The organism is Haloplanus natans DSM 17983, assembly GCF_000427685.1.
Taxonomy (GTDB): domain Archaea; phylum Halobacteriota; class Halobacteria; order Halobacteriales; family Haloferacaceae; genus Haloplanus; species Haloplanus natans.
Map to the genome: position 1 here is coordinate 3204377 of NZ_KE386573.1, position 56932 is coordinate 3261308.

General features: G+C 68.4%; 54 protein-coding genes (2 of these 54 cut by a window edge). 20 read left to right on the forward strand and 34 right to left on the reverse strand.

Annotated elements, in window-relative coordinates:
• Positions 1-379, reverse strand: partial view of a DUF2391 family protein gene (locus HALNA_RS18560; RefSeq protein ID WP_049937858.1) — the 5' portion only. It extends 80 nt beyond the left edge of the window; only the first 379 of its 459 coding nucleotides appear in the window; its start codon is at positions 377-379; its stop codon lies off the left edge, out of view.
• Between the two features lie 94 nt (positions 380-473).
• On the opposite strand from HALNA_RS18560, the gene HALNA_RS18565 reads away from it, so the two are divergent.
• The gene (locus tag HALNA_RS18565; RefSeq protein WP_245576045.1) at positions 474-1469 is read left to right on the forward strand and encodes an AI-2E family transporter; all 996 of its coding nucleotides are present in this window, start codon (positions 474-476) and stop codon (positions 1467-1469) included.
• Positions 1470-1519: 50 nt separating this feature from the next.
• On the opposite strand, the gene HALNA_RS18570 is transcribed toward HALNA_RS18565, so the two are convergent.
• Positions 1520-2302 carry a sulfurtransferase gene (locus HALNA_RS18570; protein WP_049937860.1) on the reverse strand — a complete coding sequence of 261 codons (783 nt, stop codon included), beginning with the start codon at positions 2300-2302 and terminating at the stop codon, positions 1520-1522.
• A 231-nt stretch (positions 2303-2533) separates the two neighbouring features.
• On the opposite strand from HALNA_RS18570, the gene HALNA_RS18575 reads away from it, so the two are divergent.
• A complete protein-coding gene (locus tag HALNA_RS18575; protein ID WP_049937862.1) occupies positions 2534-3394 on the forward strand; it encodes a sulfurtransferase in 861 nt (286 codons plus the stop codon).
• Positions 3395-3539: 145 nt separating this feature from the next.
• On the forward strand, positions 3540-4124 hold the full coding sequence (locus tag HALNA_RS18580) for a hypothetical protein (RefSeq protein WP_049937864.1): 585 nt from the start codon (positions 3540-3542) through the stop codon (positions 4122-4124).
• A 54-nt stretch (positions 4125-4178) separates the two neighbouring features.
• On the opposite strand, the gene HALNA_RS18585 is transcribed toward HALNA_RS18580, so the two are convergent.
• Positions 4179-4448, reverse strand: a complete 270-nt coding sequence (locus HALNA_RS18585; RefSeq protein WP_049937866.1) for a DUF7553 family protein — start codon at positions 4446-4448, stop codon at positions 4179-4181.
• Positions 4449-4552: 104 nt separating this feature from the next.
• Here HALNA_RS18585 and HALNA_RS18590 point away from each other — a divergent pair, with 104 nt between their 5' ends.
• The gene (locus HALNA_RS18590; protein WP_049937867.1) at positions 4553-6409 is read left to right on the forward strand and encodes an SLC13 family permease; all 1857 of its coding nucleotides are present in this window, start codon (positions 4553-4555) and stop codon (positions 6407-6409) included.
• Between the two features lie 95 nt (positions 6410-6504).
• Here the strand turns inward: HALNA_RS18590 and HALNA_RS18595 are convergent, their stop codons facing one another.
• Positions 6505-7362 (reverse strand): SDR family oxidoreductase, encoded by an 858-nt coding sequence (locus tag HALNA_RS18595; RefSeq protein WP_049937868.1) that lies wholly within the window; start codon positions 7360-7362, stop codon positions 6505-6507.
• A 91-nt stretch (positions 7363-7453) separates the two neighbouring features.
• Here HALNA_RS18595 and uvrB point away from each other — a divergent pair, with 91 nt between their 5' ends.
• A complete protein-coding gene (gene uvrB, locus HALNA_RS18600) occupies positions 7454-9514 on the forward strand; it encodes an excinuclease ABC subunit UvrB (RefSeq protein WP_049937869.1) in 2061 nt (686 codons plus the stop codon).
• 72 nt (positions 9515-9586) lie between these two features.
• Complete coding sequence (locus HALNA_RS20365; RefSeq protein ID WP_157573622.1) at positions 9587-9757, forward strand: hypothetical protein; 171 nt, start codon at positions 9587-9589, stop codon at positions 9755-9757.
• Between the two features lie 13 nt (positions 9758-9770).
• On the opposite strand, the gene HALNA_RS18605 is transcribed toward HALNA_RS20365, so the two are convergent.
• Positions 9771-10865, reverse strand: a complete 1095-nt coding sequence (locus HALNA_RS18605) for a sulfite exporter TauE/SafE family protein (protein ID WP_049937870.1) — start codon at positions 10863-10865, stop codon at positions 9771-9773.
• A 251-nt stretch (positions 10866-11116) separates the two neighbouring features.
• On the opposite strand from HALNA_RS18605, the gene HALNA_RS18610 reads away from it, so the two are divergent.
• Complete coding sequence (locus HALNA_RS18610) at positions 11117-11305, forward strand: DUF7554 family protein (protein ID WP_049937872.1); 189 nt, start codon at positions 11117-11119, stop codon at positions 11303-11305.
• Between the two features lie 41 nt (positions 11306-11346).
• On the forward strand, positions 11347-11859 hold the full coding sequence (locus HALNA_RS18615) for a 2'-5' RNA ligase family protein (RefSeq protein WP_049937873.1): 513 nt from the start codon (positions 11347-11349) through the stop codon (positions 11857-11859).
• Here HALNA_RS18615 and HALNA_RS18620 read toward each other — a convergent pair.
• The 15 genes from HALNA_RS18620 to HALNA_RS18695 all read right to left on the reverse strand — a co-directional run bounded on the left by HALNA_RS18620 (position 11856) and on the right by HALNA_RS18695 (position 28500).
• Entirely contained in the window at positions 11856-13208 is a 1353-nt protein-coding gene (locus tag HALNA_RS18620) for a cytochrome P450 (RefSeq protein ID WP_049937874.1), read from the reverse strand. The two genes, HALNA_RS18615 and HALNA_RS18620, sit on opposite strands and share 4 nt — an antisense overlap.
• Positions 13209-13249: 41 nt before the next feature.
• Positions 13250-13870, reverse strand: a complete 621-nt coding sequence (locus tag HALNA_RS18625; protein WP_049937875.1) for a hypothetical protein — start codon at positions 13868-13870, stop codon at positions 13250-13252.
• Positions 13871-13911: 41 nt separating this feature from the next.
• Positions 13912-16065 carry an ATP-dependent DNA helicase gene (locus tag HALNA_RS18630; protein WP_049937876.1) on the reverse strand — a complete coding sequence of 718 codons (2154 nt, stop codon included), beginning with the start codon at positions 16063-16065 and terminating at the stop codon, positions 13912-13914.
• A gap of 31 nt (positions 16066-16096) precedes the next feature.
• Entirely contained in the window at positions 16097-16570 is a 474-nt protein-coding gene (locus tag HALNA_RS18635; RefSeq protein ID WP_049938123.1) for a DUF6789 family protein, read from the reverse strand.
• Between the two features lie 470 nt (positions 16571-17040).
• Entirely contained in the window at positions 17041-17940 is a 900-nt protein-coding gene (gene argF / locus HALNA_RS18645; RefSeq protein WP_049937878.1) for an ornithine carbamoyltransferase, read from the reverse strand.
• Positions 17937-18995 (reverse strand): [LysW]-lysine hydrolase, encoded by a 1059-nt coding sequence (locus HALNA_RS18650; RefSeq protein ID WP_049937879.1) that lies wholly within the window; start codon positions 18993-18995, stop codon positions 17937-17939. Before HALNA_RS18650 ends, argF begins: the two co-directional genes overlap by 4 nt.
• Positions 18995-20116 (reverse strand): aspartate aminotransferase family protein, encoded by a 1122-nt coding sequence (locus tag HALNA_RS18655; protein ID WP_049937880.1) that lies wholly within the window; start codon positions 20114-20116, stop codon positions 18995-18997. The genes HALNA_RS18650 and HALNA_RS18655 overlap by 1 nt, the downstream gene beginning before the upstream one ends.
• Positions 20113-20937, reverse strand: coding sequence for an acetylglutamate/acetylaminoadipate kinase (locus HALNA_RS18660; RefSeq protein WP_049937881.1), 825 nt, complete (start codon positions 20935-20937; stop codon positions 20113-20115). The genes HALNA_RS18655 and HALNA_RS18660 overlap by 4 nt, the downstream gene beginning before the upstream one ends.
• A gap of 100 nt (positions 20938-21037) precedes the next feature.
• Complete coding sequence (gene argC, locus HALNA_RS18665; protein WP_049937882.1) at positions 21038-22075, reverse strand: N-acetyl-gamma-glutamyl-phosphate reductase; 1038 nt, start codon at positions 22073-22075, stop codon at positions 21038-21040.
• The gene (gene lysX / locus HALNA_RS18670; protein WP_049937883.1) at positions 22072-22932 is read right to left on the reverse strand and encodes a lysine biosynthesis protein LysX; all 861 of its coding nucleotides are present in this window, start codon (positions 22930-22932) and stop codon (positions 22072-22074) included. The genes argC and lysX overlap by 4 nt, the downstream gene beginning before the upstream one ends.
• Before the next feature lie 2 nt (positions 22933-22934).
• Positions 22935-24128: an argininosuccinate synthase gene (locus HALNA_RS18675; protein WP_049937884.1), complete on the reverse strand. Its 1194-nt coding sequence runs from the start codon at positions 24126-24128 to the stop codon at positions 22935-22937.
• Positions 24129-24511: 383 nt separating this feature from the next.
• Complete coding sequence (locus HALNA_RS18680; protein WP_049937887.1) at positions 24512-25132, reverse strand: hypothetical protein; 621 nt, start codon at positions 25130-25132, stop codon at positions 24512-24514.
• 60 nt (positions 25133-25192) lie between these two features.
• Positions 25193-25789 (reverse strand): diacylglycerol/polyprenol kinase family protein, encoded by a 597-nt coding sequence (locus HALNA_RS18685; protein WP_049937888.1) that lies wholly within the window; start codon positions 25787-25789, stop codon positions 25193-25195.
• A gap of 57 nt (positions 25790-25846) precedes the next feature.
• Entirely contained in the window at positions 25847-27658 is a 1812-nt protein-coding gene (gene glyS, locus HALNA_RS18690) for a glycine--tRNA ligase (protein ID WP_049937889.1), read from the reverse strand.
• The gene (locus HALNA_RS18695) at positions 27655-28500 is read right to left on the reverse strand and encodes a CBS domain-containing protein (RefSeq protein WP_049937890.1); all 846 of its coding nucleotides are present in this window, start codon (positions 28498-28500) and stop codon (positions 27655-27657) included. Before HALNA_RS18695 ends, glyS begins: the two co-directional genes overlap by 4 nt.
• 112 nt (positions 28501-28612) lie before the next feature.
• Here HALNA_RS18695 and HALNA_RS21820 point away from each other — a divergent pair, with 112 nt between their 5' ends.
• From HALNA_RS21820 to HALNA_RS18705, 3 genes are all read left to right on the forward strand, one after another.
• The gene (locus HALNA_RS21820; RefSeq protein WP_449404876.1) at positions 28613-28777 is read left to right on the forward strand and encodes a DUF7556 family protein; all 165 of its coding nucleotides are present in this window, start codon (positions 28613-28615) and stop codon (positions 28775-28777) included.
• Between the two features lie 108 nt (positions 28778-28885).
• Positions 28886-30433 (forward strand): sulfatase, encoded by a 1548-nt coding sequence (locus HALNA_RS18700; RefSeq protein ID WP_049937892.1) that lies wholly within the window; start codon positions 28886-28888, stop codon positions 30431-30433.
• 36 nt (positions 30434-30469) lie between these two features.
• Positions 30470-30700, forward strand: a complete 231-nt coding sequence (locus HALNA_RS18705) for a YgaP family membrane protein (protein ID WP_049937894.1) — start codon at positions 30470-30472, stop codon at positions 30698-30700.
• 66 nt (positions 30701-30766) lie between these two features.
• Here the strand turns inward: HALNA_RS18705 and HALNA_RS18710 are convergent, their stop codons facing one another.
• From HALNA_RS18710 to hemB, 10 genes are all read right to left on the reverse strand, one after another.
• Positions 30767-34852, reverse strand: a complete 4086-nt coding sequence (locus HALNA_RS18710) for a DNA-directed DNA polymerase II large subunit (protein WP_084510116.1) — start codon at positions 34850-34852, stop codon at positions 30767-30769.
• Positions 34849-35259, reverse strand: coding sequence for a PPC domain-containing DNA-binding protein (locus HALNA_RS18715; RefSeq protein ID WP_049937895.1), 411 nt, complete (start codon positions 35257-35259; stop codon positions 34849-34851). The genes HALNA_RS18710 and HALNA_RS18715 overlap by 4 nt, the downstream gene beginning before the upstream one ends.
• 114 nt (positions 35260-35373) lie before the next feature.
• A complete protein-coding gene (locus tag HALNA_RS18720; protein WP_049937896.1) occupies positions 35374-35748 on the reverse strand; it encodes an iron-sulfur cluster biogenesis protein NfuA in 375 nt (124 codons plus the stop codon).
• Positions 35749-35773: 25 nt separating this feature from the next.
• Positions 35774-36109, reverse strand: coding sequence for a DUF5783 family protein (locus HALNA_RS18725; protein ID WP_049937897.1), 336 nt, complete (start codon positions 36107-36109; stop codon positions 35774-35776).
• Positions 36110-36199: 90 nt separating this feature from the next.
• The gene (locus tag HALNA_RS18730) at positions 36200-37600 is read right to left on the reverse strand and encodes a single-stranded-DNA-specific exonuclease RecJ (protein ID WP_157573623.1); all 1401 of its coding nucleotides are present in this window, start codon (positions 37598-37600) and stop codon (positions 36200-36202) included.
• Between the two features lie 46 nt (positions 37601-37646).
• Complete coding sequence (locus tag HALNA_RS18735) at positions 37647-38423, reverse strand: uroporphyrinogen-III synthase (RefSeq protein WP_049937899.1); 777 nt, start codon at positions 38421-38423, stop codon at positions 37647-37649.
• Positions 38420-39505 carry a hydroxymethylbilane synthase gene (gene hemC, locus HALNA_RS18740; protein WP_049937900.1) on the reverse strand — a complete coding sequence of 362 codons (1086 nt, stop codon included), beginning with the start codon at positions 39503-39505 and terminating at the stop codon, positions 38420-38422. The genes HALNA_RS18735 and hemC overlap by 4 nt, the downstream gene beginning before the upstream one ends.
• 51 nt (positions 39506-39556) lie before the next feature.
• A complete protein-coding gene (gene hemL, locus HALNA_RS18745) occupies positions 39557-40891 on the reverse strand; it encodes a glutamate-1-semialdehyde 2,1-aminomutase (RefSeq protein WP_049937901.1) in 1335 nt (444 codons plus the stop codon).
• 118 nt (positions 40892-41009) lie between these two features.
• Positions 41010-42659: an ammonium transporter gene (locus HALNA_RS18750; RefSeq protein ID WP_049937903.1), complete on the reverse strand. Its 1650-nt coding sequence runs from the start codon at positions 42657-42659 to the stop codon at positions 41010-41012.
• Between the two features lie 301 nt (positions 42660-42960).
• The gene (gene hemB / locus HALNA_RS18755; protein ID WP_049937904.1) at positions 42961-43941 is read right to left on the reverse strand and encodes a porphobilinogen synthase; all 981 of its coding nucleotides are present in this window, start codon (positions 43939-43941) and stop codon (positions 42961-42963) included.
• Positions 43942-44098: 157 nt separating this feature from the next.
• Between hemB and HALNA_RS18760 the strand changes: the two genes are divergently transcribed.
• The gene (locus HALNA_RS18760) at positions 44099-44644 is read left to right on the forward strand and encodes a DedA family protein (RefSeq protein WP_049938125.1); all 546 of its coding nucleotides are present in this window, start codon (positions 44099-44101) and stop codon (positions 44642-44644) included.
• A 21-nt stretch (positions 44645-44665) separates the two neighbouring features.
• Here the strand turns inward: HALNA_RS18760 and HALNA_RS20755 are convergent, their stop codons facing one another.
• Both HALNA_RS20755 and HALNA_RS18765 read right to left on the reverse strand, forming a co-directional pair.
• Positions 44666-44830, reverse strand: a complete 165-nt coding sequence (locus HALNA_RS20755) for a DUF6757 family protein (protein ID WP_169719066.1) — start codon at positions 44828-44830, stop codon at positions 44666-44668.
• A gap of 25 nt (positions 44831-44855) precedes the next feature.
• Positions 44856-45647, reverse strand: coding sequence for a PHP domain-containing protein (locus tag HALNA_RS18765; protein ID WP_049937905.1), 792 nt, complete (start codon positions 45645-45647; stop codon positions 44856-44858).
• A gap of 145 nt (positions 45648-45792) precedes the next feature.
• On the opposite strand from HALNA_RS18765, the gene HALNA_RS18770 reads away from it, so the two are divergent.
• Positions 45793-46077, forward strand: coding sequence for a DUF5789 family protein (locus tag HALNA_RS18770; protein ID WP_049937906.1), 285 nt, complete (start codon positions 45793-45795; stop codon positions 46075-46077).
• Positions 46078-46108: 31 nt separating this feature from the next.
• Here the strand turns inward: HALNA_RS18770 and HALNA_RS18775 are convergent, their stop codons facing one another.
• Entirely contained in the window at positions 46109-47110 is a 1002-nt protein-coding gene (locus HALNA_RS18775) for a DUF5784 family protein (RefSeq protein ID WP_049937908.1), read from the reverse strand.
• Between the two features lie 133 nt (positions 47111-47243).
• On the opposite strand from HALNA_RS18775, the gene HALNA_RS18780 reads away from it, so the two are divergent.
• Together HALNA_RS18780 and HALNA_RS18785 are read left to right on the forward strand one after the other, a co-directional pair.
• Positions 47244-48701, forward strand: coding sequence for an MATE family efflux transporter (locus tag HALNA_RS18780; protein WP_049937909.1), 1458 nt, complete (start codon positions 47244-47246; stop codon positions 48699-48701).
• 281 nt (positions 48702-48982) lie between these two features.
• Positions 48983-51361 (forward strand): DEAD/DEAH box helicase, encoded by a 2379-nt coding sequence (locus HALNA_RS18785; protein ID WP_049937910.1) that lies wholly within the window; start codon positions 48983-48985, stop codon positions 51359-51361.
• Between the two features lie 89 nt (positions 51362-51450).
• Here the strand turns inward: HALNA_RS18785 and HALNA_RS18790 are convergent, their stop codons facing one another.
• Complete coding sequence (locus tag HALNA_RS18790; protein ID WP_049937911.1) at positions 51451-52089, reverse strand: HAD family hydrolase; 639 nt, start codon at positions 52087-52089, stop codon at positions 51451-51453.
• Between the two features lie 75 nt (positions 52090-52164).
• Here HALNA_RS18790 and HALNA_RS18795 point away from each other — a divergent pair, with 75 nt between their 5' ends.
• From HALNA_RS18795 to pheS, 5 genes are all read left to right on the forward strand, one after another.
• Entirely contained in the window at positions 52165-52884 is a 720-nt protein-coding gene (locus tag HALNA_RS18795; protein ID WP_049937912.1) for an endonuclease NucS, read from the forward strand.
• 45 nt (positions 52885-52929) lie between these two features.
• Positions 52930-53970, forward strand: a complete 1041-nt coding sequence (gene endA, locus HALNA_RS18800; protein WP_049937913.1) for a tRNA-intron lyase — start codon at positions 52930-52932, stop codon at positions 53968-53970.
• A 1-nt stretch (position 53971) separates the two neighbouring features.
• Positions 53972-55618 carry a tryptophan--tRNA ligase gene (locus HALNA_RS18805; protein WP_049937915.1) on the forward strand — a complete coding sequence of 549 codons (1647 nt, stop codon included), beginning with the start codon at positions 53972-53974 and terminating at the stop codon, positions 55616-55618.
• A 3-nt stretch (positions 55619-55621) separates the two neighbouring features.
• The gene (locus tag HALNA_RS20370) at positions 55622-55762 is read left to right on the forward strand and encodes a hypothetical protein (RefSeq protein WP_157573624.1); all 141 of its coding nucleotides are present in this window, start codon (positions 55622-55624) and stop codon (positions 55760-55762) included.
• Between the two features lie 122 nt (positions 55763-55884).
• Positions 55885-56932, forward strand: the 5' portion of a protein-coding gene (gene pheS / locus HALNA_RS18810; protein ID WP_049937916.1) for a phenylalanine--tRNA ligase subunit alpha. 458 nt of this gene lie beyond the right edge of the window; the window shows 1048 of its 1506 coding nt (coding positions 1-1048); its start codon is at positions 55885-55887; the stop codon falls past the right edge of the window.

Sequence of the window (56932 nt, forward strand, 5' to 3'; positions counted from 1 at the left end):
CGGTTTCGAGCGGGACGGAGACGCCGCCGACGCCGACGACCCGGTCACCGCCTGACTCGGCGATGAAGGTTCCGGGCGCGCCGAACGCGATGGCGAGGGTGAGTACCGAACAGTACGAGACGAGGACGAGCGAGACGAACCGGAGTGGCACGCCCCCGACCTCCGTCTCCGCCTCGGGGTTGCGGTCGTCGGCCTTGTAGAGCGCGCCGTACCCGATGCCGAAGACGATGCCGACGGTCAGCAGCGTCTGGAGCCACGACATGTTCGCGGCCAGCGTCCAGACCTCCTCCGTAACGACGAACGGTCCGGCGAGCAGGAACCCACCCACGACCTGCTGGGCGGTGTCGGCCAATTTGAACCGTCGCCGCGGTCCGACCATGATCGATTCGGGGCGTCCGGGCTCATAGGCGTGGCGTTCGGCCGACGGCCGGGAAACGATTTTGCCCTCACCCGCCACACGTCCCACCGTGACGATGGATCGACGGCACGTACTCGGGGCGCTTCTCGGCCTGCTGGCGCTCGGCGCCGCGGCCATGCTCGCGGACGTCCTCGGAACGACCTTCTTCGCCGTCACCGTCACGTACCTCCTCTCCCCGCTTCGCGAGGAACTGGTCCGCCACCGGCTCTCCCCTTGGGGTGCCAGCCTCTTCTCGACGGCGACGGCCGTCCTCGCCGTCGTCGTCCTCGCTGCGCCCCTGGTGTTCGTCGTCGCCATCCGTCTCGACACCATCATCGCCTTCCTCTCCAGCCTCCCGCCGACCGTCACGATCGAACTCTACGGGATGTCGACGACTCTGACGCTCGCCGAGACGCGGACGGCAGTCGTCGCCTTCGGCCGTCAACTCGCGCGGTCGTTCGCGCTCGCGGCTCCCGTCCTCGCGCTCAAACTGACGGTGTTCGTGATGGTCCTCTTTGCCCTCCTCTCACACACTGCCGAAACCCACCGCGCGCTCATCGCCCTCGTCCCCCACTCGTACCGGGATGTGGTCCGGGCGCTGAGTCGCCGGACCCGCGCCACCCTCTTCGGGATCTACGTGCTTCAGGCGGCGACGGCGGCGGGGACCTTCGCCGTTGCCCTCGTGCTCTTTTTTCTTCTCGGCTACCCTTACTTCCTCACGTTGGCGGTCGTCTCCGCCATCCTCCAGTTCCTCCCGGTCGTCGGCCCGTCGGTCCTGATCGGTCTGCTCGCCGTTGCCCATCTCGTCGTCGGCGATCCGGTTCGTGCCGCCCTCGTGTTCCTCCTCGGGAGCCTTCTGGTGGCGTGGCTCCCCGACGTGTTGATCCGGCCGCGACTCGCCCGCGAGACGGCCGACCTCCCCGGGAGCCTCTACTTCGTCGGCTTCGTCGGCGGCCTGCTGACGCTGGGCCCGGTCGGCGTCATCGCCGGCCCACTCGCCGTCGCGCTCGTCATCGAGGCGGCCGACCTCCTCACCGACGAACTCAACCAGGTCCCGATCTCCGAGGACTGATCGGACCGTCACCGACACGGTGAGAGCCCGTCCCCGTTGCGATCAGTCGCTCATTCGCCCTCGCCGTCCACGAGCGGCCCATCCCGTTCTCGCCACTCCGTGAGACTCCCTTCGTAGAAGTCGACGTGTTCGTAGCCGAGATGCCGCAACGCGACGTACGTGTGGCTGATCCGGCGGGCGGTGTTACAGTAGAGGACGATCCGGCGGTCGGGTGTCACTCCTCGCTCGGCCAGGAGCGATTCGAGTTCGGCGTCGGGTTTCAAGCCCCGCGTCTCGGCGTCGACGAGGTCCCGCCAGTCCAGTTGGACCGCGCCGGGGAGGTGCCCCTCCTCGTACTCCCACGCCTCGCGCGTGTCGACGACGAGAGCGTCGGCGTCGAGGGCCGCCCGCACCGTCTCGAAATCGACCAGTGGCGACGACCCCGGCGTCCGCACCTCGTACGTAGCGGGGTCGACCGACGGCGCCTCGGTCGTCGTCTCCTGACTCCGACTCCACGCGCTGAAATCGCCGTTCAGGAGGTGTACGTCCTCGTGGCCGTACAGGAGCGCGGTGACGAGAAAGCGCGCGGCGAACACCCCGTGTTCGTCGTCGTACGCGACGATCCGGTCGTCGGTACCGATCCCCGCCGCTTCCATCAGTTCCGTCCACCGCTCCGCGCCGGGTAACATCCCCTCGTCGCCCGCGTCGCTCCGAAAGCGGTCGAACGGCACGTTGACGGCGCCGGGGACGTGTCCGATGCCGTCGAACTCCCACGCGTCGCGCACGTCGACGACGCGAACCTCGTCCAGATGGTCCGCGAGCCAGTCGACCGACACGACGATGTCCTCGGTCATGCACGCCCGTACAGGGCCGTCGGATTTAGTGACGGCGCTTTCGCCGCCGTCGCACGTACCGGATACATTTGCCGTATTTCTCCCGCCGATCGGCGGACACGCTTCGGCAATCGTCGCCCACGCTCGTTCGATCGCCCGAAAGGGGGCAACATTTTCCGTTTCGACCGAGGAATGGCCGTGTCTGCCCGTTGTGTGAGGGTTATAGGGGCGGGTGGCGTATGGATGAACGCCATGTCAGACTCAGCGTACGCGAAGGACGTTCTCGTCTCGGCGGACTGGGTGGAGAACCACCTCGACGAGTTCCGGAGCGACGACCCGGACTATCGACTCGTGGAAGTCGATGTCGACACCGAGGCCTACGACGAGGGCCACGCCCCCGGCGCCATCGGATTCAACTGGGAGACACAGCTTCAGGACCAGACCACGCGCGACATCCTCTCGAAGGCGGACTTCGAGGCGCTGCTGGGCGGTCACGGCATCTCCGAGGACTCCACCGTCGTCCTCTACGGCGACAACTCCAACTGGTTCGCGGCCTACACCTACTGGCAGTTCAAATACTACGGCCACGACGACGTGCGCCTGATGGACGGCGGGCGCGACTACTGGCTGGAGAACGACTACCCGCTCACCGACGAGGCGCCGGAGTTCCCCGCCGTCGACTACGAGGCGGCCGGCCCCCGCGAGAGCATCCGCGCGTACCGCGACGACGTGGAGAACGCCATCGACCGTGGCCTGCCGCTGGTCGACGTACGGAGCCCCGAGGAGTTCTCCGGCGAGATTCTCGCGCCCCCGGGACTGCAGGAGACCGCCCAGCGCGGCGGCCACATTCCCGGCGCGAAGAACATCTCGTGGGCCGCGGTGACCAACGACGACGGCACGTTCAAGACCCGTGAGGAGATCGAAGCGCTCTACGCCGAGGAAGGAATCGACGGCGAGGGGACGACCGTCGCCTACTGCCGGATCGGCGAGCGTTCCTCCGTCGCGTGGTTCGCGCTCCACGAACTCCTCGGCTACGAGGACACGATCAACTACGACGGCTCCTGGACCGAGTGGGGCAACCTCGTCGGCGTCCCCATCGAGAAGGGCAACTGACGGCCACGTCCCTCGCAACTATCGGCCTTCCCCGCTGTCGCGACGCCCGCTCGCTTCCGGCCGATTCGACGTGTGAGCCACGGCCCCCTCCGTCGCCACGGCCGCTGGCGATGCATACAAACGAGGGGCCGTCGTATCGCCGGGCATGGACGGCACGACGCTCGTCGACACGCTGACCGACGACCTGGAGACCCAACTATCACGACTCGGCTCCTCGAAGTGGCTCTACGCGCTGACCGACGGCGACATGACCGGCGAGGCGGTCCGCGCCGCCGCGGCCGCCGACGCCGCCGCGGCCGCCGAGACGTTCGCGTCGTGGAACGCCGATCCCTTCGACGCTCTCGCTACCTCGGCGGCCGACCGGCGCGACGCCGTCGACGCCGACGCCACACCCGCCGACCGCCACGCCCACGACGCCCTCGCGGCCCTCGACGACCCCGTTACCCGCCTCGGCGGCGCCCTCGGTTACTGCCTCGTCCTCGACCGGACGGTCGGGCAGATGGTCGGCTTCTTCGTCGGCGACGCCGACCCCTCGACGGCCAACCAGTTCCGTGACCTCCGGGACGGCGTCGGTCGGGACCGCGTCCTCGACGCCCTCGACGACGCATGTACGACCGACGACGACTGGGAGCGCGCCGCCGACGCCGCGACGACCGTCGTCGAGGCGGCGTACGACGACTACGTGGAGACGCTCGAATCGATGGGTGTCAAGCCGAAAAACGTCTGCTAACCGGCTCACTTCCACCCGAAGCGAAGGGGTTCGGGTGGCGTTCACACACCGACGCTACACGCCCTCCAGCGTCTCGCGGTAGGCGGTGATGGCGTCCATCGCCGCCTCGATCCGCTCGCTCACGTCGTCGTCCGCCCCCGCCTTGATCTCCCGAAGTGCGTTCTCGTGGCGGGCGAGACGGCCGTGGTCCGTTCCGCGGTCCGCCAGCGTCGCGAACTGGTCGGCCTGCCCTTCGAGTCGTTCGCGCTCCTTGCTGTTGGCCGCCGCGGCCGCGGCTGCGGCGTACAGTTCCTCGCTCGCTCGTTCGAGCTGCTCGTGTGCCATAGCCCGCGTTACGACGCCGGGGGTCAAGGTCCTGTCCCTGTTCGCGTTTCCGTCCTCCCGAACGGCCCTGCGGTTATATCTCGGTTCCCGTCGAACGGACGACGATGGCGTCGCCCGTCTCGCCCGGTATGGTGCTGGTGTTCGCCCTCATCGTCGTTGCCCTCCTCCTGTTCGTCACGGAACGGATTCCGAGCGACACCACCGCCCTCGCCGTCCTGGTCTCGCTCGTCGTCTTCGAGTCGTGGACCCGTATCTCGGCGACCGAAGCCATCGCCGGCTTCGCCAGCCCCGCGACACTCACCATCGTCGCGATGTACATGCTGAGCGAGGGTATCCAGCGGACGGGACTCGTCGACCGACTCGGCGAGATGCTGGAGGCGGCGACCGGCGGGACCGAACGCGGCCTCCTCGGCGCGACGGTCGGCACGACCGGTCTCGCCGCCGGCGTCGTGAACAACACGCCCATCGTCGCGGTGTTTATTCCCATGATTACGGATCTCGCGGGCAAGCACGGCCTCTCGCCGTCGAAGTTCCTCCTCCCGCTCTCCTATGCCGCCATGCTCGGGGGCACCCTGACTCTCGTCGGGACGGCGACGAACATCCTCGCGAGCGACCTCTCCCGACAGCTCCTGGGTCAGCCGCTCTCGATGTTCGAGTTCACGAAACTCGGCGTCGTCGTCTTCCTCGTCGGCGCCGCGTACCTGCTCACGGTCGGGCGATGGCTCACGCCGACGCGCATCGACCCCGACGAGGACCTCACACGGTCGTTCGAGCTGGAGAACCACCTCGTCCGCCTCGTCGTCCGCGAATCCTCCCCACTGGTCGGGCTGACCGTCGAGGAGGCCGTCGCCGAGATGGGCGACGATGCCGAGGATCTCGACGTGCTCCAGATCGAACGCGACGGCGAGTCGTATCTCGCTACCTCGACCGACCGGCAACTGGTGGCCGGCGACCTCCTCACCGTCCGCACGACCCTCCAGGTCGCCAACCGCGCCGCCGCCTACGGCCTCCGTCACCGCCACCGCGACGAGGTGACCGAGGACGACCTGTCGGAGACGCCCCACCGCGGGACGCTCGCCGAGGTGGTGATCCCGGGCGACTCCCGGTTTCTCGGCAAGCGACTCGGCGACTCGGCGCTCGACGACCGCTTCGACACGACGGTGCTCGCCGTCCGCCGGGGCGACGGCGTGATCACGCGCGACCTCGACGACGTCGAACTCCGCCGGGGCGATACGCTCTTGCTCCAGACGACCGCCGGTGCCATCGCCTACCTCGCCGACCGGGACGAAGTGATGGTCACCCGCGAGGCCGAGGACCCCGGTGATCTCGACGAGGCGGTGCGCGCCGAGACGGCGCCCGCGCCGCTCGATCCACGGACGCCCGTCGCCGCCGGCATCCTCCTCGCGGTCATCGTCGTCGCGGCCCTCGGTCTGTTTCCCATCGTCATCGCCGCCCTCGGCGGCGTCGTGGCGATGATCGTCACCGGCTGTCTGAACCCGACCGACGCCTACGACGCCGTCAGCTGGAACGTCGTTTTCCTGCTCGCCGGCGTTCTCCCTCTCGGCCTGGCGATGCAACGCACCGGCGGTGACGCCTTCCTCGCGGGGCTGCTCGCCAACAGCACGGCCGTCCTCCCCTTGCTCGGCGTCCTCGCGCTGGTGTATCTCGTCAGCGCCCTGCTGGCGAACGTCATCACGCCCGTCGCCACCACCGTCCTGATGATCCCCGTCGCCGTCGACACCGCGACCCGGATCGGCGCAAATCGCCTCACCTTCCTGCTGGCCGTGATGTTCGCCGCCTCCACTGCGTTCATGACCCCCATCGGCTACCAGACGAACCTCATGGTCTACGGCCCCGGCGGCTACCGGTTTACCGACTACGTCCGCGTCGGCGCCCCGCTCCAACTTCTCGTCACCGTCGTGACGACGCTCGGACTCGCCGCTTTTTGGGGGCTTCGGTAGGTGACCGGCGTCGCCACCGTCGGACGGATCGCCGTCCCTGCGTCCCGGTGACGCCCCGGCCCGTCACGACGAGCCACCGGTACCGATGTCCAGTCTCACTCGTACGTCGTGCTGTAGCCGCCGTCGTGGAGCATGTCGCCACCGTTGAGGTGGTCGCCGTGTTTCGAGAAGCCGAAGACGAACAGGTTGGCGACTTCCGCGGGCGTCATCATCTCCTTCGTCCGCGCCTGGCCGAGCATCACGTCCTCCACGACCGCCTGCTCGGAGATGCCACGCTCCTCGGCGGTGTCCTCGATCTGGTTTACCATCAGCGGCGTCAGCACGTAGCCGACGCTGATCGAAAAGCCCCGAAGCGTGCCGTTGCCCTCCGCGGCGATGGATCGCGTCAACCCGTGCAACCCGTGTTTCGCGGTGATGTACGCCGCCTTGTCCTGAGTGGCGTAGTGGCCGTGGACGGAAGACATGTTGCCGATGGCGCCGCCACCCGCCGCGCGGATATGCGGCATGGCGAGTTTGGCGACGAGAAACGGCGCCCGGAGCATGATGTCGAGCAGGAGGTCGTATTTTTCCATCGGAAACTCGGGGATGGAGGCGATATGTTGCATCCCCACCACGTTCGCGACGTACCGGAGATCGCCCGCTTCGGCCGCGGCGTCGACCATCGCCGCCACGTCGTCGTCGTCCGTGAGGTCCGTCGGGACGGCGTGAACCGTCCCGGGCACGTCGAGGCCGGCCGCCGTCTCCGTCGTGTCGTCGAGTCCCGACTCGTCGATGTCGGCGGCGACGACGGTGAGGCCGTTGGCCACGAGCGCGAGTGTCGTCGCGCGACCGATTCCCGACGCCGCCCCGGTGACGATGGCGACCGTCTCCGGGCCGAAACGGGGGTCGTCGAGAACGAGGAGGTCGTCGGTCGTCAGTTCGGGTGGGGTGAGGTCGAACTCGTCCGTAGACATGGGCGGTACGACGACGCCGAGGACTAAAGTAGTACGCCGAGGTCGGCCCAAGCGAATCGGTCAAGTCCGTCGAGCGACCAGTACCGGTACCGTGAGCGACACGAACTCCGGGCCGCTCCAGCCGGATCGCCCCGACGCCGACCAGCCGTTCCGGGTCGAGGCCCCGTTCGACCCCGCGGGCGACCAACCCGACGCTATCGAGGAACTCGTCGCCGGCTACGAGGCCGGCATGGACGAACAGACGCTTCTCGGCGTGACGGGATCGGGCAAGACGAACACCGTCTCTTGGGTAGTTGAAGAATTACAGACGCCAACGTTGGTTATTGCTCATAACAAAACCTTAGCGGCCCAACTCTATGAGGAATTTCGGAATCTATTCCCGGATAATGCAGTAGAATATTTTGTATCCTACTACGACTACTACCAGCCCGAGGCGTACGTCGAACAGACGGACACGTTCATCGACAAGGACGCCTCGATCAACGACGAGATCGACCGCCTGCGCCACTCCGCGACACGCTCGCTGCTGACACGGGAGGACGTAATCGTCGTCGCCTCGGTGTCGGCCATCTACGGGCTGGGTGACCCCGCGAACTACGTCGACATGGCCCTCCGGCTCGAACGGGGTCAGGAGATCGACCGCGACGACCTGTTGGCCCGACTCGTCGACCTCAACTACGACCGTAACGACGTGGACTTCACACAGGGCACGTTCCGGGTGCGTGGCGACACCGTCGAGGTGTTCCCGATGTACGGCCGCTACGCCGTCCGCGTGGAGTTCTGGGGCGACGAGATCGACCGCCTGACGAAACTCGACCCGCTGGAAGGCGAGGTGAAGAGTCAGGAACCGGCCGCCCTGATCCACCCCGCTGAACACTACTCGATTCCGGAGGACCGCCTGGAGAACGCCATCGAGGAGATAGAAGCCCTGATGGAGGATCGGGTGGCGTACTTCGAACGACAGGGTGACCTCGTGGCTGCCCAGCGAATCGAGGAACGCACCACCTTCGACATCGAGATGCTGCGCGAGACGGGCTACTGCTCGGGCATCGAGAACTACTCCGTCCACCTTTCGGATCGGGCGTCGGGCGAGGCCCCCTACACCCTGCTGGATTACTTTCCCGAGGACTTCCTCACGGTCGTCGACGAGTCCCACCAGACGCTTCCCCAGATCAAGGGGCAGTACGAGGGCGATAAGTCCCGCAAGGACTCGCTGGTCGAGAACGGCTTTCGGCTCCCCACCGCGTACGACAACCGCCCGCTCACTTTCGAGGAGTTCGAGGCGAAGACCGACCGGACCCTGTACGTCTCCGCGACGCCCGGCGACTACGAGCAGGACCGCTCGGATCAGGTGGTCGAACAGATCGTCCGCCCCACGTATCTGGTCGATCCCGCCGTCGAGGTGGCCGACGCCACGGGGCAGGTAGAGGACCTGATGGAGCGGATCGACGATCGCATTCGACGGGACGAGCGCGTCCTCGTCACGACACTCACCAAGCGCATGGCCGAGGACCTGACGGAGTATCTCTCGGAGGCGGGCGTCGCGGTGGAGTATATGCACGACGAGACGGACACGCTGGAGCGCCACGAGTTGATCAGGGGCCTGCGTCTGGGCGAGTTCGACGTGCTCGTCGGGATCAACCTCCTCCGGGAGGGACTGGACATCCCCGAGGTGTCGCTGGTCGCTATCCTCGATGCGGATCAGGAGGGATTTCTCCGCTCCGAGACGACGCTCGTCCAGACGATGGGGCGTGCGGCACGCAACGTCAACGGCGAGGTGGTGCTCTACGCCGACGAGGTGACCGACTCGATGCAGTCGGCCATCGACGAGACGCGGCGTCGCCGGGAGATCCAGCGGTCGTTCAACGAGGAACACGGCCACGAACCGACGACCATCGAGAAGGCGGTCGGCGAGGCGAACCTGCCGGGGAGCGAGACGGACACCTCGAGTGTCACGGGCGACACACCGGAGAGCGAGGACGAAGCCCGTGCCCGCATCGAGACGTTAGAGGAGCGGATGGCCGCCGCCGCCGACAATCTGGAGTTCGAACTCGCGGCGGATATCCGCGACCGCATCCGCGAACTCCGGGCGGACTGGGAGTTCGACGACGCCGACGACGGCGTCGCGCCCGAACTCGACTCCGAGTTCTGAGCGGTCGCCCGACTCGCTCCGTCGGTGGTAACCATCACCAACGTTTATGCCACGCCGGCACAGTTTTACTAGGTGACACAGATGAGCCACGAAACTGATCCCTCTCGCCTCCCCGGGGACGAGCGACCGACCCCGGACGGTCCGACCTCGCACAGTTCCCTCGGCCGCCTCGCCGTCTACCTCGCGGAGTGGCCGCGGGAGTATATCGACATGCGGGTTGACGCGCTCGACCCGAAACGCTGAGCCTTTTCCCCACCTACCCGAGTCCCGCCGCCATCAGGAACAGCGCCGCGGCGATGATCCCGAACAGCATCGCGACGAACCGCTTGATCGTCCGCGTGCTGAGCGCGTTGGAGACGTAGGGAGCGATCTGGCCCCCGGTGACCGTCGCGGGGACGGTGAACACGACCATATTCCACGGCGTCGAGGCGAGCGAGAGGGAGTGTCCGCCGACGAGGCCGCCGCCGAAGACGTGGACGAGCGAGGCGAGAACCGCCGTCAGTGCGACGACGATGTGGTTCGTGCCGATGGCGACGCGGACCGGTACTTTGGTCCCGAGCATCGAGATGATGCCGAGTTCGCCGATGCCGAAGCCGGCGAGCCCCTGGAAGGTGCCGCCGATGCCGTAGTTCGCCGCGCGGCGCAGGTAGCCGCCACGGGTGTAGACGTAGTCGTCGCCGTCGCGGTCGACGCGCGTCACCGTCCCGTCGTCGGCCGTCTCGACGCCCGCCGGACCCAGCTTGTTGCTGTCATCGGGGAGGTCGGCTGTCCCCGAGTTGCCGCCCGGCGTCCCGCCGTCGGCCGCGGCGTCGGCGTCTTCGCTTTCGCCGTGGTCCAGGTTCGTCTTGAACAGGAGGGACGCGGCCGCGAGCAGCGCGAGTCCCAGCAAGGCGTGAAAGAGCGGTTCGGGAATGACGAACGAGAGCAGGGCACCGCCGACGACGAACGGAATCGACCCGCCGACGAGCGTGAGCGCCAGTCGGCGGTCGACCAGGCCGTACTGGATGAAGGCGACGGAGGAACTGGAGAGGCCGAACGCCTCGCTGATGAGGCCCACCTTGACCAGCGTCTCCGGCTCGAGCGGCTGGGCGAACAACGGGAAGACGAAGATGAGGAAGGGGACGAAGAGCGCGGAGCCGCTGATCCCGACGGTGTTTACGATGGTCGCGCCGAGGAGGAAGACGGGGAAGAGCCACCAGAACTCGAGCCAGTAGTCGAGGCCCGGATCGCTCGCCGTCGTCGGCGCCGTAAAGAAAACTCCGACGACGAACGCCATCGGCGCCGTGAACACGAAGAAATGCTGATACTTCAGGAACCACTTCTGGACGCGGCTGTATGACGAGGCACTCATTGGTTCGTCGTGGTCAGGCGTGGCCGGCCACGGCCGTTCGCATCCCGACGTGCGACGACACGGACCCGGAAGGATAGTTCGTACTGGTGTGCAACACGCCGTCGGCCGCGTCACGACTCATTGTCGGCCTACCTGTAGCGTATTCCGTCTCAAAAGCCTTGAGGTTCGACGGCAGCGTGGGGGTCTACACCACGCCCTGCGACCGATGTCCCGCCACCACGCTTTTGAGCGGTCCCTTCCCACCAGTACCTATGTCACGCGCCGCCATCGACGTCGAGGACCTGCTGAAACTCGTCCTCGTGCTGGTTCTCGTCTGGCTCGTGCTCGAAATCGTCGGCGAGGTGTTCGACCTCTTTTTCGGCCTGTTCAGCTTCGTTCCCCAACTTCTCGGCCTCGTCATCGTCGTTTTGATCGTCCTCTGGTTGCTCGACCGGATCTGACGCTCGTAACGCTCTTCTCTCGCGCCCGCGCACCTCGACCCGTGTACAGTCTGAACGTCCCCGTGCCGCCCGCGGTGGAGCGTCTCGCGGCCGACCTCCACCCCCAACTTCTCGCGTTCGACCGGGTTCGCGAGCGACACACTCTCGTCTGCAAGCGGTTCGAGGCGAACGAGGGCGAGTACGACCGCCTGCGCGAACGCCTCCGGGTCGCGCTCTCGCCGGCACCATCGTTCGGGGCGCGGGTGACGGGCATCGACGCCTTCGAGACGCCCACACATGGCCCCGGTCCGGTCGTCTACCTCGTCGTCGAGAGCCCCGGCCTCCACGACCTGCACCGGCGACTCGTCGGGGCGTTCGGCGCCGTCGACGACGACTTGGAGGGCGCGGGCTACGTCCCACACGTCACGTTGGCGCGCGGTGGTGCCGACGCGGCGACGGTCGACCGGCTCCGAACCCTCGATATCGATCCGGTCACGTGGACCGTCTCCGAACTCCACCTCTGGAGTCGCGCCCGCCGCGAGGCGCTCTGGCGGGTGTCGCTGCCGCGACCCTAACGCCGTTCGACGCACATTGGCATCCCGTTCGCCGGATGCATCGTCAGCGACCCCTGCAGGCTCAGGTCGCCGTCCCCGCGGTAGTCGAGGCGGAACTCCCGGCCGACGGTGGCGAGAATGATCTTCGCCTCCAGCAGCGAGAACTGCTTGCCGATGCAGTGGCGCGGGCCGCCGCCGAACGGAAAGTGAGCGAAGCGCGGGCGTCCGGCGGCCCGGCCGCGTGCCCAGCGGTCCGGGTCGAACCGCTCCGGCCCAGTCCACCAGCGGCGTGATCGGTGGACGGCCCACTGCGGGCACATCACCGCCGCTCCCGCCGGAATCCGGTAGCCGCCGAGTTTCACGTCGACGACCGGCTCCCGGAACATCGCGTACACCGGCGGATACAGACGCATCGTCTCCTGTAACACCCGATCGAGATAGGTCAGCCCCCGGGTGTCGGCGAACGTCGGTGCCCCGTCGAGGACCGAATCGAGTTCGGCGTGGACGCGCCCCTCGACGGCCGGATGCTCGGCGAGCAGGTAGCAGGCGTAGGTGAGCGTCAGCGCCGTCGTGTCGTGCCCCGCCAGCAGCATCGTCAACACCTCGTCGCGGAGTTGGGCGTCCGACTGGTCGCCACGGCGCTGTGCGCGCAGCAGGATCGACAGCAGATCCATCGGCGGGTCGTCGTCGTCCGCGTGCCCCTCCGTGCCGCGTCGCTCCGAGACGATGTCGTCGACGATGCCCTCCAGCCGTTCGACTGCGTCCTCGAACGCCCGGTTCCCGCGGGTCGGGACCCAGTCCGGCGTGACGAAGCGGACGGGGTCGGGTTCGAAGCGCTTCCCGAGGGGGTCGAGCGTCTCCTGAATCGCGCGCACCCGCTCCGCGGAGAGGTCGACCCCGAGCATGGCGTCGGCGATGATCCGCACGGTCAGTCGCGCCATCTCGCTCTCGATGTCCAGTTCGTCGCCCGCCGACCAGTCCCCGACCGCCGCCTCGGCGTGGCTCGCCATCGTCCCCGCGATGTCGGCGATCCGCGACATGTCGAACGCGGGGGTGGCGAGGTCACGCTGTCGTCGCCACGTCTCCCCCTCGCTCAGGAGCAGGCCGTCGCCGAGGAGCCGGCCGAGTTCGTCCTGCTGGAACGACGGCTTCCGGTAGCGCTCGTGGTCGCCGACGAGCACCCGTTCGATGTCCGTCGGATTGGTGAGGATGTAGGCGTCGAGCGGGCCGAACTCGACGCTCACCACGTCCCCGTACGCCGACTCACACGCCGACAGGAAGCCGAACGGGTCGCGCGCGTACTGCCTGCTGTTTCCGAAGACGGGTTCGCCACGGGGACCGGGCGGTCGCGAACGTGACTGCGGGGGCATCGGCCGGCGTTAGACTGGGATCGACATAAGCGCGCGGCCGGTCACGCCGTCCCGCCGTCTTCGGCCACCAGCCAGTAGGCGTACGGTCGGTCGTCGTACGCCTCGACCGCGAGCGTCACGCGGTACGGCCCGGCGGGCGACCCCTCGACGACTCGGACGCGCTTGCCGCTTGCGCCCCGCATCCCGGTCACGGTCGTCCCGTTTCGGTAGGTCGCCGTCGCGCTCGTCGCGATCAGGGCGTGGCCCGCGGCGAAGCGGCCGGGGGCGCTCGTCCGCCCGAGCGACCGCTCGCCGTCGAGTTCGGTCAGGTCGACGGTGATCGCCTCCGAGCGATAACACTCACCGCTCGGCGGGGCGATGGGCGTTATCGTCGGCTCGTACGGCCCGGTGAACGTCCCGCGCCAACACGGCCCCATATCCGCGGCCCGCTCGACGAAGACCACCTGGAGGGTCACCGTCACCGACTCGAACTCGTCGGGTATCGATCCGGCGCTGACGGCGTACTCGACGGCGACCGGTTCGGGCGTCGGCGTCGTGGCTGTCGCCGTCGCCGTCGCGGACGCCGAGTCCGTCGGTTCGGCGGTGTCGGTCGGCGTGGCTATCGGGGCGGTACAGCCCGCGAGTAGTACGACGAGGACGAGTGGGAGGGCGCCGCGTCGCATACGCCAGTTCCGTTGGGCCGGCGACAAATGTCTTCTGTACGTCAGGGCGACGGCGGTGCCCCGTCGTACGCGTCGAGGTCGCCGTAGAAGTTCAGCATCGCGAACTTGAGTTTCTCCGGCGCCACGTCGATCAGTTCGTCCCGCTCCTCCGGCGGGAACGAGTCGCGGACGCCGTATTTCCCCATGTCGCGGGCGGCGCGCGTGTAGCGCTTGTCGAGGAGGACCCGCACGCCGAAGTCGTCGGGCGAGCGGATCACCCGCCCCAGCGCCTGCCGGGTCTTCCGCACCGTCGGAATCTCGACGGCGTAGCGCCACCCGGCCTCCCGTCGTTCGTCGTAGATCCGGTCGTAGGCCGCCTGGACCGCCTCCAGTCGCTCCGAGAGGCTCGGATAGGGGACGCCGACGACGACGACGGTCCGGGCGTCGTCGCCGTCGAAACTCACTCCCTCACCAAGGGTCCCCCACATGGATGTAAAGAGGACCGCGTCGTCGTCGGCGACGAACCGCTGCCGGAGGTCCTCTGTCGGCGTCCCCGCCTCGTCGAGATAGCCGCCGACGTGGTCGTGATACCGCGCCGCCTCCGCGTAGGACGGACAGAAGACGAGCGTGTTGCCGGGGGTCATCCGCACGGCGTCGGCGAGCGTCTCGGCGACCGTCGCCTGCGTCTCGGGGTCGTCGCGCTCGCTCGAAAAGAGCGCTGGCCCCTCGACTGCGAAGGTGCGGCGGCGGTCCTCGGGGTAGGCCAGTCCGTAGGCCATCGTCACCGGGTCCGACAGGCCGAGTACGTCCGCGACCACGTCGAACGGACGAAGCGTCGCACTCATCAGGACGCTCGCGGCAACTTCGTCGAACAGCCCTTCGGTCACCTCGCGGGGGATGCAGGTGTACAGTTCCGCCCGGCCGTACACCTCGCCCGTCCCCGCGTCGCGCCGCACCGCGGTCATCGGATGTCGACCGAGGTCCGTCCCGTGGCCCATCCAATCGGCGACGAATTCGGCGGCCTGGAGCGTCGCACACTCCGTTCGCGTCGCCGTCTCGCCCCGCCGGTAGGCCTCCTCGTACGCCTCGTCCAGACGCTCGCCGACCTGCAAGGCGAGGTCTATCTCCGTGTCGATCCCGCTTCCCTCGTAGGCGTCGAGGAAGGCGAGTGTCAGGTCGTCCCGACGGTCGTCGTTGGCGATGGCGAGATCGTGCCAGTCGTCGCCGACCTGTTCACGCTCGCCGAACCCGAGGGCGCCGTCGACGGCCGTCTCCAGTCCCGTCCGGAACGCCTCGATCACGTTTTTCGCCCGGCTCGCCCGCGAGTCGTCGGCCCCGTCGAGTTCGTCGAGCGATCCCGCCAGGGTGCGCGCCGAACACGTGCGCGTGGCGTGCTCCCGGGCCGCCGACTCGACGTTGTGGGCCTCGTCGAAGACGGTGATCACCTCCGCGGGGTCGCGGCCCAGCCACCGGAAGAAATGCTCGCGGATCGTCGGATCGAGCAGGTGGTGGTAGTTACAGACCGCGAGGTCGATGCCCTCCATCCCCTCCTTGAGGAGTTCGTACCCACAGAGTCCGCGTTCGTCGGCGTAGGCGTAGATTTCCTCCGGGGTGCGGACGTCCTCGAACAGCCAGTCGTGGAAGGCGTCCGTCTCGCGCGTGAGGTTCGCTCGGTAATGTTCGCAGACGTTCGACGCCTCCAACTCCTCCAGTTCCGCCTCCAGCGTCTCCAGTTCGTCCATGACGGCCGCGCGGGCCTCGGCGGCCTCGTCGTTTCCCGCGCGCACGTCGTCCAGAAGCGCCTCGCTCCGCTCGGCGAGTTCGCGCCGGTCCCGTTCGAGATCGACCAACGAGCGTGTCGTCTCCTTGAGACTCCGGCACTCCTCGTAGCCCACGTCGAGGTGGCACATCGAGCTCTTGCCCTTGAACACCACCGCGCGGATCGGTTCCTGTGCTCTGATGGCGCGGGCGTCTTCGACGAACTGACGCATCTGCTGGTGGACGTTCGTCGTGATGACGACCGTCCGGTCGTGCTCGCGGGCGTGTGCGAGCGCTGGTACGAGCGCCGAGAGCGTCTTGCCCGTCCCCGGCGCCCCTTCCATCAACACGTCCTGCCCGCGTTCGAGGGCGTTGGCGATGCGATCCATCGCCTCGCGCTGGTTCGGATACGGATCGTCGTAGGGGAAGAACCGCTCGTATCCCGCCGTTTCTGCCACGAGTGGGTGTTACGCGTGCCGGGATTAAAAGTTACAGCCGATCCGCCGTCGCCGCGTAGACGCCGCCGAGCACCGCGCCGTAGACGGCGTGCCAGAGGAGCGACGGCGGCGCGAAGTTGGGGAACGGCGGCGATGCGGGGGAGCCGACGACGCTCAGCCAGACGGGCATCACGAGCGCCGCCAGCCCGATCCAGGTCACGACGCCCCACGCGACGCCGAGGCCGACCTGGCGGGTCGCCCCCTCGATGCCGGCCGCGCCGACGATGGCCGCGAAGACGACGCCGAGTACCGCGCCGTGGGAGACGTGGACGACCATCCCCACGCCGGGGTTCGGCGGCGGCGCCAGCCCGTACAGCGAGGGAATCGCGACGGCCAGTACCGGCGGACTCATCGCGAGGACGAGGCCGCCCATCACCAAGGCCCCGGCGACGCCCCCGAGGACGCCAGCTTGCCAGTTACCGCGCAGTTCGCCGGTGCTGCCGACCGCTTCCGTCGTCGTCGACATACCCGTGACGAGTTCACCAAACGACATTTCCGTTCGGGAGTCGGGTGCGGCCGACGCACGCCGTCGGAAGGGTCATATACCACGTTCGGTGCCCGATAACGACGTTTCGGTGCTGTGTGAACGTGTCACACGACCGTTCTCCCCGCGACGCCGAGACTTCGTCCCTGCCGGAACTGGCCACAACTATTAGTTAACTATCAATTATGTTGGCGAGAATACAACTTCCTGACGCGCGAAAACCGTCACCTGGAAAACGAGTACTACACCCGGGCCGAACACGGCGACTTCGAACTGGCGAGCGAGCAGCGGATTCCGGACTGCAAACTGGCGTATCAGACCCACGGGAAGCTGAACCAGCAGAGAGACAACGCCATCGTCTTCCCGCACATGTACTCCGGCACTCACCGCGACATGGAGATGTACGTGACAGGACATGGCCATCGACCCGAAGGAGTACTTCGTGACCCGGTCTACGCCGCCAGCAGTTCGATCAACAAGCCCGCCTGCGCGTGCAGGCGGTTCTCGGCCTGTTGCCAGACGATGGCCCGCTCGCTTTCGACCACCTCGTCGGTGATCTCCTCGCCGCGATGGGCGGGCAGACAGTGCATCACCAGCGCCTCGCTCCCCGCGAGGAGGTCGGCGTTGAGCTGGTAGCCCTCGAACGCCCGCAGTTTCTCCTCGCGCTCGTCTTCCTCGCCCATCGACACCCACACGTCGGTGTAGACCACGTCGGCGTCGGCGACGGCTTCGGCCGGATCGTCGACGAGTCGGGGCGCCGACCCCAACTCCGCCGCCCGGTCCAGCACGTCGTCGTCGATGCCGTACTCGGAGGGCGTCGTCACCGTCAGATCGAGGTCGGCGAGCGCCGCCCCGAGGACAAAGGACTGGGCGACGTTGTTGCCGTCGCCCACCCACGCGACGGTCACGTCGTCGAACCCCCCGAAACGCTCCCGAACCGTCAGCAGGTCCGCGAGCGTCTGGCAGGGGTGGGCGTCGTCGGTCAGTCCGTTGATCACGGGTACGTCGGCGTAGGCGGCGAGTTCCTCGGCGTCGGCGTGGTCGAACAGCCGCGCCATGATGGCGTCGGCGTAGCCCGCGAGCGCCCGCGCGGTGTCCTTGACGGGTTCGCCGCTCCCGAGGTGGATGTCGTCCGGGCCGAGGAAGATGGCGTGGCCGCCAAGTCGGGTCATCGCCGTCTCGAACGACGTACGGGTTCGCGTGCTCGGTTTCTCGAACACCATCGCGAGCGTCTGCCGGGGGAGCTCCGTGTCGTCCTCGCCGGCCTTGATGGCCGCCGCACGATCCAACACCGTCTCCAGATCCTCGGCCGTGAGGTCGTCCACGTCGAGGACGTCGGTCGTATCGATCATTGTAAGCGTTGGCAGGCGTCGATCAGCACCTCGATCGAGCGGTCGTACTCGTCGAGGGGCAGATGCTCGTTCGGCGCGTGATCCAGATCCGAGTCGCCGGGGCCGTAGGTGACCATCGGGCAGTCCCAGACGGACGCGAAGACGTTCATATCGGCCGTTCCCGTCTTCCGGAGCAAGCGGGGGTCGCCCCCCGCGTCCCGGATGGCGGCGCGGAATGCCCGCGCGGCGTCAGTGCGGGGGCTCTGCATCACTGGCGGGACGCGGTCGTACCAGTGGACGGTGCCCGTCTCGAGTTGGCCGTCCGCCATCTCGCGCACGTCGTCGACGGTGTACGCCGGCGGGACGCGGAACTGCACCTCCATCGTCGTCTCGACGGAGAGACCGTCCGCGCTGGGGCCGCCCTCGAACTTCGTCGGTTTGCAGGTGACCCGCTCGAAGACCGGGAGATACTCGTCGGGGTCGAACTCCTCCTCGACTCTCCCCCACCAATCCATCGCGTCCTGGATTGCGTTGTTCTCGGGGCGGGAGGTGTGGCCCGACTCGCTGGTGGCGACGTACGTCCCCGCCAGCAGTCCCCGGTAGCCGAGCGTGATGCCCGTCCACCCGCTCGGCTCGCCGTTGATTAGGGCGCCGGGCTCCGGCCGGCCGTTCTCCACGACGTGTCGGGAGCCCCGCGAGTCGACCTCTTCGCCGACCACGCCCAGAAAGCTCACTCCCGTCTCCACCGCCGCGACGGCCATCGCCGCGAGCGGGCCGGTGGCGTCGACGCTCCCACGCCCCCAGAGTTCCGTTCCGCCCTCGCCCTCCCGAATCTCGACCGGGATGTCGCCCGGCACGGTGTCGATGTGGGAGGTCAGGAGGACGGCGTCGTCGGCCGGGGCGTGGACGTTTCCCACCTCGTCTACCCACACCTCGCGGTCGTGGGCCTCGAAGAAGTCGACGAGCCGCCGGGCCGCCGCCGCCTCCTCGCCCGAGGGCGAGGGGATGGAGACGAGGTCGACCAGGAGGCCTTGGGCCTCGGTCAGGTCGGCCGTTTCGACCTCGCTCGCGGTCATCAGAGCACGGCCTCCAGCGCGTCGACGAAGCGGTCGGCGTGCTCTTCGCCCACGATCAGCGGCGGGAGCAGGCGCAGGACGGTCCGGCCGGCCGGGAGCGCGAGCACCTGCTCGTTCAAAGCGAGGTCACGAAGCAGCCGGTTCGACCCCCGCTTCACTTCGAGGCCGATCATCAGTCCCTGTCCCCGCACCTCGCGGATGGGGAGGTCGGCGTCCTCGACCGACTCCATCAGATACCGACCCACGTCGGCCGCCCGCGTCGGCAGGTCCTCCTCGACGACGATGTCGAGGGTGGCGTTGGCCGCCGCACAGACGACCGGGCCGCCGCTGAACGTCGAGCCGTGTTCGGGGTCGGCCTCTGCGATCCAATCCGCACAGACCGTCGCGCCCAACGGGAGGCCGCTGGCGATGCCTTTCGCCGTCGTGAGGATGTCCGGCGACACGCCGGCCTGCTCGCAGGCCCAGAGCGTCCCCGTGCGGCCGACGCCGGTCTGAATCTCGTCGAAGACGAGGGCGGCGCCGGCTTTCCGCGTGAGCGACCGCGCCGCGTGCAGATACGCCTCGTCGGCGGGGTGGATGCCCCCTTCGCCCTGAATGGGTTCGAGGAACACGGCGGCCGTCTCCTCGTCGACGGCTTCGGCGAGTTCCTCGCTGTCCCCGTAGGAGACGAACTCGATGCCGTCGACCAGCGGTTCGAACGGCTTCTTGTACTTGTCCTTCCACGTCATCGACAGCGCGCCGAGGGTGCGGCCGTGGAAGCCACGGCGGGTGGCGACTATCTTTCCGTTCCCCGTCGCGTTGCGCGCGAACTTGATCGCCGCCTCGTTGGCCTCGGTCCCCGAGTTACAGAGCCAGACGTTGTCCAGTCCCGCCGGCGACACCGTCGCCAACTTCTCGTACAGTTCCGTCCGCGCCTCGACCGGGTAGGACGCCTGCACGTACATGAGGTCCTCGACCTGTGACTGCACGGCGTCGACGACCCGCGGGTGACAGTGGCCGACGGGGGTGACGGCGTAGCTCGCACCGAAGTCGAGATACTCGGTGCCGTCGTCGGCGTAGAGGGTGGCCCCCTCGCCGCGTTCGATCCCGATGGGTTTCTCCGAGAAGACGAAGCCGCTCATATGTTTTCTAGGGCACTCTGATGAATGTGTGTACCGCTTTCCCCCAGTGCTGCCGTGACGGGCGCGTCGGCGTTGGCCTCGGCGACGATCACCTCGCTTGCGCCGCGTTCCAGGGCTTCGGTGGCGGCCATGACTTTCTTCGTCATGAACCCCTCGGCGGCGTCGGTGAGGGCGTCGTACTCCGCGGGCGTCGTCACCGACTCGATCAGCGTCTCGGGGTCGTCCGGGTCCGCGTAGACGCCGGCCACGTCGGTCAGGATCACGAGCGTCGCGCCGAGGGCGCCCGCCACCGCGGCGGCCGCGCGGTCCGCGTCCGTGTTCACCGGCACGCCGTCGTCCGCGAGCATCGGCGGCCCCGCGACGGGCGTGTAGCCGTCTTCCAGCAACGCCTCCAGCAACTCGGCGTTGACCGACTCGATTTTTCCCGAGTGGTCGCCACGCTTGATCTTCTTCTTGCCGTCCTCGAGCACCCGCACCGCCGACTTCCGCGGCCCGGTGATGAGGCCGCCGTCGACGCCCGAGAGGCCAACGGCGTCGACGCCCACCTCGCGGAAGGCCGCGACGAGGTCGGTGTTCACCCGCCCCATCGCCATCGTGAACGCCTCCATCGTCGCCTCGTCGGTGAAGCGGCCGACGACGCCGTTCGGCGTCTCGACGTACGTCGGCTCGATGTCCAGCCGGTCGAGCAGGTCGTCGACGGCGGTGGAGCCGCCGTGGACGACACCGACGGGTTCGCCGTTGCCCACCAGATCCGCGATATCGCCGACGGCGCCCGCTGGGTCGACGGCCTTCGCGCCGCCGATCTTGACGACGACGGTCACGCGAGGCACCTCCGCTGGCTCGCGTGACGCTGGAAGTCGCAGCCCGCGGAGCGGCGAACGGCGGAGCCGTGAGCCCGCGAGCGGGAACGCCTTCCCGAAGTCATGGTGCGCCCACCGGGTGCAGGCCCTGAAACTCCAGTCCCGCCGTCTCCTCGATGCCGAGGGCGACGTTCGCGGCGTGGACCGCCTGTCCCGCCGAGCCTTTCATCATGTTGTCGATGGCCGAGAACACCACCAGCCGCCGGTTCCCGGGGTCGAGTTCGAACCCGACCTCGCCGTAGTTGGTTCCGGCGACCGCCTTCGGTTCGGGGTAGCGATAGACGCCGCCGCCGCCGGCGACGGTGCGCACGAACGGCTCGTCGCCGTAGCTGTCGCGGTAGGCGCCCCACAGTTCCTTCTTTTTCACCGGGCCGTCGGGGAAGACGTGACAGGTCGCGGCGGCGCCGCGGGTCATGTCGACGGCGTGGACGGTAAAGGAGACCGACAGCCCGAGGAACTGTTCGATCTCCGCCTCGTGACGGTGGCCCGTCGGGGCGTACGGGCGGACGATCCCCGACCGTTCGGGATGCGAGGAGGCCGCGCCACCGCCGGCACCACCCTCCGAGGACCCCACCTTCACGTCGACGACCACCTGCTCGTCACCGGAGAGGATGCCGGCGTCGAAGAGGGGTTTGAGACCCAGAATCGTCGCCGTCGCGTTACAGCCACCCGAGGCGATCAGGTCGGCGCCGGCGAGGTTGTCGCGGTTGAGCTCCGGCAGCGCGTACTCGGCGTCAGCGAGGAGTTCCGGCCGCGTGTGGCCGTCGTACCACTCGTCGTACTGCTTCTCGCTTCCCAGCCGGAAGTCGGCGCTCAGGTCGACCACCGTATCCGCCGCCTCCTGGAACGCGTCGATGCGCTCCATCGAGACGCCGTGGGGCGTCGCCGCGAAGAGCACGTCCACGGATTCGAGCTCCCCCGGGTCCGTAAACCGGAGATCCATCTCGCGGAGGTTCGGATGTTGGTGGCCCACGGTCTTGCGCTCGTAGCTCCGACTCGTGGCCTGGGCCACCTCGAACTCGGGGTGGCCGTCGAGGAGACGGAGGAGTTCGCCGCCGGTGAAGCCGCTGGCGCCGACCACACTCGCCGTGTAGGTCACGCCGTCGCCTCCTGCCCCGCCTTCGCCTCCAGCCAATCGACGATGGCCGCGGGCACGTCGAAGTCGACACACGAGTCGAGCGCCTTGAACTCCACCGTGTGGTTCACTTCGTGGACCGTGTAGGAATCACCGGTCTCCATCAGGTCGACGCCGAGCAAGCCGCCGCCGACGGCGTCCGAGGCGCGTTTCACCAGTTCGGCCACCTCGTCGTCGACCTCGAACTCCTCTACCTCGCCGCCTTTCGCGGCGTTGGTGAGCCAGTGGTCCGAACTCCGGGTCATCGCGGCGACGGGGTCCCCGTCGGTGGCGACGACGCGGATGTCCCGCCCCGGCTTCTCGACGAACTCCTGGATGTAGAACACCTTGTGCTCGTAGTGGCCGAGGGTGGCCTTGTGTTCGAGGATGGCCTCGGCGGCGCTCCGGGAGTCGACTTTCGCCATCAGGCGCCCCCAGGAGCCGATGACGGGCTTGAGGACGCAGGGGTAGCCGAATTCCTCGATCGATTCGAGCGCGCTGTCGGTGGTGAAGGCCACGTCGGTGTTGGGCGTGGGAACGCCCGCGGCTTCGAGGACGAGGCTGTTTTTTACCTTGTCCGCACAGAGTTCGGCGGTGTCCGCGGCGTTGACGACCGGAACCCCGTAGGCGTCGAGAAAGCGCGTCACGTAGCGGCTCCGACTGGTGGCGAGACAGCGGTCGACGGCGATGTCCACGTCGTCGAAGGCGTCGGGCGCCTCGCCGATGTTGAACCGCTCTTTCCGCACGTCGATTTTCGTCACCTCGTGGTCGCGCTCGCGCAGTTCCGACAGCAGCAGCTTCTCGTCCCGCCTGATCCGGGAGTAGAGGAGGCCGACGTGCACGACTACTCCTCCTCTTTCGCCTTCGCGAGCACCTTCGACGCGAGGCGCTCCTGGAAGCCGTGGTACTTCGCGACGCCCGTCGCGTCCGCCTGCGTAATCGACCCAACGTCCTCCGTGTTGAAGGAGGCGAAGGACTCGTCGTAGACGGCGTAGTCGCTGTCGCGCCCGACCGGGCGGGCCCGGCCGCCCTCGAACCGGATGGTGACGGTGCCGGTGACGCGGGTCTGTGTCTCGTCGATGAAGCCCTCCAGTGCCCCCATCAGCGGCGCGTCGATCAGTCCTTCGTACCCCTTCTGGGACCACTCGTCGTCGACGAGTTTCTTGAAGTCGCGCTCCTCTTTGGTCAACACGAGCGACTCCAGGGTCTCGTGGGCGTTGAGCAGCGTCGTCGCCGCGGGATGCTCGTAGTTCTCGCGGACTTTCAGCCCGAGCATCCGGTCTTCCATCATGTCGGTTCGCCCGACGCCGTACTGTCCGGCCACCTCGTTGAGATGCTCGATCAGGGCGACCGGCCCCATCTCCTCGCCGTCGACGGCGACCGGGTAGCCGTTCTCGAACGTGATCTCGATCTCTTCACGGTCGCCGGCGGGAGCGCGCGTCCAGTCGTAGATCTCCTCACCGGGAACGTGGCCGGGCCGTTCGAGGTCGCCGCCCTCGATGGACCGGCTCCAGAGATTCGTGTCGATGCTCCAGACGCCCTCGTTGCCACCCTCGACGGGCAACTCCTTCTCCGCGGCGTACTCGATCTCCCACTCGCGGGTCAGGCCGAGTTCGCGAACGGGCGCGATGACGTCGAGGTCGGAGGCGCGCCAGACGGCTTCGAACCGCAACTGGTCGTTGCCCTTGCCCGTACAGCCGTGGGCAACGGCGTCGCAGTCCTGTTCGATCGCCACATCGAGGATGGCCTCGGCGATGACGGGGCGGGCAAGCGCCGTCCCGAGCGGGTAGCCCTGATACGTCGCGTTGGCGCGGACGGAGTCCATACACATGGCCGCAAACTCCTCGGTCGCGTCCACGACGTAGTGTTCCAGATCCAGCGCCTCGGCCGTCTCCGCCGCCTCGGCGAACTCCTCGGCTGGCTGTCCGACGTCGACCGTGACGCCGACGACCTCGTCGTACCCCCACTCCTCTTCGAGAAGCGGGACACAAACTGTCGTATCGAGGCCGCCGGAGAACGCGAGTGCCACACGTGTCATTACCGACTTCTCGACCCCTCACGGACTTAAATTCTACGTTTTTGCAATTGAAATAAAATGGAAAACGGGACGCTCACGGGAGGTCGCTGGAGCGTCGAACGAGGGGAGTGAGAGAGAAAGGTGGGCCTAGCGGGCCCGTCGTCGCGGCCGTCGGACCGCGGGGGTGGGGCGGACGGGTTCGGACGAACGTGCCGATGTCCGGTCCATTGTCGCTAAAAATCGCGGCTCGCTACTAATATCTTGCGAACGGGCGGCGGATGGGCGTTCTCACTCCTCCGGGATGATCCGTCGATGTACCGTTCCGCCGGTGAAGCGTCGTCGATCACGAGGCATGTTACCGTATATGCCGGCCGATAGCATAACCGTATCGACGCCGACGTGGCTCACCGGCGCCCGAGAATCCGAAGCTGTCCGATCGGTCCGAGTAGCCGGGTGATGCCCACGAGAACGACCGCTAGCACCGCGGCGAACGGGAGCGACAGGGCGGGGAGAAGCGCGGTGGCGACGCCGACGGCGAGCAGAGCCACCCCGTAGATGATCGCGAGGATGGTCACCGTGATGAACACGCCCTGTCGCTCGTTCGCCCGTTGGTTCGCCTCGATCCAGTCGGCGTAGCCGAGCAGGAGATCGTCGTACAGTCCGCGCCGGAACTCGCCGTCCTCGTACCCCCCCGTCGCGATCCACCGGAGATCCTCGGGGCCGATGCCGGCGTGGTACTCCCCCGTCGAGTAGGTGATCGCCGCGGCGGCCATCGCGCCGACGAGGACGGCGATGCCGGCCAGCGTGACCGGGTTGAGCAACTGGAGCGCGTCGGCCGCCCGCCCGCCGTAGACGAACGAGAGCAGGCTCAGGAGCAACCCGACGAGGACGGTGACCACTTGAAACAGCTGGATCGCCTTCCCGTCGACGTTGTCGATGCTCGATAGCTGCTCGTCGAGAAACCGCCGGGCTTCCTCCAGGCTCGCTTCGAGTCCGGCCATCTCGTCGGTGTCGGTGTCCGTCATCGATGTCCGTACGTCACGCCAGCAAAAATAGTTGCCTCAACGACACGTCAATCCGGCCCGTTACCCAACTAGCTGCAAGACCAGCCAGATGCCGAGACTCGCTGCCGGCGGGATAGTAAGGTTGTCGTCGAGGACGTAGCCGTAGAGGACGGGCGTGAAGCCGTCGGCGACCGTCGCGCCGGCGCTCCCGACGGCCGCGGCCGCGAGCGCCACCGGGAGCGATACGGTGGGGACGAGAACGATGGCCGCGAGCACGAAACAGACGGCGAACATGACCGCGAGGACGCCGACCCGTTTCGCCCGCCCGGCCTCGTTCGAGCCGAGGAGGCCGCTGACCGGATCGCCGAGCGTCAGCATCAACATCCCCGGCACGGCGACGCGTGGCCCGAAGACGAGCGCCACGCCCGTCATGCTGAACATATAGAGCGCGTAGCCGGCGACGTTGTCCCGTTCGTACTCCCGGGTCAACGTCTCGTAGATGGTCCAGTCGAGGCCGACGCCGAGCCGAACCGCTTCGAGAACGGCGGCGACCGCCGAACCGGCGAGGAGTAGCCAGCCGAGCGTCGGCCAGTCGATAAGTTCCAGCAGGTAAAGCGCCGGGAACCCGACGCCGCTGGCGTGGACGGCGCGTCGCTTGAGTTCGGCGCCCGCCGTCATACGCTCGCCCGCCGGCGGCTCGGTCGATCGATCGTGTCTCGCCGTGTGCTCACCATCCTACGAGCGAGTCACGTCCGTATCCACTCGCTCGTAGCCGTCGAGTAAGTCGTCGAACGATCCCCGACCGGCGAGGATGGCGCCCAGTTCGTCGGCCAGGTCGGCGGCCGGCACCCGCACCTGTGCGGTCGTATCGCGGTCCCGGACCGTCACCGTCTCGGGCTCTTGCTCGACGCTCTCGTGGTCGACGGTCACCGACAGCGGCGTCCCCACCTCGTCCTGCCGGCGGTAGCGTCGGCCGATGTTGCCCGAGTCGTCGTGGGCGACCGACAGCCCCGCGTCGCGCAGGTCGCTCACTACGTCGTCGGCGAGGGATTCGAGGGCGTCGTCGCCCACCAGCGGGAACACCGCCACGTCCGTCGGCGCCACCTCCGGCGCGAGCGAGAGATACGTTCGCTCCTCTCCGTCGATCCGGTCGCGGTCGTACGCGTGCGCGATCAGGGTGTACACCGTCCGGTCGACGCCGAAGGAGGGCTCGACCACGTGGGGCGTGACGTGTTCGCCCGCCTCGGTCTGTTCTTCGACGCGGAAGTTCGCCACGTCGGCGTCGACGGTCACCTCGTCGCCACCGACCTCGACGGTCACCTCGTCGGCCTCGAAAGCCTCGGGGTTCCGTTCCGCGAGGTCACACAGCGTGTCGGCCACGTCGCCGGCTTGCCCGCCGAACTCGGGGCCGAGGACGCTCATATCGGGGTCGACGACCGCCCGCTCGACCGTCCGGGGGTCGTCGTACTGTTCGAAGACGGTGAAGTCGTCGTCGCTGTGCTCGGCGTGTTTCGAGAGGTCGTAGTCGCCGCGGTAGGCAAAGCCCGCGATTTCGATCCAGTCGCCGTCGGCCGGATCATCGCTCACCGTGCCGCTCACCTCGCTCTCGGCGTCCCAGCAGTCCGCGGCGTAGTGGGCGCGCTCGCCCGGGAGATGCTGACGGAACCGGAACCGGTCGTCGTCGACACCGATCCGGTCGTACCACTCGCTGGCGACGCCGAGGTAGTAGGCCACCCAGTCGCTGGCGATAATGTCGGCCTCGACGGCCTCGCCGACCGTCGTCTCGACGTAGCCGCCGTCGGGGTCTTCCTGCTCGTCGGCGGGGTAGAGCTTCAGCGACACGTCAGCCACGCGGGAGAGCGGCGGTTCGTCGGTGTCGGGGTCGACGAACTGCTCCAACTCCGCCTGCGTGAACTCCCGGGTGCGGACGATACCCTTCCGGGGGCTGATCTCGTTGCGGTAGGCACGACCGATCTGGGTGACCCCGAACGGCAACTGGTTGCGCGCGTACTCCTTCAGCCGTGGGAACTCGACGAAGATGCCCTGGGCCGTCTCGGGGCGGAGGTAGCCCGGCTGGCCGGTGCCGGGGCCGATGGCCGTCTCGAACATGAGGTTGAACTCCTCGACCGACAGGCCGGCGAGGGGGGCGCCACACGAGGGACAGGCCACCTCGTACTCGGCGATCAGCTCCTCGACCTCCGGAATAGGGAGGCTCTCGGCCTCCTCCACGTCGCTTGCGTCTTCGATCAGATGGTCGGCGCGGTGGCTCTCGCCGCACTCGTCGCACTCGACGAGCATATCGTCGAAGCCGTCGAGGTGGCCCGACGCCCGGAAGACGGGTTCGGGGCCGATGGTCGGCGCCTCGATTTCGTCGTTGCCCTCGCGGACGGTAAAGCGGTCGCGCCACGCGCGCTCGACGTTGCGCTTGAGCGCTGCGCCCTCGGGACCGAAGGTGTAGAGCCCGGCGACGCCGCCGTAGGACTCGTAGGCGCCGAAGAAAAAGCCTCGGCGCTTGGCGAGTTCCGCGATGGCTGCGCCGTCGCTCATACGCCCCTCAACAGGTCCACGTCACGCACGACGCCGGCGAGTGCGCCGCCGTCGATCAGCGGGACCTGCTCGATGTCGTTCGAGAGGAGGAGTTTGGCGACTTCCTTCGCCGTTTTGCGCCCGGAGACCGTCACCAGATCCGCGGTCATGAACGTCGAGACGGGTTCGCGCGGAATCTCGACGTTCCGGGTCGGGAAGTAGCGGTTGCCGACCGCCTTGATGCCCTCCCACATCCACTCGTCGTCCTGGTTGGCGATGCTCTCGCCGGTGTCGTCCTCGCCCTCGACGACGCGGGCGACTTCGATGATGTCGACTTCGGTGAGCATCCCCGCCATCTCACCCTCGTCGTCGAGGACGACCGCATACGGCACGTCCGCGTAGTTGATCTCGCGTTCGGCGACGGTGAGCGGCGTGCCCTGGTAGGTGGTGTTGACCGCCCGCGTCGCCAGCGACGCGACCGGCGTGTCGCCGTCCACGTCGCCGCGTGCGATGGCCCGCACCACGTCCGTGACGGTGATGATCCCTTCCAGTTTGTCGTCGACGACCGGAACCCGTCGCGCGTTCTCGGCGATCATCATCGCCGCCACGTCGACGATATCGGTGTCCGCCGTCGTGGTCGGGACCTCCCGCATCAGGAGTGCCAGTTGGTCTTCGTCCGGGTTCTCGATGAGGTCGTCCCGCGAGACGAGACCGCGGTACGCCTCGCCGTCCGCCGTCGGCTTGACGACGGGGATCGAGGAGAACCCCCGCTCCTGCAGATACTCGAGAGCGTCGTCCCTGGTGCCGGGAAGATCGACGGTCACGACGTCCGAGCGGGGCGTCATCGCGTCGGCTACGTGCATGCTCCTCGTTCCGCCGTCCACCCCCTAATACTCTGCGAAGGGCGGGCCATCCTCGATGTGCCAACCGGCTCGTATCGACGTATTTATATGAGATTGTTACTATCTAACATACATGGCGTCCAACGTGGCGACTGTTGGGGGAGGGAGTTCCGATGTCATGGCTTCGGTCGACGAGAGCACCGGAACGACGGAGTTCGTCATTGCGGACGTATCCCGTGACGACGCCTGGGTGTCGATCCGGCTTCGGGACGCTCCCGGCCTCGACGACTGGCGATAACGGCGGCACGCGCCCCGTCGACCGGCGCGTTCGGCCAGCGGCGCCACGAGCCCGCACCTCGACCGGCGATCCGCGGCCTTTATTCACGTCACTCACGCACTGAGCGGTATGTCGAGCCACGCCCCCGGTAACGTCCTCTTCGTCGTCATGGACACGGTTCGGGCGGACCACCTCACCCCGTACGGCTACGACCGGGAGACGACCCCCGGGCTCGCCGAGTTCGCGGACGAGGCGGCCGTCTTCGAGGAGGCCGTCGCCCCCGCGCCGTGGACCCTGCCCGTCCACGCCTCCCTCTTTACCGGCCTGTATCCGAGTCAGCACGGCGCCGATCAGGAGAACCCCTACCTCGAAGGGGCGACCACCCTCGCGGAGACGCTCTCGGCCGCCGGCTACGACACCGCGTGTTACTCCTCGAACGCCTGGATCACGCCCTACACCCACCTCACCGACGGCTTCGACCACCAGGACAACTTCTTCGAGGTGATGCCCGGCGACCTGCTCTCGGGCCCCCTCGCCCGCGCCTGGAAGACGATGAACGACAACGAACGTCTTCGCGCCGTCGCCGACAAACTCGTTTCCCTCGGGAACGTCGCCCACGAGTACTTCGCGGGCGGCGAGGGCGCCGACTCCAAGACCCCCGCCGTGATCGACCGCACCAAGGGGTTCGTCGAGGACGCCGAGGACTGGTTCGCCTTCATCAACCTGATGGACGCCCACCTCCCCTACCACCCGCCCGAGGAGTTCGCCGAGGAGTTCGCCCCCGGCGTCGATTCGACCGACGTGTGCCAGAACTCCAAGGAGTACAACTCGGGTGCCCGCGACATCGACGACGACGAGTGGGCGTCGATTCGGAACCTCTACGACGCCGAAATCGCCCACATCGACGCCCAGCTCACCCGACTGTTCGACTGGCTCAAAGCCGAGGACGAGTGGGAGGAGACGACCGTGATCGTCGCGGCCGACCACGGCGAACTCCACGGCGAACACGACCTCTACGGCCACGAGTTCTGCCTCTACGACCCGTTGGTGAACGTCCCGCTCATGGTCAAACACCCCGATCTGGACGCCGACCGCCGGACAGACACCGTCGAACTCGTCGACCTGTATCACACGGTGCTCGACGCTCTCGACGTGCCGGGCGGCGACCCCGCCGCGCCGGGCGAGACGGCCGTCGCCCGCGACCCCACCCGCTCGCTCCTGCGCGACGACTACCGCGCCTTCGACGCCGCGGCCGACCCCGACCCCGGACAGGCCGCGGCGGGGAGTGGAGCGTACGGCTTCATCGAGTACTCCCGGCCCGTCGTCGAACTCAAGCAACTGGAGGAGAAGGCGGCCGCCGCGGGGGTCGACCTCGACGAGGAGTCCCGGTTTTACTCGCGGATGCGTGCCGCCCGCCGCCCCGACGCGAAGTACGTCCGGATCGACCGGATCGACGACGAGGGCTACCGACTTGACGACGACCCCGCGGAGGCGACGAACCTCGCCGGCGCCGGCGACGGCGCCGTCGCGGCGACCGAACGTGTCCTCGCGGACTTCGAATCCCGCGTCGGCGGCGCGTGGACCGACGCCGCCGCCGACGACGTGACCGACGACGCCGTCGCCGACATGGACGACGAGGCACAGGAACGGCTGCGTGACCTCGGCTATCTGGAGTGACGCACGACTTTTTGCTGTGGGCGCCCATCGTTTCCTATGGAACCCAACGTCGGCGGCACCGACCGCACCGTCCGGGTGGTCCTCGGCGCCCTCGCCCTGCTCTCGTCGATGGCCGTCGTCGTCTACGGCGGCGGGTTGGGTGACCGTCGGATCGTCGTCGCGGCCGCGACGCTCCTCGTCGCCGCCGTCATGTTCGCCACCGTCGGCGCACGGCGCTGTCCGATCAACGCCGTACTGGGGCGGAACTCCTGCCGGAACGAGACGTAGCCGCTCACCCGGAATCGCCACGCGGCCGTCGCCGTCCCGGTCCCCGGTGATCGATTCGAGGCCGACTCACATGAAGTCGTCCAGCCGCGACGGCTTGTTCCGGTCGTTCTGGAAGACGCTCTCGATGCTCTTTTCGAGCACTTCGAGTCGCTGTTTGGTGTACGGCCGACAGCCGAACTCCTCGGCCACCTGGATGGCGGTGTCCAGATACTTGTTGACCGACCCCTCGTGGACGGTCAGGTTGACGCGGCCGCCACACTCCCGGCAGTCCCCCGAGAGCGGCATCCGCCGGTACGACTCCCCACAGTCCAGACACCGGGTCTCCTGACGCGAAAACGCCCGGAGGTTGCCGATCAGGTCGGGCAGGAAGTGGTACTCGATGACCCGTTCGGCCACGTCCGTCTCGTCGACGGCGCGGAGCTTCCGGGCCAGATTTAGCTGGGCGTCCATCTTCTCCATCATCGACCCCAGCGTCTTGTACGCCGACAGATCCGGACCGAGCGCGATGTTCGAGGTGTCGTGGGTGTGATCGAAGCCGTGGTACTCCGTCTCGGTGTCCAGCGACGCCTCCGCGATTTCGATATCCACCGCTTCGGGGTCGGCCATCTCGCGGGTCGCCTCGTAAAATTCGAGGGGGTACTCCCGAACCACGTCCATGTTGTGAGCCTCGTCGTCGATTTCGGTCGGGTCGATCCGGGAGGACATGACGAGGGGGGCGTCCATGCGACCACCTCTCTGGTCGGGCAGGAACTCCTGGCTGAAGTTGAGCAGGCCGTCCATGAGGAGCATGACGCAATCTTCGTCGCCGTCACACTGGGCGAGAGGGATATCGTTTGCGTAGAGCGTGTGGGTGTCGGCGACGGTGAGACAGTAGGTGTGCTCGACCGTCGATCGAACGATCCGAACGGTTTCGACCTCGTCGCTGTCGCCGCTCCCGCCGTCGGCTTCGAGGTGCGAGCGATTGGTGTCAGCGGTCGGTTCCCTATCGAGTGGCGGTGGCAGTTCGTCACCGACCGTCAGTTCCCGGGCCTCGACGCGCTCGATACCGTCGTCCCACCGCAACATCTCATGATCCGGCGTCACCGTAACCGCCCGCCCACTCCGCGTCTCGATTTCGACCAGATGATCCGGCGCCCGGTGTTTCGACACCGCCTCGACCGGTTTCAGTACCTGCTCGCCGCCGTCGTCGATGCTCGGCACGTGCACGTCGCCGTCGAGTTCCTGTACGAGCGTCCCGAAGTCGTCCGTCTCCGGATCAGTCAGCCGCTCCTCCACCAGCCGCTCGATCCGCTCGTGGTGCCACGCGCCGTTCTCGTCCCGATACCACACCTTCGTCTCCGGATGGAAGCAGTTCCGCCGCTTCGCCGCGTGGAAGTACGGATGCGCGTACCCGACCGCCGCCGACGTGAACCCGACGACGCGCCCCACCACGGCCGCGGAGGTGTGTGGCGCCATCCCGAAGACGAGTTCGCCCACCAGATCCTGGCGCTTCTCGACCTCGTAGAAGGGCGGCAGGTCGTAGAACTCGGTCAGCAGGTCGTCGACGAAGTCGGCCGTCTGCAGGAGGTGCTGGGCCGCGCCGTCCGAGAGCACGATGTCCTGTACCTTGAGTTCGACCAGTTGGTCGTCGAAGCGGAGCGGGTCGCCGTCGATATCCGTCTCGTAACCCAGTTCGCGGAAGTCCTCGGCGGTCACGTCGAGTTCCTCGGGTCGGACGGCCGTCACCGGCAGGTCCGTCATGTCGTAGCGCACGGTGCCGTCCTTGAACGAGCTGACGCCGTGTTTCGCGCGGAGGACGCCTTTCTCCATCGGCTCGGGCGTCTTGTTCGCGGACGTGAGCCCCTTCACGCCCTTCAGAATCTCGAAGGTCGCCTCGCGCTCGCCGACGGTGTCGAGGGCCTCCCGATATCGCTCGCCGAGTTCGAGCCGTCGCCACTCGGCGCTGGTCACGTCCCGCTCACAGCGGTCGCAGTGGACGCGCCCGGACTCGTCCGGGTCGACGAGTTGTCCGCAGGACTCGCACTCGTAGACGGGCTCGGTGTGGGCGCCGCAGTCCGGACACTGTGTCCGGTAGGTGGTGGCGCCGCAGTCGCCACACGACCGCCGGCCGACCTGGACGTTCACGACGCCCCGTCCCTCCTCGGTGTGGGCGTGGGCCGCGCTGCCCACGTCGCGCTGACTCCCGCCCGCCTCGCCGATCGGAAAGAGCGTATGCACCGCGGGCGAGAGGTCGCGACACTCCGATTTCTCCGGCCGACCCATCCGATTGCCGATGCGGGTGGGCGCCCGCTCCCGGACGGTAAACGGCGCCACCTCGTTCACGACGCGGATGGCGTTGTCGCCGCCGTCGTACTCCCGTGCGGCAGGTGGGAGGTCCTCGAGCGTCCACTCGCGGTCGAGATCCGTCGTCACGCCGAGGGTTCGGGCGAGTGGCCGCCAGTCCGTGATTCGGAGCGTGTCGTCGGTCGCCACGTGTTCGACGAGGAGGCGTTCGAGCGTCCGGCGCACGTCGCCGGTCGCCTCGACGACGAGGGCATCAGCGCCGGTTTCGCTCGCTGCTCCCGTTACCCCGACGCCCCCGTCGCTCTCGACGGCGACCACGTCGCCCCCCGCGACGGCCCCGGCCAACTCGTCCACCGCCGCGACGCTCACGTCGTGCCAGAGGTAGGTGTACGCCGGATGCAGCGGGCAGTCGTACTCGGTCGCCCACCGGAGCGCCTCGGCCGCCCTCGGGTCGTCGAGGGCGACGCGCGGATCGTCCCGGAGCGCCTGCACGTCCGCGTCGCTTTCCGCGAACTCCTGGACCCACCACTCGATCGTGTACGAGGCGGGTGCGAGCGGGTGGTTGTTCTCGACGAACTCGCCGTAGTTGACGAGATACTCGCCGAGGTCGATGATCTCCTCGACGCCGTTGCGGACCGAAAGCGCCTCCGCGGGGTCGTCGATGCGGCGCACCTCGCCGTTCGCCAGTCGGACCGTCGGCCCCTCGATGGTGTCGACGGGGACGACGCCCGCCGCCTTCCCGGGCCGTTCGGTCTTGATCTGTGTCCCGGTCGCGAGGAAGTCGTCGACGAGATGCATCGTCGCGGGGTGGACGCCCGCGGTGGCGAAGCCGTGGTTGCGGGCGCGGCCGTACCGGAGGCGAAAGCCCCCCGCTTCGGACGGGTGGCCGAACACCGGCCGGCCGGCGATCAGATCGCGCAGGAACTTCGTCGAACGATCGACGCGAGGTGGCCCCGTCGGCTCCGGATCGTCGTCGATGTCGCCGTCCGCCGCGTCGTCGTGGTCGTCCTCGCTTTCGTCCGTACCCTCTGTGATGGTCCCGTCGATGAGGTCCTGGAGCCACGGCCACTCCACCTCGTCCAGTTCCCGGGTGTAGCGCTGGATTTTCGGCGCCTTCAGTGCGATCCCCTCCGCGAGGACGAGACACATCCCCCCGCGGGCCGAGTTGGTGTCGATCCGCTCCAGATCACGGAACCCCGACACCTCCTCGTCGCCAGTCGCCTCGCCGTCCAGCATGATCGGCATGTGCTCGGTGATGAACTTCGTCTCCTTGTCCTTGGGCGTGTACTGGAGCCCCGTCTCGGAGTCGTAGAGGCCGACTTCCTCGGCGTACCGCTCGATCTCGTCGTCTCGGGGTTTGAACTCGTCGATGCCCAGAAGCGAGCGGGCGTAGTCGGCGACGAGCACCGACAGCGCCTGGGCGGTCCCGCCCGCCGAGCGGATCGGCCCGGCGTAGTAGACGTTGACGAACTCGGTGCCGTCGTCGTTCGCAAGTACTTCCACCCGGTCGATGCCCTCGATGGGAGCGGCGACGACGCCCTCGGTCAGGAGGGCAACGGCCGTCCGGACTGCCCCTTCGATCTTGCCGGCGTCGGTGTCGTAGTCGCCGACCGTGCCCTCGACGAAGTCGGTGACGAGCGCCAGCGCCGCCTCCTCGCGGCTCATCTGCCCGTCGAGTTCCCGGACCCGCTCGGCCACGCCGTCGATGCCGAGGATGTTCTCCACCCGGTCGGCCATGTCCCGAGCGACCGGAATTTCGACCTCGGTGGTCGGGTCGGCGCCCTGCGCTCGCGCCCGCTCCGCCCGATCGAACGCCTGGTCGAGTCGGGCTTCCATACGCTCGAAGTAGCGCTCGTCGTCTGGCGTCACGGCTCGGTCGTCCCCGTCGGTCGATCGAACGCGTCAGGTTCCTCGAACGCCCGGAGGTGGAGCGTCCCCTCGACGGCCGTCGCGGCGTTGAGATAGCCGCCGACGGCCTGCCCGCTCGGCCGCGTGAGGACGGCGTGTGGCCGGGCGGCCGGGCCGTCGCCGTCGGTCGAGACACCGCCGACGCAGACGGCGACCGTCAGCGACTCGTCGAACCGGACCGCGCGGTGTTGTGCGGTCGCCGGATCGTACTGCCACACGTCCGCGTCCGTCACCGTCCCCGTGCCGGTGAACCACGCCGACGTGATCCCCTCGGCGTCGGCGACCCCCTCGATCGCCTCCCGCCAGTCGTCGCCCTCCTCGACGACGATGCGGTACTCCGCGCTCACGGCGAGTTCACGAGCGTCCATAGACGCGACACGGACGGGTGTGGATTAAACCTTCCTTCAGACGGGTCACGGTCCGCCGACTGCACCGCCGCTGATCGCGTGGTCGAAAAAGCCGCGAGCGGACGAGTAGCGCGTTTAGAACGGGGCCTGCGGGCCTTCGTCGCGGCCCGAGTCGTCGTCGGTCGTCTCGCCGGGGAACGAGGGCTCCATGCCGCCGTGGCCGCCCTCGCCGCCCATGCCTTCCATGCCGGTGTCGGCGTGGACCTTCGTGATCTCGGGAATCTCCTTGACCATCCGGCTCTTGATCGCCTGGATCGTCATGGGGGAGATGCCACAGCCGGAACAGGCGCCGCCGAGCTGGATGCTCACTTCGCCCGTCTCGGTGTCGATGTGCTGGATGGCGGCGCTCCCGCCGTGCATCTGGATCTGCGGGAAGTTGCGCCGCAGGAAGTTCGTCACGCGCTCGCGAAGGTCGTCCTCGCCGTCGGCGTCCTGAGCGTCGGTACTCATACGCGAAACAAGGATATCGACCGGCTTAGGCCTTTGGTTCGTCGGCGTCGTCGAGGCCGAACACCGCCCGCAACTCCGCCTCGATTTCGTCGACGTAGCGGTCGAGCGTCGCCTCCAACTTCTCCTCGTCGACGATCACCGCGGTCACCCGCTCGGTCGGGTTCTCCGGGAGTTCGATCCGGAACTCGTCGTCCTCGTAGAACGGTTCCGACTCGTTCAACACCTGCTGGTCGATGGCGTGAACCAGATCCGAGTCGAATCGATCGTTCATCGTCTCGAAGGCGTTTTTGTACGCGCGCTGGAGTTCGGTGAAGTAGTTCGCGTACTTGTCCTCGAACTTCTCGGGGTCGAAATCGGCCATGACCGTCCTTACCCTCCACCGGGCAAAAGTCGGACGGTCGTCGAATGCGGCCCGTCACGGCTGGTCATCGGTCCCGACACACTACTGTCCTCACCCGAACTGGGCCGCGACGGCGTCGTCGACCGCCGCGACGAACGCTTCCTGCTCGCCAGCCGGAATCGTCGCACCCGCGGCCACGTCGTGTCCGCCGCCGTCGCCACCCACCGACCGTGCCGCTTCCCGCATGGCCGCCGAGAGGTCGAGTCCCCGACGAACGAGAGCGTGGGAGCCGCGGGCGGACACCTTCACCTCGTCGTCACCCGCGGCCGAAAACGCGACGATGGGCCGGTCCCGATCCACGCCGTCCGCGCCCAGCGCCATCCCGGCGACGATGCCGACGATGGTCTCCCGGATCTTCGTTCCCGCGTCGAACCACTGGACGTGCTCTTCGGTCTGCACACCCTCCGATTTCACGAGTTCCAGCCCCGAAGAGAGGTTTTTGCGGTGGTTGCGCAGGAGCGTCCGGGCGCGGTCGAGTGCCTCGCCCCGGTCGCCGAGACACACCGCGAGCCCCACGTCCGCGCGGTCGTAGCGCGCCGTCGCGTTCAGGAGCGTGGAGAACTCGCTCACGTCGCGTAGCTCCGTTCCCTCCGCCTCGGCGGTGAGGGTGTAGGTCGTCCCGATCAGGTCGTTCACGCGGTCGGCGGGGACGCCGCTCGCCACCGCCCGCTTGAGGAGGGCGCTCGCCACCGTCCGGCGCTCGTCGTCGGTGAGGTCGACCCACCGCTTCCACTCCCCATCCGCCCGGAGATCGAGATCGAGTTCGGAGAGAAAACGAACCGCCCCGGACTCGTCGCCGCTGATCCCCGGCACCTGCACGTCGCTCGCGTACTCAAGCAGTTTGGGGAGCGGGCGGGTCTGCCGGCCGTACATCGCCAGGTCCGTCCCCTCCTGCAGGACGCCCGCCGCGACCCCGTCGGCGACGATACGTTCGTTCGCGCCCGTGAGGCCGTCGACGCCGGCCTGCATGTCGCCGACGGCGCCGACAACGGCGAGAGCGGCTAGGTCACGGTTCACGTCGCCGCCGAGCGCCCGTGCCACGCAGTACGCCGCCCCGGCGCCCGACAGTTCGCTCGCGCCGTTCAGTCCCTCGAGCAGGGGGTTGCAGTGGAACTCGGTGTCGGCGTCAGCCGGCTGGTGGTGGTCCGCGATCACGGGGGTGAAGGCGTCGGCGTACTCCACGACGACGTCGAGTTGGCCGCTCCCGAAATCGGTGAACAGGACCGTCTCGTGGTCCGTGGCGGCGATTCGGGCGATGGCCGCCTCGTCGAGTTGCTTCTCGAAGACGACGTCGAACGGAACCCCCGCACGTTCGAGCGCCGTCGCGGCGACGGCGGCGCTCGTCAGGCCGTCGGCGTCGATATGCGACGCGAGGAGGACGGAGTCGGCCGCGTGGAGGCGGTCGGCACACGCCACTGCCCGGTCGGCGAGTTCGGGAACGGGCCCTGCCATCGGTCCGGGATCGGTCGCCATCGCTCATAAACCCTCGACTCCCCCGCTATCGGCGGAGGTGCGCGACCGTCTCGCGGGCCAGCGCCTCGAACGTCGCCTCCGTGGGCACGACGTCGACGTCGATGCCGAGCGACTCGGCCGTTGCCCGCGTCGGTTCGCCGATGACGCCGACGACGGCGTCGTTCAGGCCCGCAATCGCCTCGTCGCGAACCCCCCGCGCCGCCGCGGCGTCGAGGAAGTGTTCGACCGTCAGCGAGGAGGTGAAACAGGTGGCGTCGAGGGTACCGGCGGCGGCGAGGTCGGCCGACTCGCCCGAGCCCTCGGGGCGCACGAGGCGATAGAGGACCGTCTCGTGCACGTCCGCGCCCGCGTCGCGCAGGCCGTCGAGGAGGACGGGACTGCCGTGGTCGCTCCGGGCCACCTCGACGCTCGTGTCGTCGGCCGCTGGCCGCTCCCCCGAAGAGCGTGGCTCCTCGCCGACCCGCTCCGCGAGCAGTTCGACCAGGCCGGTCGAGGAGAACTCGTCGGGCACCAGGTCGACGGTGTAGCCCGCCGCCTGCAGGGCGTCGGCCGTCTTCGGACCGATGGCGACGACCGTCGCGTCGCCGGGGGTCCAGCCCGCGTCCGCGACGAGTTCCGCTCCCGTCTTGCTCGTGAAGACGACGTACGCGGCGGCCTCGGGCGTCGCGCCCGTTGGCTCGACGGCGAGCATGGGGTCGGCCACCGCCTCGACGCCGAGGCCGTCGAGGAGCGTCCGGGCCGTCTCGATGCGCTCGTCGGCGGGGCGGAAGACGGCGACGCGGGGACGACCGCGCTCGCTCACTCCTCGGCCTCCTCGCGTGCGCGGTCGATCAACTCGGCCGCCCCCGCCTCACGGAGGTCGGCCGCGAGGTCGACCGCCGCTTCGACGTGGGCCGTGATCGGGAGGTCGGCGGTGCGTTCGACCGCCTCCGTCCCGTCGAGTGCGAGCACCTGCACCGTCACGTGGACGTACTGGCCCTGCACGACAGCGTGGACGCCGATGGGGGCGATACAGCCGCCGCCGAGTTCGGCGAGGACCGTCCGCTCGACGGTCGTCTCGACGCGCGTCACCGGGTCGTCGACGAGGTCACGGATCGTCTCCGCCGCCTCCGCGTCGCCACGGGCCGTCACCGCGATGGCGCCCTGTCCCGGCGCGGGGACGAACGACTCCGTCGGGAGCCGCGTCGTCGCCGCGGTGTCCAGCAGGTCGCTCCGGGCCAGTCCCGCCTCCGCCAAGACGATGGCGTTGTACTCCGTCTCGACCGCCCGCTCCATCGCCCGCCGCTCCAGTTCGGAGCGGTCGTCGAACCACGCCGCGACCGATTGGTCGAAGTTGTCGGGATGTTCGCCCTCGTCCTCGTCTTCGGCGTCCATCCGCCGCTGGTGTTCCCGCTGCAGGCTCGGCGCCAGCAGCTTCTCCAGCCGAGTGTCGACGTTGCCACGGAGGGGTTCGACCTGCAGGTCGGGGCGGTGGCGGCGCAACTGCGCGCCGCGACGGAGCGAGGACGTACCGACGACGGCGCCCTCGGGCAGGTCGTCTAGGTCCGCGCCGTCCGGCGTCACGAGTACGTCGTTCGCGGGCGCGCGCTCCGGCACGCCGGCGACCACCAGTTCGGGCGGCGACTCGGTCGGCATGTCCTTCATCGAGTGGACCGCGGCGTCCACGTCGTCGTCGAGAACCTGCTCGTCGAGTGCGCGGACGAACGCGCCCGTCTTCCCCAGGCGGTGGATGAGTTCGTCCCGAATCTCGTCGCCGCGGGTCGACACCTCGACCGTCTCGACGTCGAGGCGTCGGGCGGAGAGGCGGTCGCGGACGCTCGCCGTCTGCCGCAAGGCGAGGTCGGACCCGCGCGTCGCTAGCCGTATCGTCCCGCGCGTGCTCATACCGGGGGGTCGCCCCCGAGACTAAAAAACTCGCCTCTTCGCGCGTCGCGGCTACAGCGCGTTCTGGTAGGCGTCCAGCGTCCGCTCGACGTCCGCTTCGGTGTGGGCGTAGCTGACGAACTGCGCCTCGTACTGGTTGGCCGTGAGGAAGACCCCGCGCGCTTTCATCTCCTGCCAGAACACGCGCTCCCAGCGGTTGGTCTCGGCGGCGGCCACGTCCGCGCCGGTCTTGGGGCAGGTCTCGAAGTTGGGGCAGCCCTCGCGCTGGCGACAGCCCGCCTCGCAGCGGTCCGGCCCGCCCCGCCCCTCGCGGGTGAAAATCGTCTTGAAGATGCTGCCGGTGCCGACGACGGTGTACTCCGGCGCCCGCTCCTCGAGGATGTCCGTGATCCCCGCGCGCAACTGCTCGCCGAGGGCGTTCACGTGGTCGTATACGTCGTTTTCGGCGGCGTAGCGCAGGGTTTCGAGGCCGGCGGCCATCGTCACCGGGTGGCCCGAGAAGGTGCCGGACTGGAACACGTCGCCGCCGGGGGTGAGATGTTCGACGATCTCGGCCCGGCCGCCGACGGCGCCGACGGGGAAGCCCCCGCCGACGATTTTCCCGAGCGTCGTCAGATCGGGCGTGACGCCGAACTCGCTCTGGGCGCAGCCGAGGCCGCCGACGCGGAAGCCGGTGATCACCTCGTCGAAGACGAGGAGGGAGCCGTACTCGTCACAGAGTTCCCGAAGCGTTTCGTGGAAGCCGTCGACGGGCATCACCACACCCATGTTGCCGAGGATCGGTTCGGTGAGGACCGCCGCGATCTCGTGGCCGTGTTCTTCGAACACGTCGGTGATGGTCTCGGGGTCGTTGAACGGCACCGGGATGGTGTGGTCGGCGAAGGAGTCGGGAATGCCGGGCGACGAGGGGTGGGCGCCCTCCGGCCCGCCCTCGACGAGCGTCGACTCCTGGGCGCCGTGGTAGCCGCCCTGCATGACGACGATTTTGTCACGCCCGGTGTACGCGCGGGCGAGGCGGACCGCCGAGACGGTCGCTTCCGTCCCCGAGTTGACGAAGCGAAGCATCTCGACCGAGGGGACGTGACGCGCGACGAACTCCGCGAGATCCACCTCGACTTCGGTCGGTGCGCCGTACATGGGGCCGGCGCTGACGTGTGACTGGACCGCCGCCTGGACGGGATCGGGGAGGTCGTGGCCGTACAGCAGGGGGCCGTAGCCCATCACGTAGTCGAGATAGCGGTTGCCGTCGGCGTCGATCACGTGCGCGCCGTCGCCGCGTTCGACGAAGAATGGGTACGGCATCGACGCCCGGACCGAGGAGTTGACGCCGCCGGGCAACACCGACAGCGCCCGGTCGTACAGGTCCCGCGATTCGTCGTGGCTCATGCCTACCGCTGTGCGCCGCTACGAAAAGAATGTGGGGTTTCGAAAAAGGAATCGCCGGACCGTTGGTGCTCGGTCGCTACCGCACTCCGGTTCGGGGCGGAACGTAGGGCCGTTCGTATCAGACCGCGTCGGGACCCGTCTTCCCGGTGCGAACCTGCACCGCTTCGTCGACGGGCATGATGAATATCTTGCCGTCGCCGGGTTCGCCCGTGTTCGCGCCCTCGCGGATCGCCTCCGCCACGTCCATGGCGGGCACGTCCGCGACGACACACTCGATTTTCACCTTCTGGTGGAGGTCGACGGTGTACTCCTCGCCGCGCCACTGCCCTTTCTTCGCGGGCTGTGAGCCGCGGCCGGAGACGTTCGTCACCGTGATCGAGGGGGCACCGACTTCCGCGATGGCCTGTTTCACGTCGCCCAGTTTCTCCGGGCGGAGCATCGCGACGACCATCTTGATGTCGCGGTCGTCGCCACCGTCGGTGCGGATGATGTCGTTGCCGCCGTCGGCCATCACGTCGGCACCGGGGTCGCCGAACTCGGGGTAGGTGTTGACGCCGTGTTCGGCCACGTCGAGACCCTCACGCTCGTGTTCGGGCGAGACGCGGGCCTGACCGATCAGCTTGAGTACGCCGAAGACGATCGCCGTCGCGACGATGGTCCAGCCGGCGATGACCGCGACGCCGACGATCTGGCCGACGAAGCTGACCGAGTAGCCGGGGATGGCGAAGATGGGAAAGAGCACGGCGCCGAGGACGCCCGCGGAGCCGTGAACCGGGAACACCGCACAGACGTCGTCGATCTTGAGCCGTTTCTCGATGAATTCGAAGACGACGGGGAGCTGCGCGCCGGCGAGGATGCCGATCACGAGGGCACCCACCCAGGTGATGGCGTTGGTGTTGCTCGTGATGCCGACGAGGCCGGCGAGCATCCCGTTCGCGACGTACAGCGTGTCGACTTTCCCCGTCTTGGCGAGGGCGGCCGTCGCGGCGCCGATGGCGCCCGCGGCCATGCCGAGGGTCGTCGTCAGGGCGACGCGGCCGACCGTGTCGGCGAAGGCACCGAGGGCGACGCTACCCTCCTCGACGACGAACACGGACGCGGCCGTGCCGACGTTGAAGCCGTACCAGCCGAAACAGAGGATGAGCGTCCCCAGCACCGCGAAGGTGAGCGAGTGCCCGGGGATGATGTTCACCGAGCCGTCCTCGTTGTAGCGATCCATCCGCGGACCGAGCACCCACGCGGCCGTGAGGCCGGCAATGCCGCCCATCCCGTGGACGATCATGCCGCCCGCGAAGTCCTGGAAGCCGGGACCGATCGTCGTCAGGAAGCCGCCGGCCCAGGTGAGGCCGGTGACGACCGGGTAGATGACCGCGGACAGGAGGATGGTGTACGTGACGTACGCGCGGAGTTTCGCGCGGCCGGCGACGGCCCCGCTGACGATGGTCGCCGCAGTCATGGCGAACACCGCACCGAAGAGCCAGCCGATCCAGGCGTCGGAGCCGCCGGCGATGTAGCCGAACGGGTTTGCGCCGCCGCCGACGATGCTCGAAACGCCCGCACCCACCAGGAAGTAGACGATGACGCCGACGCTCCAGGTCAGCATGTTCTTGGTCAACTGGTTCGCCACGTTCTTCGAGCGTACCTGCCCCGCCTCCAGCATGGCGAAGCCGGCGTGCATGAAGAAGATCAGGAACGTGACCGTCAGCACCCAGACGTTGTTGACCCCCGACGCGAGGGCGGCTGGATCGATCTGGAGCGGCGTCAGCATCCGCCCACCTCCACCGTGTGTAGTTCGCGTTCGTTACTTGGACAGACGTTCGTGTTTTGTATCGCTTCCTGCATGTTCGTTCTCTGTGTCGCGATAGAACGTACTGTTACGGCATAGTATAAGGGTTGGCGTTTACAAATGTCTCAATAACGACTCTGTCGTGGATGTTCGTCCGATTTAATAGCGGATAAGGATTGTATAAGGTCGTAAAACAGCCAGCATCTCGCCTTATTTTGCCGAGAAAGTGCTCGAATGTAGTGTCAGGGAAAAACCACTAAACGCCGGGTCTCGCGCCGGGCGGTCAGCAGTCGGGCGCGATGTCCTCGGCGAAGTACGTCACGATCATGTCGGCGCCCGCCCGCTTGAGCGAGAGCAGGGACTCCCGCGCCACCGCGTCGAGGTCGAGCCACCCCTTCTCCGCCGCGGCGTGGAGCATCGCGTACTCCCCGCTGACGTTGTAGGCCGCGACGGGTCGGTCGAACTCACGGCGGACGGTGTTCACCACGTCGAGGTAGGGGAGGCCGGGTTTCACCATCAGCACGTCCGCGCCCTGTTCCACGTCGAGGCGGACTTCCCGGAGCGCCTCGCGGCCGTTCGCAGGGTCCATCTGGTAGTGGCGCCGGTCGCCAAAGGCCGGCGCGCCGTCGGCGGCGTCACGGAAGGGACCGTAAAACGCGCTCTCGTATTTCGCGGCGTAGGACATGATCGCCACGTCCTCGAAGCCGGCGTCGTCGAGGGCGGTCCGGATGGCCCCCACCATCCCGTCGGTCATGCTGGAGGGGGCGACCATATCGGCGCCCGCCTCGGCCTGGGAGACGGCGGTCCGCGCGAGGAGGTCGAGGGTCGCGTCGTTGTCGACGGTCATGGTCGGCTCCTCCCGTGCCCCCGGCTCCAGCAGTCCACAGTGCCCGTGATCGGTGTACTCACAGAGACAGACGTCGGTGATGACCGTCGCGTCCGTCTCGGCGGCGATGGCGCGGGTCGCCCGCTGGACGACGCCGTCTTCCGCCCACGCGCGTGATCCCTCGGCGTCTTTGGACTCGGGGATGCCAAAGAGGATGATGGCTTCGACGCCCGTCTCTAGGACCTCCTCGACGCGTGCCACCGCCTCGTCGACGGGGACTCGTTCGTGGCCGGGCATGGATTCGATAGGCACCCGTTCGTCGGTCGTCGCGTCGACGAAGACGGGGGCGATCAGATCGTTCGCTCGGAGGTCGATCTCGCTGACGAGTGAACGGACGCCGTCACGGCGGAGCCGGCGTGGTCGGTCGGTCGAGTGCATACCGCACGTCTCGCCCGGGACGCCCAAAACCCCGTCGTTCGGCGGGACGACGTGCCGTCGATGCGCCGGGACACCGACCCGTATCGTCGGTTCTCGCCGGACCGTCCCGGTGGGAATCCGTGGACAGTCACGATGATCCCCATCAGTAACCGCTATGATGCCCCACGGCCCAGACCCACCCGTGCTACCCCCGCTCCAGGTTTCGCAGTTGCCCACGGCGCTCCGGGACCTGCTGGCCGCGGACTACGGCCTGCTCGTCCTGTTCGGCGTCTTCGTTCTCGAAGGGGCGATGTTGCTGTATGTCGTCCCGAGCGAACTCGTCGTGCCGGGTGCGCTCGTCCTCCTCGGCGGCTCGGTCGAAACCGCCGTGCTCGTCGTCGCCGTCGCCGTCGGGGGCGCGACGGTCGGCCAGTACGCGCTGTTCACGCTGGCGAAACGCGCCGGCCGCGAGCGACTCCTTCGGTCGCGGTGGTTCCGCGTCAGCGACGACGCCCTCGAACGTTTCGAGGGCTGGTTCGACCGCTGGGGGCCGGTCGTCGTCCCCGTGAGCAACACGCTCCTGTTCACGCGCGGGATGGTGACCGTGCCCGCCGGCCTCGCGGGGATGGACGACCGGCGGTTCGTGCTCCTGTCGGCACTCGGTACGCTCTCCTTCGAGTCGATCCTCGCGGCACTGTATCTCTGGTTCGGAACCGTACTGTAGGGAAGGCGGCGACCGGGGGGACTACTCGGTGCGATCGATGTCGATTTTCTCGCGCAGGGCGGCGAGATCGTCGGACTCCGCGAGCTCCTCTAAGCGCTCGCGGAAGTGGCTCTCGCAGAGGCCGACGCGAATACCCTCCTTCTCCGCGGCGTAGGCGGCCTCGCGATCGCAGTAGTGGCAGTGCATACCCTCTCTTGGTGCTCCCACGAGTTTAACCCTGCGCATCCGGCAGACGTGACGCGATCGGCGCGTACGCCGTCGCGGTGAGTCCGGCGACGCCGAGCCGTCGATCGTGGGCGTCGCTCCCTCCCGTCACCAGCAGGTCGTGGGCCGCGATCACGTCGTCGAGTCGCGCCCCGTCTACCGGGCGACCGTAGGGGTAGTACCGCTCGATAGCGTCGAGATCCGCCGCGAGTTCAAGGGCCCCGTCGGAGTCCGCGTACCGAAACGGGTGCGCGAGCGAGACGACCGCACACGCGTCCGAGAGGAGATCGAGTCCTCGATCGACGCTCGGCACGTCACGCGAGACATAACAGGGGCCGTCGTCGCCGATGAATCGCTCGAACGCGCCCGCGTAGTCGCAGTCGGCCGGGCTCGCGTCGACGGCACGGGCGACGTGGGGCCGTCCCACGCCGGGTTCGAACGCCACCTCCAGGGAGACGTCGACGTGGTCCTCGATCCGGTCGGCCATGCGCCGGGCGCGCTCGATCCGATCGGTCTGGAGGCGATCAAGTTCGCCCCGGAGCGCCGCCGTCTCCTCGACGCCGTAGCCGAGCAGGTCGACCCGCCCCGCCGCCGTCTCGACCTGCAGTTCGATCCCCCGGATCACCGTCACGCCGTCGAGCGTCGTCACGGGCGCGTCGAGGTCCGGATGCAGGCGGTCGTGGTCGGTGACGGCGACCACGTCCACCCCGTCACGCCGCGCCGCGGTGGGGAGTTCGGGGACCGTCAGCCGACCGTCGGATGCCGTCGTGTGTACGTGGAGGTCGGCGATGACATCCATACACTTCCCTCGCTACCCCTGCCGATATGCCTTGCGACCCCTGTCTCGTGTGAACAATTCTCAATTAAGGACAATTAAGGACTTGGATCGGACTAAGGTCGTAAATGGAAAACCATTATAGTTATCGACCGTGTTGGACCTGTTGATGAAGTTCAACGGCACTGGCGAAATGATCGACGCCCTGGAATTCCCGATCACCACCGACGAAATCATCGCCGACCACGGCGAACACGAGCTCGAGCTCCAGCGCGGAACCGAGCGCGTCGGTGAAGTGCTCGAACGCCTCGGCACCGAGGAGTTCGAGTCCCCCGAGGACGTCCGCCTCTCCGTCCGCTCCGCCGTCGGTCACAAGGCCATCGGTCGACGCTTCTACAGCGACCGCGACCCGACGGCCCTCGGCGAGAGCGGCCCGACGCCGCTGTCGCTCTAGTCGTCCCCGCAAGCGTCTCCCGCTTCGACCGCTACGACAGCACCGACTCCAGTTCTAGCGGGACCGATCCTTTCGTGTAGCCAGCCACGCGGCCGTCCGGCCGGGTGCGGTAGACGACTGCCGGTCGGTGGCCGACTTCCGGTTCTGCGTCTCTGACGGCGAACCAGTCGTCGTCCGGAAACGACGAGCAGTCGACGAACAACACGACGCCGCCCGCGTGATCGGAGAGTTGGCCGTCCGTCTTCGTCTTCGCCGTGTCGCGCACGGCGGCGACGGGTGTTCCCGCCGAGCGGCGGTTCGGCGGGAGCGGCCGCGTCACCTCCACGAGCGGGTGTTGCCCGTCCGGCGCCCGTGCCTGGAAGTCGATGGAGTGGCCCGTCGTCACCTCGATTTCGGGCACCACGTCGTAGCCGGCGTCGACGAGGAGTTTCGCGGCGTGGAACTCGCCCATCGTCGCCGCCATCCGCGTCAGGTCCAGCCGTTCGGACGTGCCCAGTTTCCCGGCCATCGTCTCCCGATAGTCGTCGAGGATACCCGTCGCCAGGAACGATTCGTAGAATTCGAGCACGTCGTCGCGGTCGGCGTCCGGGAAGCCCCCCGCGTGGTCCGCGAAGAACTCGCGGGTCGTCCACCGGCCGTCCTTCGAGAGGAAGACAGGGAGGAAAAACCACGACAGGTGGGGGTACGGTTCGAGCCACGGCGACTGCTCGTGGAGTTCGGCGCGGAGTTCGCGCTCGGCCCACTCCGCCACCGGCGTCGGCACCTCGGTGAACCCGTACTTCTCGGTGCGCCAGAGGCTCGACGGCGTCTCGGTGTTGCCCAGCCAGTAGCCCTCGCCGTCGCTCCAACAAAACAGCGCCGTGTCGCCGTTGTCGACATCGAAGCGGCGGGCGTCGTACCCGTCGGGCGGTTTGAACCACGGACGGTTCCACGTCGCGCCGAGGTTGGCGTCGAGCGGGTCGAACACCTCGGCGCGGACGCGGCCCTCCGTCCATCGGCCAGGGGCGTGTCGAAACCGGAGCGGTCGTGCCACGATGGCCGTAGATGCTCACACCGTTTATATTGTTCGTCGCCCGTCAGTACCGCCGGCCGAGCATCGGGACACCGCCCGTGTCGGTGCCGCGACCGACACGCCTTTCATGATGGTTCCGGAACCTGTCGCATCGATGAACGACCAGCGGGACGCCATCGTCGAGGGATCGATTCCGCGCACGCTCGTTGCCCTCGCGCTCCCGCTGGTCGCCCAGAACGTCGTCCGCGTCGCCCAGCAGGTGATCGACACCTTCTGGCTCGGCCGCCTCGGCGAGACGGCCGTCGCCGCCGTTGGCCTCACTGTCCCCGTCCTCGGCGTCTGCTTCGCCCTCCTGGTCACCCCGTTCGTCGGCACGCAGATTCTGGTCTCCCAGCGCGTCGGCGCCGACGCGGACGACGGCGCGCGCCGCCTGGTCGTCCACGGTTTCGTCCTCGCGCTCGTCGTCGGCGCCCTCGTCGGCGCCGGCGTCTTCCTCGGTGCCGACACCGTCGTCCGCCTCGTCGGTGCCGGTCCCGAGGTGGCGCCACTCGCCGCCGTCTACCTCGCCGTCGTCGGACTCGGCCTCCCCCTCGCGGGCGCGAGCGACGCCCTCGAAGCCGGTTTCGTCGGCCGCGGCGACTCGCGGGCCTCCCTCTGGATCAACGTCGCTACCGTCGCCGTCAACGTCGTCCTCGACCCGTTTCTCATCTTCGGCTGGTGGCTCTTTCCCCGGTTGGGCGTTCGGGGCGCGGCACTCGCGACGGTCGCCGGCTACGCCGCCGGCCTCTCGCTCGCGCTCGCACTCGCGCTCGGCCCCCGGATGTCCCTCGCGCGCCGCCACCTCGCGCTCACCACGGCCGACTTCCGTGACCTGCTCTCGGTCGGGGCGCCCATCACCGGCCGCCAGGTCGCCAGTCAGAGCGTTCGCGTCCTCCTCGTCGGCGTCGTCGCCCTCGCTGGCGGCGCCGCCGGCCTCGCCGCCTACACCGTCGGTGCCCGCGTCGCCAGCGTGGCCGTCCTCCCCTCGCGCGGCCTCGGCCAGGCGGCACAGAGCATGGTCGGCCAGAACGTCGGCGCCGACCGCCCGGACCGCGCCCGGCGGACCACCCGCGTCGGCGTCGTCGTCGCCGCCGGCGCTCTCGCCTGCCTCGGCGTCGTCCAGTGGCTGGTTCCCGGCTCCATCGCCCGGATTTTCGTTCCGAACCTCTCCGGTGACGGCCTCGCGCTCACCGTCCAGTATCTCACCATCCTCGCCTACGGCTACCCCGCCATCGGCGCCGTCGACGCCCTGCTCGCGGGGTTCAACGGCGCCAGCCGCACCCGGACGAGCTTCGTCGCCGACCTGCTGAAATACTGGGCGGTGCGCCTGCCCGTCGCCGCCCTCGCCCTCCCCGCCACCGCGTCGGTTTCACTGCTCGGCGTGACCGTCGCCCCCGGCCTCGACCTCGGGATGCCCGCCGTCTTCTGGGCGGTCACGGGATCGAACGTCGTCGCCGCGGGTGGGGTGGGAGCGTACTACGTCCGCGCGGTCCGGGGCGGGCTGTTCGCGGACGTGGGCGCGTCCGAGAAGGGAGACGACGCCGTCGACGCCGACCCCGAACCCACCGACTGATAGTGTTTATTGTAAGTCAGTGCCGGTGGGTAGCCGAGACGGTCCAGCGATCCACCGGTAACCCGTTATAATAAACACTATGATACTGAGTATCGTCCGTCAGTACCGGCCGTCGCCTCGGCATCGATGTCGAGTCGCCGAGGGCGAGGACCCGGTTCCGACGGTCCGGCCGACTTTCCCTCGCCCCCGACGGAAACGCCTTTGACGCCCCGGTCCCCCGTCTCATCTATGCTTCCGTACGGCGTCCACGTTGCTCGTCCCCGACCGGAGGTGCCGACCACGTGAAAGTCGCCGACGCCGTCCCCGAGTTCGCCGACGCCTTCGACTTCGAATCGTTCAACCGCATGCAACAGGAGGCGTTGCCCGTCCTCGTCGAGACGGACCACAACGTCGTCGCATCGGCGCCGACGGCGAGCGGCAAGACCGCACTCGCGGAACTCGCCATCTGCCGGACGCTCCGCGACGGCGGCACCGCGCTCTTTATCGCCCCCATGCGCGCGCTCACCAACGAGAAAGAGAGCGAGTGGGAGCGCTTCGAGGAGATGGGCTACTCCGTCTACGTCGTCACGGGCGAACGCGACCTGAACCCGCGGCGCGCCCGCCACGCCGACGTGCTCGTCATGACGCCCGAGAAGGTGGACTCGGCCACCCGAAAACACGACTCCCGGCGCTACGACTTCGTGACCGACGTGGACTGTGTCGTCGTCGATGAGGTCCACCTCCTCGACTCCGAGCGCCGCGGCGGTGTCCTCGAAGTCACCGTCTCCCGCCTCCGCCGGCTCTGTGACCCCCGCTTCGTCGCGCTCTCCGCGACTATGCCGAACGTCGAAGACGTGGCGGGGTGGCTCGACGCCCCGCCCGAGGCCACCTTCGTCTTCGGCGACGATTACCGCCCCGTCGACCTCCAGACCGGGGTCAAGACCTACTCCCACGGCGAGAACACCTTCGCCGACAAGTACCGCCGGCTCTACCGCGCCCTCGACCTGGCCGAACCCCACGTCCGCGAGGACGGCCAGGCCCTCGTCTTCGTCGCTTCGCGACAGGACGCCGTGAGCGCTGCCGCCAAGACCCGCGACGAACTCGCCGAACGCGACGTACCCATCGGCGCCCGCGGCGACTACGACTTCCACAACGAGGCGAGCGAACTGAGCGACGACCGCCTCCACAAGGCCGTCCTCGACGGCGTCGCCTTCCACCACGCCGGCCTCTCGAAGGACGACCGCGACCGGATCGAGGCGTGGTTCAAGGAGGGAAAGATCGACATCCTGTTTTCCACCTCGACGCTCGCGTGGGGGGTCAACCTCCCCGCCCGCTGTGTCATCGTCCGCGACACCAAGTACCACGATCCGCTCGAAGGCGAGGTGGACATCAGCCCTCTCGACCTCCTGCAGATGCTCGGCCGCGCCGGCCGGCCCGGCTACGACGACGTGGGCTACGGCTGGGTGGTCTGTGACCGCGCCGACGCCGACCGATACCGCCGTCTCCTGCGGGAAGGGACCGAAATCGAGTCCCACCTCGCGGCCGACCTCGACGCCCATCTCAACGCCGAACTCGCGATGGGCACCATCGGCGACTTGGACGACGTGATGGACTGGTTGGAGACGACGTACTACTACGTCCGCGCCGCCTCCGAACCCGACGCCTACGACTTCGACGGCCTCCGTGACCGGGTGCGCGAGACGCTGGAATCGCTCGTCGACCGCGGATTCGTCGAGATGGGGTCGGATCTCGCCATCGACTCGACGCCGCTTGGCCGCCTCGCCTCGAAGTACTACCTCCGGCTCTCCACGGCGGAAGCCTTCCACGCCCTGGCCGACCGGGATCGGATCGACACCGACGCCGTCCTCGAAACGGTCGCCGCCGCGGCCGAGTTCGACTCCGTCTCCGCCCGGCAGTCCGAAGCCGACGCCGTCGACGCCGTTCTGGGGAGCGAGGCGCCGAAGGTGCCTCGTGGAGACGGCGAAGCCGTCGACCGCGACCACCTCGACGACGGCACGCGCAAAGTGCTCGCCATCCTCCGAGCGAGTACGAGCGACTCCGTCCCCGCCGACCTGCGGAGCGACGCGTGGATCATCCGCCGGAATGCGCTCCGCCTCCTCGCGGCGCTCCGGGAGTTCCTCGCCCGCTTCGCCGGCGCGCGCGCCGCCAACCTCGCCCGCCGTCTCGAAGCCCGGATCGAACACGGCGTCAGCCGCGACGCCGTCTCGCTCACCGCCGTCGACGGCGTCGGCGCCGGCCGTGCGCGCACCCTCGCCACCGGCGGGCTCTCCCGACCCGCCGATATCGTCGCCGCGGGGACCGACGAACTCGAACGCGCCGGCCTCGCCGCGGGCGTCGCCGAACGCGTCGTCGAATCGGCCGCGGACCTCCCCGCCGTCTCGGTCGACTGGGGCGACGTGCCCGACGCCGTCGCCGCCGGCGACAGCCGAATGTGCGAGGTTCGGGTGCGAAACGAGGGCGGCGGCGCCCGCGTCGGCGTCCGCGTCACCGTCAACGGCGTCGAGATGCACGAGAAAGAGACGTATCTCTCGGACGTGACGACGGCTCCCGTCGGGGTCTTCGGCGCCGATGCGGACCAACTGGAGTTCACGGTGGAAGTGACCTTCCCCGACCTGCCAATCCGGCCACTCGTGGCCGAGCAAACGGTTGCCGTCGAGTGAGCGCTCTCATAGTGTTTATTGTAACGGGTTACCGGTGGATCGCTAGACCGTCTTGGCTACCCACCGGCACTGACTTACAATAAACACTATCACGCGCCGGCCAGCAACTCGTCGAACAGCGCTCGCAACGTCTCGGAGTCGTCGGCCCGCCGGTCGGCCAACTCGACGGCTTCGGGGTCGCCGCCGTAAGCGACGGTGAGAATCCCCGCCCGCGTCGCCGCCCGGACGCCGTTTGGCGAGTCCTCGACGGCGGCGCAGTTCGCGGGGTCGGCGCCCACCCGTCCCGCGGCGGCGGCGTACACGTCCGGCGCCGGCTTGCCCGGGCCGTCGACATCCTCCGTGCTCACGACTACGTCCACGTCGAGGTCGAACCGCTCGACGACCCGTTCGATCCACCGTCGCGGGCTAGAGGAGACGATGGCGACCGACACGCCGTCCTCGCGCAGGGCGGCGAGGAGGCCCCGGAACCCCGGCATCAGGTCGGCGGTGTCGTAGAGGTCGGCGGCCGCCGACTCGTAGAGGTCGAGAAACGCCGCCCGATCCAGCGCCATCTCGTAGCGCTCGGCGAGGTGATCGTAGGTCTCGCGGTAGTTGACGCCGCGGATGTCGGCCTGCGAGGGGTCACCGTCGGCCACCGCTTCGGGGAGGATCACGTCGCGCTCACGGGCGCGCCAGAACGTCTCGGTGTCGACGATCACCCCGTCCATGTCGAAACAGACCGCGTCCATACCGGCCGACTGCGCCCCATCGGTGAAAGGGCTTCGTCCGAGGGTTTTCACCCGGAGACGGGGCCAGCCCGGGGCATGGCAGACGCCATCCGCACGTTCGCCGGCGACTGCACCGTCGAAACCGACGACCGAACCCACCGCGGTCGGGTGCTCGTCCTCGTCAAACCCGATCGGACCGTCCTCGTCCACGATGCCGACGGCTACCAGCCGGTCGCGTGGCTCACCCGCGCCGACAGCGTGGCCGTCGAAACCGACGACGGCTTCGGCCTCACGGCCCACCTCGACGACCGACGGCTCCGGGTGACCGGCGACCGGATCCGCCGCTCCGTCTATCCGGTCACCGAGGCGGGCGTCCCCGTCGGCACGAGTCCGGAGACGGGTGGGCCGCTGATTCGCACCGGCGGCGCGGTGGTCGACCTCGATTCCGGGGCACGCTACCCGCTGGTCGCGGGGGCGACCGTCCTCGACGCCCGCTGTCCGGACTGTGGCCTCCCGACCATGCGCGTCGACCGCGGTGCCACCTTCGAGGTGTGTATCGACCGTGCCTGTAGCCCCCTCGACGACGCGGTGCGGGCGCGGTTCGACCGCGAGTGGCCCTGTCCGGATTGCGGGTCGGATCTGCGGATCATCCGCCGGAGCGGACGACTGCTCGCCGGCTGTGACGCCTACCCCGACTGCGAGACGGCGTTTACACTCCCCGCGGGCGTCGTCGTCGACGACTGTGAGTGTGGCCTTCCCGTCTTCGAGACGGCGACCGGGCGGCGGTGTCTGGACGGCACCTGTGACCGGCGGTGATGCCGCACCGCAGACCCTTTACACACGCCCCGCCCCCACACGAGTATGCAAGGGACGTTCGCGGACGGCGCCGTTCGCGTCGGCGGCGACGCCCGCCAGCGCTTCTACGACGCCCGCGGCTACGGCCGGCCGCTCGACGGCAACCGTATCGAACTCGCGCCCGTCGAGGCCACCCACCTTCTCTTCCGTGGCGACCTCGACGCCGTGGTCGGTCCCGACGGCGAGCGGATGGACTTCCGGGCCTTCCTCGTCGCCAGCGACGCCGCCCTCGCGTTCGTCGTCTACAAGGACCTCCGCGACCGGGGCTTCTACCTCTCGCCCGCCCGCGACGGGTGGGTCGACGACACCACGGGCGCGGACTTCGTGGTCTACCCCCGCGGCAAGGGGCCGGCGGACGACGAGGTGGCCTACCGGGTCCGCGTCGCTGGCGAACGCGAGGAGATCGCCGCCGCCGCGCTCGGGGACGTGGTCCTCGCCGTCGTCGACGAGGAGGGCGAACTCACCTACTTCGAGACGGGGCGACCGGGCGCGGCGGGCGACGCCGCCGACGGTTCGCGCTACGACCCGCCGTCGGGGCTCGACGCCGCCCTCCTCGCCGACCGAGCGGTCGTCTGGGAGCCGCCTACCGGTCTCCACGACCGGGGGTTCTACGGCCAGCGACTCCACGGCCGCAACGCCGAGTCCGGCCCGCTCCAACTCTCGCTCGTCGAGGCGGCGTATCTCGCCCGCCGGGGCGCCCTCGACCTGGCCGAACCCCGCGTGGTCGAACGCGGCCGGCAGGTGGAGGGCGAGCGTTTCGACCGCCGGCTCCGCGCCTACGCGGCGCTTCGGGCCGCCGGCAGCGTCCCCAAGAGCGGGTTCAAATTCGGCGCCGACTTCCGTACCTACGACTCCTTCACCGCCGTCGACGAGATGGACCACTCGACCCGCCTGATCCGTGTCGTCGCGCCCGATCACACCTTCCTGCCGCGGGACCTCTCGCTCGACGTGCGGCTGGCGGGTGGGGTCCGGAAACGAATGGTTTTTGCGCTGACCGACGTGAACGAGGGGATAGACTGGCTCTCGGTCGCCCGACTCACGCCCTAACATGACACGAGACACTCCCGAGGACGACGCCGATACCGACGACCCGAGCGAGACGACAGTCGCCGACGGCGGGAGCGACGCCGACACCGCCGCCGGCGCCGACGACGTCGCCCTCGACCCCTGGGGCTCCTCGACCGTCTCGGACTACCGCAAGCTGTTCGACGAGTTCGGCATCGAGGCGTTCGACGAGGTGCTCGACGAGGTGCCGAACCCGCACTATCTGATGCGTCGGGGCGTCATCTTCGGCCACCGCGACTACCGCCCCGTCGCGCGGGCGCTCCGCAACGGCGAGGACGCCGCCGTCCTCTCGGGGTTCATGCCCACCGGCGACCCCCACATCGGCCACAAACTCGTCTTCGACGAGATAATCTGGCACCAGAGGCAGGGCGCCGACGCCTACGGCCTCATCGCCGACCTGGAGGCCCACAGCGCCCGCGGCCTCTCGTGGGACGAAATCGACGAGCACGCCCGCGACTACCTGCTATCCCTGCTCGCGCTGGGTTTCGACCCCGAAGAGGGCGAACTGTACCGGCAGTCCACCAACCGCGAGGTGCAGGACCTCGCGTTCGAACTCGGCTCGAACGCCCGGTTCGCGGAGTTCGAGGGCATCTACGGCTTCGACGGCGAAACCTCCGTCTCCCACATGCAGTCCGTCGTCACGCAGATGGCGGACATCCTCTACCCCCAACTCGATGAGCCGAAGCCGACGGTCATCCCCGTCGGCCCGGACCAGGACCCCCATATGCGACTCGCGCGCGACGTGGCCGCGCGGATGCGTTACTTCAAGGTGACCGAGGCGTACGCGAGTTTCGAGGCCGACGCCGCGGAGCGCGACCACCTCGCGGCCGCCTACGCCGCGCTGGACGACGGCGCGGAGCGACGCTCCGCGGGCAGTCGGCCGCAGGCCGACGACGACCCGGACACCGTCCGCTGTGAGGACGCGGCCGACTGGCTGGACGCGGAGATGGCGCCCGACGCCGCCCGCGACGCCGCGATGGAGAAACTCCGGGCCGCGGGGAAGGAGCCGCTTCGCCCCCGCGTTCGCTTTCTCGACCGCAACGCGACCGACGAGGCGTTCGAAGCGCTCATCGAGGCGGTGCCGGGGGAGAAACGCCGGTACGACGAACATATCGACGCCTTCGAGATGGACCACGAGGCCGCGGAGGAACTGGCCCGCGAAGTCGAAGTCGACAACGGCGGCTACGGCTTCCTTCCCCCATCCTCCATCTACCACCGGTTCATGACCGGCCTGACCGGCGGGAAGATGTCCTCCTCCGTTCCGGCGAGCCACATCTCCCTGCTCGACGACCCCGAGGACGGCTACGACAAGGTGAAGTCGGCGACGACGGGCGGGCGCGAGACGGCCGCAAAACAGCGGGAACTCGGCGGCGAGGCCGACGACTGTCCCGTCTACGAACTGTACGCCTACCTGCTCTCGGGCGACGACGACGAGTTCGCAACCGAAGTGTACGAGGAGTGCGTCGGCGGCGAGCGACTCTGTGGCGGCTGCAAGGAGCAGGCGGCCGAACTCATGCGCGAGTTCCTCGCCGACCACCAGGAGAAACGTGCGGAGATGGAAGCGGTGCTCGACGGTCTGGACATCGACCTCGACTCGGACCGCCGTGGTATCCCCGGCGACGGGCACTAGGCCGTGCCAGTGGTCGAGACGCCGTTCAGAACGCTTTTCATTCGCGGCGTGCAGTGTCCTCACATGGCGACCGAACCCACCACCACCGACTCGCTCGCCCGCGAAGCGCCCGCACTCGGGTTCGGCTTCTTTTTCAGCCCGTAGGTCGGCGGACCCCGCCCGCGGCGGGCGGACGAAACCGACCGTTCGGTCGGTCGCCGGCGGCGGTGGCTTCGGAACTGCTAACTGGCCAGCTTGGGTGGACGTGAACAAGAACGACACAGAGTATGCGACTCCCGGACTCACAGGTCGCGGTGTTGGAAGCCGCGAGCGCGACGGACGAACGGACGATCGAACAGTTGAGCGAGGCGACGGGTCTGAAACCGGAGACGGTGACCGGTGCCGCGTTCGACCTCGAGGACGCGGGACTGGTCTCGGTGTCGGCCACCGAGTCGGTCTCCTATACGATCACCGAGGAGGGCGAAGCCTACGCCGAGGCCGGCCTGCCCGAAGTGCGCCTCTACCGCGCCGCCGTCGATGCCGGCGCCGTCGACGACCCCGTCTCGATGGGTGCGGTCATCGGCGCGGCCGACCTCGACGGCCCCGAAGTCGACATCGCCCTCGCCAACTACGCCCGGAAGGGGTACGGCGAGGTCGAGTCGGGGCGGATCACGGCCGATCCGGACGCCGACCCCGAGTCGGACGCGGAGGCAACGGCGCTCGCGGCACTCGTTGCGGATGCGGGAGCCGACGACGAGGACGCACTCGCCGAACTCGACCGCCGCGGCCTCGTCGAGCGGAGCGAGCGCGCCGTTCGCTCTGTTTCCCTCACCGACGACGGCGTCACCGCGCTGATGGAGGGCGTCGAGGCCGCCGAGACGGTCGACCGGCTCACACCCGAACTGCTCGCCTCCGGCGAGTGGGCGGACGTGGAGTTCACGGCGTACAACGTCGAAGCGGACGCACCCGAGACACGCGGCGGCAAGGTCCACATCCTGCGACAGACCGCCGAGCGCGTGAAGGATACCCTCGTCGGCATGGGCTTTCGTGAGATGGACGGTCCCCACGCCGACTCGGAGTTCTGGATCAACGACTGCCTGTTCATGCCCCAGGACCACCCGGCGCGCACCCACTGGGACCAGTTCGGCCTCGACGTGCCGCCGATGGGCGACATCCCGGCGGACCTGCTCGAACGCGTCCGCTCGGCCCATCTGGAGGGCGTCGGCCCCGACGGCGACGGCTACCACTCCCCGTGGACCGAGGCGGTGGCCCGCGAAATCGACCTCCGGGGCCACACCACCTCGCTCTCGATGCGCTATCTCTCCGGTAACGAAA

What these genes read in the sequence shown, in the direction of transcription:
- HALNA_RS18565 (WP_245576045.1), top strand. Translation starts at nt 474, where the DNA reads ATGGATCGACGGCACGTACTCGGGGCGCTTCTCGGCCTGCTGGCGCTC.
- HALNA_RS18570 (WP_049937860.1), bottom strand. Translation starts at nt 2,302, where the DNA reads ATGACCGAGGACATCGTCGTGTCGGTCGACTGGCTCGCGGACCATCTG.
- HALNA_RS18575 (WP_049937862.1), top strand. Translation starts at nt 2,534, where the DNA reads ATGTCAGACTCAGCGTACGCGAAGGACGTTCTCGTCTCGGCGGACTGG.
- HALNA_RS18580 (WP_049937864.1), top strand. Translation starts at nt 3,540, where the DNA reads ATGGACGGCACGACGCTCGTCGACACGCTGACCGACGACCTGGAGACC.
- HALNA_RS18585 (WP_049937866.1), bottom strand. Translation starts at nt 4,448, where the DNA reads ATGGCACACGAGCAGCTCGAACGAGCGAGCGAGGAACTGTACGCCGCA.
- HALNA_RS18590 (WP_049937867.1), top strand. Translation starts at nt 4,553, where the DNA reads ATGGCGTCGCCCGTCTCGCCCGGTATGGTGCTGGTGTTCGCCCTCATC.
- HALNA_RS18595 (WP_049937868.1), bottom strand. Translation starts at nt 7,362, where the DNA reads ATGTCTACGGACGAGTTCGACCTCACCCCACCCGAACTGACGACCGAC.
- HALNA_RS18605 (WP_049937870.1), bottom strand. Translation starts at nt 10,865, where the DNA reads ATGAGTGCCTCGTCATACAGCCGCGTCCAGAAGTGGTTCCTGAAGTAT.
- HALNA_RS18610 (WP_049937872.1), top strand. Translation starts at nt 11,117, where the DNA reads ATGTCACGCGCCGCCATCGACGTCGAGGACCTGCTGAAACTCGTCCTC.
- HALNA_RS18620 (WP_049937874.1), bottom strand. Translation starts at nt 13,208, where the DNA reads ATGCCCCCGCAGTCACGTTCGCGACCGCCCGGTCCCCGTGGCGAACCC.
- HALNA_RS18625 (WP_049937875.1), bottom strand. Translation starts at nt 13,870, where the DNA reads ATGCGACGCGGCGCCCTCCCACTCGTCCTCGTCGTACTACTCGCGGGC.
- HALNA_RS18635 (WP_049938123.1), bottom strand. Translation starts at nt 16,570, where the DNA reads ATGTCGACGACGACGGAAGCGGTCGGCAGCACCGGCGAACTGCGCGGT.
- argF (WP_049937878.1), bottom strand. Translation starts at nt 17,940, where the DNA reads ATGATCGATACGACCGACGTCCTCGACGTGGACGACCTCACGGCCGAG.
- HALNA_RS18650 (WP_049937879.1), bottom strand. Translation starts at nt 18,995, where the DNA reads ATGACCGCGAGCGAGGTCGAAACGGCCGACCTGACCGAGGCCCAAGGC.
- HALNA_RS18655 (WP_049937880.1), bottom strand. Translation starts at nt 20,116, where the DNA reads ATGAGCGGCTTCGTCTTCTCGGAGAAACCCATCGGGATCGAACGCGGC.
- HALNA_RS18675 (WP_049937884.1), bottom strand. Translation starts at nt 24,128, where the DNA reads ATGACACGTGTGGCACTCGCGTTCTCCGGCGGCCTCGATACGACAGTT.
- HALNA_RS18680 (WP_049937887.1), bottom strand. Translation starts at nt 25,132, where the DNA reads ATGACGGACACCGACACCGACGAGATGGCCGGACTCGAAGCGAGCCTG.
- HALNA_RS18685 (WP_049937888.1), bottom strand. Translation starts at nt 25,789, where the DNA reads ATGACGGCGGGCGCCGAACTCAAGCGACGCGCCGTCCACGCCAGCGGC.
- glyS (WP_049937889.1), bottom strand. Translation starts at nt 27,658, where the DNA reads ATGAGCGACGGCGCAGCCATCGCGGAACTCGCCAAGCGCCGAGGCTTT.
- HALNA_RS18695 (WP_049937890.1), bottom strand. Translation starts at nt 28,500, where the DNA reads ATGCACGTAGCCGACGCGATGACGCCCCGCTCGGACGTCGTGACCGTC.
- HALNA_RS21820 (WP_449404876.1), top strand. Translation starts at nt 28,613, where the DNA reads ATGGCGTCCAACGTGGCGACTGTTGGGGGAGGGAGTTCCGATGTCATG.
- HALNA_RS18700 (WP_049937892.1), top strand. Translation starts at nt 28,886, where the DNA reads ATGTCGAGCCACGCCCCCGGTAACGTCCTCTTCGTCGTCATGGACACG.
- HALNA_RS18705 (WP_049937894.1), top strand. Translation starts at nt 30,470, where the DNA reads ATGGAACCCAACGTCGGCGGCACCGACCGCACCGTCCGGGTGGTCCTC.
- HALNA_RS18715 (WP_049937895.1), bottom strand. Translation starts at nt 35,259, where the DNA reads ATGGACGCTCGTGAACTCGCCGTGAGCGCGGAGTACCGCATCGTCGTC.
- HALNA_RS18720 (WP_049937896.1), bottom strand. Translation starts at nt 35,748, where the DNA reads ATGAGTACCGACGCTCAGGACGCCGACGGCGAGGACGACCTTCGCGAG.
- HALNA_RS18725 (WP_049937897.1), bottom strand. Translation starts at nt 36,109, where the DNA reads ATGGCCGATTTCGACCCCGAGAAGTTCGAGGACAAGTACGCGAACTAC.
- HALNA_RS18730 (WP_157573623.1), bottom strand. Translation starts at nt 37,600, where the DNA reads ATGGCAGGGCCCGTTCCCGAACTCGCCGACCGGGCAGTGGCGTGTGCC.
- hemC (WP_049937900.1), bottom strand. Translation starts at nt 39,505, where the DNA reads ATGAGCACGCGCGGGACGATACGGCTAGCGACGCGCGGGTCCGACCTC.
- hemL (WP_049937901.1), bottom strand. Translation starts at nt 40,891, where the DNA reads ATGAGCCACGACGAATCGCGGGACCTGTACGACCGGGCGCTGTCGGTG.
- HALNA_RS18750 (WP_049937903.1), bottom strand. Translation starts at nt 42,659, where the DNA reads ATGCTGACGCCGCTCCAGATCGATCCAGCCGCCCTCGCGTCGGGGGTC.
- hemB (WP_049937904.1), bottom strand. Translation starts at nt 43,941, where the DNA reads ATGCACTCGACCGACCGACCACGCCGGCTCCGCCGTGACGGCGTCCGT.
- HALNA_RS18760 (WP_049938125.1), top strand. Translation starts at nt 44,099, where the DNA reads ATGCCCCACGGCCCAGACCCACCCGTGCTACCCCCGCTCCAGGTTTCG.
- HALNA_RS20755 (WP_169719066.1), bottom strand. Translation starts at nt 44,830, where the DNA reads ATGCACTGCCACTACTGCGATCGCGAGGCCGCCTACGCCGCGGAGAAG.
- HALNA_RS18765 (WP_049937905.1), bottom strand. Translation starts at nt 45,647, where the DNA reads ATGGATGTCATCGCCGACCTCCACGTACACACGACGGCATCCGACGGT.
- HALNA_RS18770 (WP_049937906.1), top strand. Translation starts at nt 45,793, where the DNA reads ATGAAGTTCAACGGCACTGGCGAAATGATCGACGCCCTGGAATTCCCG.
- HALNA_RS18780 (WP_049937909.1), top strand. Translation starts at nt 47,244, where the DNA reads ATGAACGACCAGCGGGACGCCATCGTCGAGGGATCGATTCCGCGCACG.
- HALNA_RS18790 (WP_049937911.1), bottom strand. Translation starts at nt 52,089, where the DNA reads ATGGACGCGGTCTGTTTCGACATGGACGGGGTGATCGTCGACACCGAG.
- HALNA_RS18795 (WP_049937912.1), top strand. Translation starts at nt 52,165, where the DNA reads ATGGCAGACGCCATCCGCACGTTCGCCGGCGACTGCACCGTCGAAACC.
- endA (WP_049937913.1), top strand. Translation starts at nt 52,930, where the DNA reads ATGCAAGGGACGTTCGCGGACGGCGCCGTTCGCGTCGGCGGCGACGCC.
- HALNA_RS18805 (WP_049937915.1), top strand. Translation starts at nt 53,972, where the DNA reads ATGACACGAGACACTCCCGAGGACGACGCCGATACCGACGACCCGAGC.